We start from the raw sequence: 57,671 nt of genomic DNA, 5'->3' as shown, positions 1-57,671 counted from the left end.
GAGGAGGCCTATGCCGACTTTCTCGGCCTGCGGCACGCCATTGCGCTCGCCAACGGAACCGTTGCCCTCGAACTTGCATTGTTTGCGCTGGGGCTTCGCCACGGAGACGAGGTCATCGTCACACCCCGAAGCTTTATGGCATCCGCCGCCTGCGTTCCTTTTTGCGGAGGTGTACCGATTTTTGCCGACATCGATCCCGACAGCCAAAATCTGACGGCTGGGACGATCGCCGCTCAGATAACTCCCCGGACGCGCGGAATCATCGTGGTTCATCTCGCCGGCTGGCCCTGTGATATGCAGGGCATCATGGCTCTCGCCCGCGAAAATGGACTTTGGGTGATTGAGGACTGCGCCCAGGCCCATGGTGCCGAAATCCACGGCCAACCGGTCGGGAGCTTTGGCGATATAGCGGCCTTTTCGTTCTGCCAGGACAAGATTATCACGACCGGTGGCGAAGGTGGACTGATCGCCATGAACGACGACACGCTTTGGCAGAAAGCATGGAGCCGAAAGGATCACGGAAAATCCTACGACACCGTTTTTCACAAAGCCCATCCGCCCGGCTTTCGCTGGTTGCACGAATCCATTGGAACGAATTGGCGCATGACATCCATCCAAGCCGTTCTTGGACTAACCCAACTCAAACGGCTGACGGAGTGGCAGGCGAAAAGGGCACGTAACGCAGCGATACTGCAGGCGGCAACCGCCGATCTCGAAGCCCTGCGGACACCGCAGCCACCGAGCAGGTTTCGACATGCCTATTATCGGTTCTACACATTTGTTCGAAGGGACGGGCTGAAACCCGGCTACGATCGGGACAGGATTGTTGCGGAGGTGAACGCTGCGGGCGTGCCGTGTTTTTCAGGAAGCTGTTCAGAGATATATCTGGAAAAGGCGTTCACGGACATGAAGCATGGCCCCAGTCGGCGGTTACCGGTCGCTCAGGAACTGGGCGACACGAGTGTAGCATTGCTGGTGGACCCTGCCATTGATGAACAGACAATGATCGAGACCGCCCGCGTCTTGCGCCGGATTATCCTCTCTGCCAGCCGCTCCTCCGCCAGGGAGATGGATACAGCAAGCGCCCCTCAGGGTGACCGCTACGTATCCTGACAAGCTGCATCGCCCAAGACCATTAGCGCGGTCCCAATTGTTTTCTTTGTAAGTTCGCCCGTGGCGGCTTGAGGAATAATGCGGACAGAATGTTACACTTTTTGTCCTTGCCGATCGACGGCTGACAACAGAACGCCATCCCACTCAGCGAGAATGCGCTCCGGCAGATATTTTCGGGCACTCAGCGCAGCCTTGGCGCCCATGGCTTCGCGCTGTGTTTGATCTCCAAGCATCGCATCAAGGGCCAGCGCAAGAGCATCGACATTTTCGCAAGGCACAAGAATTCCATCGTCTCCATTGGTTATCATTGTACCTGGCCCCCATTCGCATTCAAATGACACGACAGGGAGTTCGACTGCCATTGCCTCAAGCAACACGATGCCCCAACCTTCATACCGGGACGACAGGACGAAGACATCAGCCGTCTCAACCCACAGACCCGGCCGCGCTGTCACCCCCGGCATTTCGACGCGCGCTTGCAGCCCAAGCGCATCGCGTTGGGCCTCAAGCGATTTGCGGTCATCTCCCTCGCCCCAAATGACAAGCTTCCAATCGGGGTGTTTTGGCGCAACCAACGCAAACGCTTTAAGGAGGAGATCGAATCCCTTTTGATGCGTCAGGCGACCGACTGCGGTCAGGGTATTGTTTTTCCGCCTGTTGACCCAGTCTGGCGGCAAATCTACAGCATTTGCGATTACCCAACCTCTGCGGCGCATCGCTGGTGGAAAGTAATCGAGAGCACCTTGGGTCATGGTCACGAGGCCGAAAGCGCGCGGATACAAACGCGATTGAAGCCATTTCCAGATCTTGCCAAAGGGTTGGACTGCCGGGTTGTTGCGTTCCGATACGACGACCGGAGCCGGCATGCCCAGGGAGGCAAGCAGTGTCATGACATTTGTTCGCGTGAGAAAACTCAGGACAAAATCCGGGCGGGAGCGCTGGAGCGCTGAACGCAGGCGCAAAATGCGAAGACCGACGGCGGCAGCCGATCCCAGTTTCGACATCCTGCCGGGAGGAACTCCAAGCCTCACAATCGATATAGCGGGGTGAAGCGGATAATAGGAGATAGCATCCGGCACCTCGAAAGTAATGATCGTTACCGTGTGTCCCAAGGCCTTCCAGTGATTGGCAACCAGGTTGACCACATGTTCCGTGCCTCCCGCCGACAATCCGGGCACAACAATCGTTACTCGTAATCCCCCTGGACTAACCTTTTCAAACCGCAAGACATTTTGGCGTTCGTTCATGACGGCAACTCGCTCTGCGGCCTGGATGCGTTCATCGAGGATATCGGCCGACGATGCGCTCCTCCGAAAGCCATTGCATGAATTCGTCGAAATGGGACCATTCACCCTCTTCTTTCATCGACCATGCGTCATTGATCCCGACCTTTGCGCCCAATTCCGCTTCTATGGAGTCTGCGATCCCGTCATGGTCGTCATCCACATAGGCAGTCCCTTGCTCCACCGGAGGCAGCCCCCCGGATTTATTGACCATCCGGCCCCGGCCACCCTGACCCTCCGGCCCCATATCGGTAATCCAGTCACTATCGAGCCTGTCGCGCGGGAAAGCGCCGGCGTGAGTGCGGATTTCTTCATAGGCGGCTGGCGCCGAAAGAATCTTGTCCACGGACAACGGGCATGGCGGCGTTGACACGATGTAGGGTTCGGTTTCCGGTGCGATCATGACGATAGATTTGGACTTCGGAGCCCAGGACACGTTGCCCGCCTGATAAATCTGCGGGTTCTCCGCCTTGTCTGTCTCCTTTGAATGAATGGCGTAGGTCGTATCCTCTGTACTTGGTCCCGCTTTGAAATAGTTCCCCACATAGGAAATCGGGGTGCCGCCCGGAAACTGCGAAAACACCTCTCCCCATTCTGATTTTGCGTTGAAAAAGACGTTGTTTATAATTTCGATGCAGGACTTGCCGTAATGGTTGTTGTCCGGGTTCCGATCACGGTTGGATAGGCACAGGTTCTTCAAGAAGGTTATGTTTTGCGGCATATGCGGGTCGGAGCCCAGCAATGTGCATTTGCTGTGCTTGTTCAGCCCCTCTGCAAAAATCGAATTCGCGATCGTCAGATCGGTGGTGTCAGAATGCGCGTTGATGTTTTCGTCCGTGGCCCATGCCCCCGACACGTGATCGACATAGACCCGGGCGCTGTTCTCGACAGTCAACGCATCGACATTCTTGACGGAGTTTGGCAACTGGGGGCGTATTTTCAGATGCCGGATGACGACATCATGCGCGTTTTTCACGATAAGCGGAGTGTTCCATTTCTTGGCATTTGGTTCCTCGATCGTCAGCACAATGCCGCCGCCAGGCGCCGTTTGACCGAGAATGGAAAGAAAGGAGGCTTCCTCGCGCACGAGTAGCGTGGACTTCAGGTGGATGACACCGGAAACGCGGAAAATACAATTGCGCGGGCCTTTGGCATCGACACATGCGCGCAAACTGCCCGGTCCAGCATCCTCGAGGTTTGTAACCTCGAGGATGGCTCCACCTCGTCCGCCCTGCGCTGTCCGTCCATATCCTTCTGCGCCTGGAAATGCGTATTGAAGTTCTTGGTTCTTGGCTTCAACGCCGGATGCCAACCATAGCTGGAAAGCCAAAAACATCAGCAGGCCAGCAAGTATCCGTGGAACTGTCGCACCGGATGATGAAGACTTCCAAAATTGCGCTCTGCATGGCCGCACCGCAACGATCCGCGAACCAATCCGCCTCATCCTCCACAGCCCTCCGCCGCTCTACTATTTTTCCCAATATAGAAGTTTCACGTAGCGGCCGCCGCTTCTGAAGCGACCTAAAACTCCTATCGCTTGCGCAACAAAGTGCTCTCTTTTTTCATCAGAATCAATCTGATCTGCGCAGGGCGGCATCATCCAAAGAGATGACATTATTTTCTCGACTGGCAATGTCTTTAAATACTATGATCTTGTGCATTGGATGATACGTGGTGGAGATTAGACTGCGTGGAAACAAAACCAATAGTCGTTGCATTTCCATTTGCGGGCGGCGATTTCGGTGGGAGCGACATTTCCGCTGTACACCTTATTTTGGCTCTCGACAGAACCAAAGTACAACCGATTATTATGCTGCATAGCGACAAAGGGGACTTTTCAAAGTACCTGAAAGGGAAAAACGTCAGCTATGTCCGCATTGATGATGCTGATGTTTTGAGGCCGCGCCACGGAAACAGTGTTCAGCGGATGGCGGCAGCGGCTGCAAAATACCCATGGACCATGCTGAAGCTTCTGCGCTTTCTGCGTCAGCATAAAATTGACATCGTCCACACCAACAACGGTTTGGTTCACACAACGTGGGCGCTTCCCACGGTTCTGTCTGGAGCAAAGCTTCTTTGGCACCACCGGGGTGATCCGACGGCCAAGGGCGTCAACATGCTTGCGCCCCTGGTGGCAAGCCATGTTGTAACTGTCTCAAAATTCGCACAGCCGTCCGCGCCTCTAATTTCCCTAAAAAACCGCATGTCTGTGATCCACAGTCCTTTTGACCACCCAACTGCCCTGCCCGATCGCGAAGAGTGCCGCCTTGCAGTCGCGCGCGAACTGGGGCTACGTGAAGACACGCGGTTTGTCGGATATTTCGGTGCTCTGATAGACAGGAAAAGGCCGGTTCGGTTCGTGGAGGCCGTTCATGCCTTTCACATGCAAAATCCGGACTTTCCAATCGCCGGCTTGCTTTTCGGTCCGCCCGAGCAATATGGCATTCGCTTGGACGGTGAGGTGATGGCGGCGGCTCAAAAACTGGGCATTGCCGACCGTATCCACCTGATGGGCTTTCGCCTGCCAGTCGCGCCCTACATGTGCTCTGTCGATATCCTGCTGGTCCCGGCTGTGAATGAACCATTCGGCAGAACGTTGATCGAGGCGATGCTGCTTGGAACTCCGGTCATAGCGACCGACCATGGAGGCAATCCGGAAGCGATCGATCACGGCCGGACGGGCTTTCTGGTTGCGCCCGAAAATCCGCCCGCTTTTGTCGAGCCGATGAATATCCTCCTCAAAAACCCGGCGGAATGGCGACGGATAAGCGAGACTGCCCGAAGCTCGGCCCTCGCGGGTTACAGCCTCGGCCGCCACGTTGAATCGGTCATGGAAATCTATGAGAGGCTTACCGGTAAAAACGCCTCGATCTAATTCATTCGAGTGGCAGGCGGAGCAGAACGGAGCTTATTTTTCCAATGCGTGGAAGGAGTTGCTATGCGGATTGAAGACATTCATTTTCTGATCATTGGCGCAACTAAAAGCGCGACGACGTGGCTCCAACAATCCCTTCAACAGGATACAGCCGTCTGCATGCCGGATCCCGAACTCCATTATTTCAGCAGGAACTACGATAAGGGAGACGAATGGTATCTTTCGCAGTTCGGCAGCGCTGGAGATCGTCGCTTTATCGGAGAGAAGTCAAATTCCTATATGGACACTCCCGGCGTTGCAGCACGGATAAAGCAAGCCATACCGGATGTTCTGCTGATCGCTCAGCTTCGCAATCCTGTTGACCGCGCATATTCCGACTACTGCATGTTATACCGCCGCGGTGAAGTCGGGCGGGACGTGGCGCAGTATCTTGACCCGCGCCGTGCGACTGGTGGCCGGTTCCTCAACGGAGGTCTCTATCACCAGCAATTGCAGCCTTATCTCGACCTGTTTCCAACCCCGCAGTTGCAGGTATTGTTATATGAAAATATCCGCACCGATCCTCAAAGACAGCTTGATACCGTGCGAAGTTTCCTGAGGCTGGAGTCGGAGTTGCGCATGCCGCCGGTAACAAAGAAGGTCAAGGATAAGACCGATCCAATCGTCTCTCCTGGCCTTCGCCAAATCCTCAAACCGCTGAAACCCGTTCTCGCCCCATTCCGCAACAATTTCGTTGTACAGGGGGTGAGATCAATGATCGCGCAGGAGACTAAATACAGTCCGCTGGAGCCCGATCTCTGCGCCCGCATGGTTGAATTTTATGCCCCGGAAGCAGAAAGGCTCGGCAAGCTGATCAACAAGGATCTCTCCGAGTGGCTGTCGCGCGTTTCGGCGATGAAGGCACATCTGCGTCCAGCATCTTAATGCTGCAGGGATCTTCACCGGGTGCCGCACGCTTCCACCTATCCGTCTGCTCCCCATGCGATGAAATGAGGATTGGCGAAATCGCAGTCCGACGCCTGCCGTCTCTTTCCATAAGTGAGCGGCGCACCGTCCAGCAAAGATGTGCGCCCGCCGGCAGCACGCAAAACGGCGTCGCCGGCGGCCGTATCCCATTCCATCGTCCGGCCATATCGAGGGTAGACGTCCGCACCTCCCTCAGCCAGCAGGCAAAACTTCAAAGACGATCCAACAGAGAGGCAGGATTTGATGCTGTTCAAGCGCAGAAACTCCTCAGTCTGCGCATTACTGTGGGACCGGCTTGCGACGGCAGTCAAACTCACACCCTTCGCGCGGCAGCGGATATCGCCGCGATCGCAAACGTCGCCGCCTGCCGCGACCATAAATTTTGAGGCACGGCCTTTGTAAGCAGCGTAGCCGGTATGTCTTGCCGGAGCGTAGACGACACCGACGACGGGTACGCCGTTCTCGATCAGTGCGATGTTCACCGTGTAGTCAGCGCTTTGGTTGATATATTCCTTGGTTCCATCCAGGGGATCGACAAGGAAGAAAGCAGGCGCATCGAACTGGGGGATATGTCCCTGCGCCATGGCTTCTTCCGCGACCACAGGCACACCCGGAAATGCGCGCAACAAGGCGTTGAGAATAACCGCCTCGGCCATGTGATCGGCAATCGTCACAGGGGATTGGTCGTTCTTGATCGTTGTGCCGGCACATGACGGCCTGACACTCAGTATCGCTCTTCCCGCCTCCACTGCAGCACGCTCCAGCACATCCAACATCACACCCCCTGTGCAGCTTCGTTTGCTTGTAACTCGCTTCAGCATTGCCGCCTTTGGTCAGCAGTCAGCAAAAGCCATCATGTTTCATCCAGAAATTTTTCGATTTGCATCGCGAGATCGAGCGGCTCGTGCCCAACAGTTCGAAGGTGGATTTCGGGTGCTGACGGCTCCTCATAGGGTGAGCTGATGCCTGTAAAATTCTTGATCTCGCCAGCCATGGCCTTTTGATACAGTCCCTTCGGATCACGGCGGGCGCATTCTTCGATCGGTGTATCGACGAAAACCTCGACGAATTCTCCTTTTTCGAAGAGCTCGCGCGCCATCCTCCGCTCGGAACGGTAAGGTGATATGAAGGATACGAGCACGATCAATCCGGCATCAGCCATCAGTTTTGCCACTTCCGCAGCGCGACGAATGTTCTCGACACGCGCTTCCTGCGTAAACCCGAGATCGCGGTTCAGCCCATGCCGGATGTTGTCGCCGTCGAGCATGTACGTGTGCTTGCCGCGGGCATGCAGCAATTTTTCCACCATATTGGCAATCGTGGATTTTCCGGAGCCGGAAAGCCCGGTGAACCACAAGACCCTGGGCGTTTGCAGCTTGAGGGTTGCCCGCGCGTGCTTGTTGATATCGACCGCGTGCCAGTGAATATTATGTGCGCGGCGCAGGGGATGATCGATCATCCCTGCGCCAACAGTGGCATTGGTGAAACGATCGATCAGGACAAAGTTGCCCGTGTTCCGGTTATCGCGGTAACTGTCGAACACGATAGGCGCCTGGGTCGAAACATTGCAGACGCCGACCTCGTTCATCTGCAGCGCAGTTGCCGCCTTCTGCGCGAAACTATTGATATCGATGGTATATTTCAACGTTGTAACGGTTGCGCCGATGCTATCGACCTCTGTGCGGCAGATATAGCTCCGCCCAGGTATCATGGGCTCTTTGTGAAACCAGATCACATGCGCCATGAATTGATCAGCCAGATGGGGCCGGTTTTGCGGCGCGACAAGCATGTTGCCGCGCGATAGCTCGAGATCGTCTTCGAGGACGACGGTTACGGCTTGCCCATCGACAGCCGTCTCGACGTTGTCGCGGCCGCAGAGGATGGACTTGACGCGGGACGTTTGGCCGGACTTCGCAACAACGACGCTGTCACCAACGGAAACCCGGCCCGCTGCAATTTGGCCGGAGAAGCCGCGGAAATCCAGGTTCGGGCGATTGACCAGTTGGATTGGCAACCGAAACGGTTGATCGACGCGATCTTCGTCGGCATCGATGGATTCCAGATGCGAAAGCAGGCTCTTCCCCCTATACCAAGACATGTTTGGGGAAGCCGTGATCACGTTGTCTCCAAATCGCGCCGACATCGGTACAAAGCCGACTGCGCGGAAGCCCAGCGTTTCTGAAAACGCTTGAAAAGTGCCGCAGATGGCTTGGAACCTTTCCTGATCATATTGGATAAGATCCATCTTGTTGACGGCGACGATGATATGCCGGATGCCAAGAAGGGAAGCGATAAATGTGTGGCGGCGCGTCTGACGCAGAACGCCTTTCCTCGCATCTATCAGCACGATTGCCACGTCAGCATTAGACGCACCGGTCGCCATGTTACGGGTATATTCCTCGTGTCCGGGCGTATCCGCGATAACGAATTTTCGCTTCGGCGTCACAAAGAAGCGGTAGGCTACATCGATGGTGATGCCCTGCTCCCGCTCAGCCTCCAGGCCGTCAACCAGAAGCGCGAAATCCAGATGATCATCGCCTTTCGTCGTGCCGTGCTTTTTGGTATCCCGCTTAAGCGCGGAAAACTGGTCGTCCAGGATAAGCTGCGTATCGTAGAGCAGCCGGCCGATCAGCGTGGATTTCCCGTCGTCAACCGAGCCGCAGGTCAAAACGCGCAGGAAGGTAGTGGTGACGTGCGCGTCCTGCTCGATCAGCATGTCGTCATCAAGAACCATCCTCATCAGAAATATCCTTCGCGTTTTTTCTTTTCCATCGAAGCTTCTTCATCGGAATCAATCGCTCGTCCTTGACGTTCGGACGTTCGGACAGTCAGCATTTCCTGAATGATTTCTGGGACGGTGCGCGCGGTCGATTCAATCGCTCCCGTCAGCGGGTAACAGCCAAGCGTACGAAACCGGACTTGCAACTCCTCGACCTTCTCGTCATGCGCAACCCGGAGCCGGTCGTCGTCAACCATAAGAAGCATTCCATCACGGCGAATAACCGGCCGGCGTTGTGCGAGATACAACGGAACCACGGGGATATTTTCCTGATTTATGTATTGCCAGACATCGAGTTCCGTCCAATTTGACAGCGGGAAAACCCGGATCGATTCATTGCGGTTCACCCGCGTGTTGTAAGTCCTCCACATTTCCGGCCGCTGGTTTTTAGGGTCCCATGTGTGCTTGCTGTCGCGGAAGGAGAATATCCTCTCCTTGGCTCGCGATTTTTCCTCGTCGCGCCTTCCGCCCCCGAACGCTGCATCAAAGCCGTAGTGGTCCAGCGCCTGCCGCAGAGCCAGCGTCTTCATCATGTGCGTGTACGCGGTTGCGCCGAAATCGAAGGGGTTCACATTCTGGGCGACACCGTCCTGATTGGTGTGCACGAGCAGATTGAGGCCGAGTTCAGCCGCAGTCCTGTCCCGAAAGGCGATCATTTCGCGAAACTTCCAGGTCGTATCAATGTGAAGCAATGGAAATGGAGGCTTTGCCGGGTAGAACGCCTTGAGAGCCAGGTGCAGCATGACGGAAGAATCTTTTCCGATCGAATAAAGCATGACCGGCCGTGAGAATGTTGCGGCAACCTCACGCATGACATGGATGGATTCTGCTTCCAATTTTTCCAGATACGTCAGCGTCATTTTCGCAGGCCCCCTCGCCTATTCATGTAAAAAATTCCGCCATTCATTTATTTTTCAATAAAATCCAAAACCAACAGTAATATAAACTCCAATGCACATTGGAACGCGCTCATCACGATCCGCATCCGATTAATTCAAATGCCAATCGGAGATCCCGACGCCTTGTAACGCCGCCTCGAAAACCACGAGAACCAGGAGGGGCGATCTTGATTTTCGGGTTTCCCGAAGAAATTCACTACGCTGCCCAAAATGACAGGATGATTGACTGATAGCCTGTTCAGCGCGTCAACGAGGCTTCGTTCCTTGGTGCGCACGGCTGCAACAACCATGATGATGGAATCGACCCGGGATGCCAGCCAGACAGAATCCTCTTCGTGCTGTAGCGCGGGTGAATCGATGATGATCAAGTCGTATAGTCCCCGCAATTCCGTGTAGAGAACTTCAACGCCGTACAAATTCGGCCTGGAGGAGATGACCTCCAGGAATGGGTAGGAGGGGGAGGCAAAGATAACGCTCTTTAAATCCCCCTTGTTCTCAAGGAAGTTGGAAAGTGCCGTGTCTGCCTGTGGCGCACCCAAAAGGAAGCCGGCCCCCTTCGGGTTCGGGTCGAAGTCCAGAATAAGTGCACGCAATCCCTGCGCTCTCGCGGCCGCGGCCAGACCAAGCGTTATGGTCGTCTTTCCGTCGCCATTTGATGGCGAGCAGATCATGACGATCTTGCCTCCTGCAGAACGGTCTATCGCCTCCCAGGCCATACACAAGTTTCGCATCGCCTTGGAAAACACAGAGCCGGGGCTGCTCACTACAAGCTGATGGGGCATCTGCAACGAATGTAACGGTACCTTCAAATTTGGGATGGTGACGAGGTTCGGCCGGTTGAGCACCTCTTCGACATCACGTGGCCCATGAAGCCTGTTATCAAGAGCCTCAGCAACCATCAGGCCGATGATAGCCAGAACAAAGACACCGAAAGAACCGGTTGCGATGACAAAGCTCGGGGTTGGAAAAGAGGGGCTGGTTGGAACTTCTGCGTAGGAGGCGACAGTCGCCGACGCCTTGCGCTCGCCGCGCTCAGGATCTAGGTCCCCCAATCGCAATACGATCTGATCGTAGCGCTTTTGTTCAGCCAGCAAATCCCGCTCAAGCTCCCGCCTGCGGATTTCAGCCAAATTGCGGCCTTCCATCCTCTTTTGCAGAAGAGCCACTTCAGTGCTGAATTTCTCGGTCCGGATTGAAGCAACCTTGGAATTGTTTGCCAATTCCTGAACAATTCTCTGGGCTTCATCACCTATCATAGCGCGGGTGGCTTGAAGCTCCGCATCTGCATCGATGACAAGCGGATGATTTTTACCAAACTTTGAACTGAGCTGCGCGCGGACCCTTTCGAGACGCGATTGCTCGGTCCTCAGGCGGTCAAGCTGATCTGACGTCAGAACACGGCCCAGTGCTTGCTCGTCCGTCGACGCAAGAAGCCCTTTTGCCTCATTATATCGCGCGACCGCCCCAGCCTCATCAACACGCGCGATCGTCAACTGCTCATTTAACTGCTCCATGCGCGCCCGCAAGAGATCGTCCTGTGGATCAAAAGTGAGATCGCTGTTCGTGGCGAAGTTGGCGATCTCCCGCTCCATGTTCGCAATCCGGCCAGCAAGCTCCGCTTGCTGGCTGCGCAAATATGCGATGGTGTTCTTGGTGGCCTCGTCAGTAAGTTTGGCAGTCCATTCGACATAGCGCTCCGCAATGGCATCAGCGATCGTGGCTGCCTTCAATGGGTTGGGCTGCCTCACTCGAATGGTCATCGCGAGGCTGTCGCCGCGGCGATCGACAATATACGAACTCAGGAGGGTGGAAATCGCGCGGTTGCGCTGCACGCTTTCTGAAATAAGACGGCGGCGAACCATTTCCGGCCCGTTTCCTTCGTTGGAAAACAATACGCCGACGATGGGCGCGAACAATGATCCGATAAGGCCGTTCCCCTCCGTCCGTATCGGGTGCAGGTAGGTATTGTAGTCGGGGTCCTCGACAAGATTGAGCGCATCAACAACGGTCCCGGCAAATACACGAGACTGAATGACATCGAGTTCTGTTTCCATTACCGATTTATCGCGCTCCTGCTTGCGCAGTTCGACCACCGCTTCATAGGGGCGGGCGTCATTGCGATCGAACACAATCGCGGAGGTAGCGGTGTAGATTTTTGTATAGAGAAGCGATGCCAGAATCGTCAGCGCCAGGCCCGTCAATATAAAAATGCCAAAGAAGACAATGTACCTGCGTAGCAATTCAGCGATGTCCTGCAGGCCGTAGGTGTACGGCCGGCGCGGAGGCATCTGATATATCGTCGTGCTTTGAATTTTATTTGTAGAATGGTCAACTGCGCGATCGGTGGTCAGCATTTAACCTCCAGACAACTTCCCCAAGACTTCATTGCCGCAGCGCACAATATACGCCAAATTTAGCAACCCAATTTGAATAGGAACAATAATTGAAATCACGAAAATATTAAACAACTAAATTATCATTTAATATTAATGACGTCGCTTATATGAAAGTTCAATTTGAATATTGCGACCTACAATGTTATTGGTCGCAACAATACATTCGCATTTGCCCGGAAATAGCATACTGCGTCAAAATTATACATAAATTTCACCATCCAATGTGTGGCCATAGCTTGCCAACCATCAGATAAAATCCGTCACCTATGGGCTTGCCAATGCCATCCGCTCGATGAGAATGTCATTGACCACGTGAACGTCGAATTTTGCTTGCGCCAACTCTCGCGACTTCATCCCCATATCGGCAGCGAGAGGAAGATTGCCCGCAAGCGTCACCATGGCACGCGCCAGGTCATCAACATTCCTGGGCTCTACCAGATAACCGTTAATGCCAGGCTGGACCGTATCGCTACACCCGGCAAGGCTGGTTGTAATAACAGCGCGCCCGACGGACATAGCCTCAAGGATGCTGCGCGGAATACCCTCCCGATAGTAGCTCGGCAGTACGAAAACATTGCATCCTGCGAGGTAAGGCCGGACGTCCAATGTGTCGCCGAGAAAGTTCAGAAGCCCCTCATCAACCCATTTCTGGATATCGTCACGGGACACCCCAATGACGGGATTGGGATCAAAATGTCCCAAAATTTGAAATTCCGCATTCGGGTAGAGATGCCGCACCCTCCGCGCCGCCTCAATATATTCAAGGATACCCTTGTCCTTGAGCAAGCGCGCGATCAAAAGGAAAACCGGTCGATCGGAAGGGGGCGGAGCAAAGGCATAATGATCAAGATCCACACCCGACCCGGGCACAATCCTGATCAAGGATTCGTCCCTGACCATACGATGCTCGCGAATGTCCGCGGCATCAGCCTCGTTGTAGGCGAAGACAACGTTCGCGCCGGCAAAGGCGCGACGGTAAAGCCAAACGCTGATCTGCTTGACCACCCGGCCTTTAAAAGTTGCCGACCCGTTTTGTGAAAAGACGTGGCCAAGCCCTGTTACCAAGAAGCAACGGGAACGCACTCCAGCAAACCGCGCGGCAATCCCACCGTAGATTATCGGTTTCATCGTGTATGGAACGACCAGGTTCGGCTTCAACTTTCGCAGCAGGCGCCAGAGCGACCATATGGTGGCGAGATCGGCAACTGGGTTAAGCCCTACGCGCGCCATTGGTATCTGTGCAAAATCGACGCCTATTCGTGACAACGCACTCCTGGTTCTTGCGTCATCTTCTGGACCAACGGCTGTGACAATGTGCCCGGCATCCACCATCCGCTTAAGCAGTTCCAGCCGAAAATTGGTCAATGACTGGCTATAGCTGGACAGAACGACAATGCGTTGTCTGCGATGCGCCGGCATCGTCTGCGGCAGCGGACGGATAGCGTCCTCATAAACAGCATGTGTCGCTAAATACTCGCTAAAGACCGCCATAATAACTCCCAAGGAAACGAACCGGCAATGCAGGCGCGCTAGTTGATCTGCGATCCCGCTGCAGGGTTCCGGCCGATATCGCTGACGAGCGCGTTGAACAGCGCTTCAGGAAGCTCCGAAAGCTGATCCCGCGCACCATCCTCGTCTGTGTCGGCACTTTGGGGATGTACATCTTTCAAATGTGTGGCCGCACATTGCTGCTTCACATAGCCGGGAATGAGGCTGCTCATTAATGCAAGGACCATGGCTTCGTCTCCCAGTTCGGCGAAGCGCTCCAGTCGTGCAAACGTCACCATGAGCTTGGAGAGGTCCACCGGATGAGGGATAGCGCCAAGAACCCCAGGCACCGGCGACGCTACCCGCATTTCCTTGCTGTCGAAGAGTTCCTCAAATCGCTTTTCGCCGGGGCGTAGGCCGATGATCTTGATTGCAATATCTTTTTCAGGCGTAAATCCGGCCAGACGGATCATCCTGCGGGCTATCTCGATGATTTTTATGGGCTCGCCCATATCCAGCACGAATATCTCGCCTTTGCCGATATCGCCCTCCAAGCCATAGGCGGATGCCTGCAACGTCAGTTCGACGGCTTCGCGAATGGTCATGAAGAACCGCGTCATCTCGAGATCCGTTACGGTCAGCGGGCCGCCACAGGCAATCTGCTTCTTGAAGAGCGGGATAAGTGATCCGCTCGAACCAAGGACATTGCCGAACCGAACCGTCATGAAGCGGGGCCCTGACCCCGTCTTGAACCTGTTCAGGTCAAGAGCCTGGCAGTAAAGCTCGGCAAGGCGTTTGGTGCCTCCCATGACACTGGTTGGGTTGACAGCCTTGTCCGTTGAAATTTGAACCATCGCCAATGCGCCGCACTGCCGCGCCGCGTTGGCGACGTTCATCGTGCCGATAACGTTGGTAAGCGCTCCTTCACAAGGATTGAGCTCCACCATCGGCACATGCTTAAGCGCCGCTGCGTGAAAAACCAGCTCGGGCCGATGCAGTGAAAATATATCGTTGACCCGGTTTGCCCGCCGCACATTGCACAAATGTGCGGAACGCGGAACGCTCTGGAAACGCTCGTTCAATTCCATATCGATCGCATAGAGATTATATTCGCAGTTCTCTAGGAGCACGAGTTCCGCGGGCTCGCACGCTGCGATTTGCAACGCCAATTCGCTACCGATCGAGCCTCCAGCACCGGTGATGAGCACCCGCCGGCCCTTGACCAGGCGCGAGATCGCTTCCCGGTCCAACGAGGCCTGCGGTCTTTCGAGCAGATCGGTCAGTTCGATAGACTTGAGTTCGAAGCGGTTTTCCCGCTTGGTATTTTTAAGCTCCGTCATCTGAGACAGGCGGGAAACGGTCATGCCAAGCGCCTCAGCCGCCGCGATCAACCGCTCCGACGCATCCTCCCCGAATACGGATGGCGCTTCCGTAAATATGAGGTGGCGCGGAGAAATCCTTTCGCCTTTGAGCTGCGCAACAATATCCCGGAAATCTTCCACAGCCCCAAGGATAGGGACGTTCCGAAGCACCATGTTTTGATGCTCATTTGTTTTTTCCAGGCATCCGACGGGCCAATGCGTGCAGTTGCGATCGCGGCTCAGTGCGCGCAGGTAAAGGTCGGCAGCATCCCCGGCACCAACGAGGAGCGTGGGAATTTGCTTCTCGGTATTTCGGGGGCCTTTGAGCCCCATCCCGCGGCGTGTCAAAGGGAACTCGTCCAACCGGAAACTCAGCCTGGAAGCAGACAGAAAAGCCAGGAGCAGAAGAGCCTCCAGCAACAACGTGCTGCGCGGCATATCTGTAAGCCTGGTTGCGAAGAATAAAACGCAGACAAGCATCAGTGTGGTTATGAAAACCGCACGGATGATCGTCCACAAATCAGACACGGATCCATACCGCCAGTTTCGGCTATACAATCCGGCGAGTGGGAACACGACAGCGCAGACGAGCAGATATTGGGGACCAGCGATCAACAATGCCCTTAGCAACTCGGGCCGTGCTTGCACCGTGTCGAACCCGTAACGGGTCACGTAAGCAATACCCAGAGCTGAACCTGCAGAGAGCATATCCGCCAAAAAAAGCCCGAGCGACTGCCGGACTTTTCGCACCTGCGAGTATACTATCCTTTTCGCAAGGCCCAACATCCAATTGGCGGCAGAAAGCACAGCCGTGACGGCGGTAGCGAGCGTTATGCCGGATAGCCGCTTCTTGGCCGAAGAATTGTTGGTGTTTAAAACGACATCACCGCGATCCATTATAGCCCCCGCCAACTACTCGCACGGAATCATATCGTCGAACCCCAGCGGTTCGAGCGCTCAAATTAATCTATAAGAAATATATACTATTCTCCCAGAGGCATCGTATGAGCGAAATACCTCCGCATCGCCGCAGCACAAAGCTACGTCGAAGAAATCCCCGATATGTAAGAGCTTTCTTTCGTTAGAAGGTTTGCATAAAATGAATAATCTGTAAAGCTTATTTTAGCCTCAGCTATTCTAACGCATTAAAATGGTAATCTATACCTTCTTCATTGCATCCATCGAAAACATATACTTAATGCCATAAATCCCAGTGCTAAATCGTTTGAAATTTCCATTCTCAAAACGAAAAACATCAACGATCTGAAAAAAGAGGCCACACTTTCCAGCAACAGTTCATCCTGTTGCAACGCTGGTTCAGCAGAACAATTCCACCCGGCCGAAGCGGCGATTTTGCTGGGCGCACCAACATTCGACCAGCGTCGACGAAAACCGCAGGCTTCAAAGATTGAAAGTGCTCACCCCATATCGATCAAACAAGCAACGCGGTTGCGCAGTAGGCTCAGCATCATCGGCCTCCAGATGCCCCGCCAAAGAGTACCGTTTAAGGCTCTGCTGAATAGGTGCTATTCAACGGAATTGGTCCGATAAACTCGCTGATGGAAATACCAGTTGTAGGGCCATCGCTCAAGCAAGATATGCGCAACGTGACTGAGGCCGACAGACGCAACGAAAACCGCCAATCCAAAGATTGCGATCGAAAACCAAACATCACTGGTGAAAAGCTGCAGCTGAATGAAAACTCGCCTTACAAAGTAATAGGCGTAAGGATGCACGAGATACAAGCTATAGCTTATGGCGCCTATGTATTTTGAGAATTTATTATTAAATATAATACTGGTTAGGCTGCGCGGATCTACCGCAAGCCAAAAGTAGGACACGGTAAAAATCAAAGCTCCCAGAGCGGCCGGATTCGAGAAATCGGAGAGTGTATAGTCAAACACTCCCCGGCTTGCTGAATAGGCGGTGGCAAAAAACAGAGTTGCCTCGAACGTCCGCAACACGGCTGTCCCCATCGTTATCCGTGAGCCAAAGAGGCGGATCAAGGCGCCTGCCAGGAAGAAGATCGATATGGGAAAAACGGCGAGAAAAACCAGCGATACCGCCCAGGCCAACGCAGCCGCTACCGCGTTTGGTCGTTTAACCGACGTGTAGACGACCCAGCATGTAAGCGCATAGAACATGACCTCGTAGCTCAAGCTCCATGCATTGGGGGTGAGCTGTTCAGTTCCAGTGAAGAGATTTATGAACAGGAGTCCGGAAACGATGCTCTCTATATTATTCGTTTTTGGATATTCGTTGGTTAAGTAGTTCAATGTTATAAATACTACAGAAGCTACAAAGAATAACGGATAGATACGCAGAAACCGACGCTGCGCGAACTCCTGAATGGAGTATCTCAGGGCGCTTGGAAGGATCACATAGCCACTGATCACAAAAAACAATTTAACGCCAAAGACACCCAGAAACCATGGCGCCTCTATGGCATGCACGTAGCTCTCGTTGGCCGGGTAGATATGGCGAGCTGTCCCGCCGAGAATATGCGCCCCAAGCACCATGATTGAGGCCAAACCACGCAAACCATGCGCGGCAACGTTGAATTCGCCTGCCTTTTCAACCGAGTTTAAGGCAGCACGCCTGACAGGCTCGCTTGCCGACGGTCGCGCTAGTATTTCATCAACCATTGGAGGCCCCGCCAAGTTGCTCAAGGGCAGAAGCCGTCTGCCGCCGGTCAAAAGACATCTAAATAGTAGCGTGGCTTAGCCCAGCGCCCCGAGCGGGCTGGGCGCTCGATCAGTATCGGCCCTCCCTCGCAGCAAGCCACGCTCCTTGTCTGCAAAAGTCGAGGCAAGGAATATCGGGAGAAGAACCGGCAAAACCCAGAACCGGCTATAAATGTGCGGAAGAGCATTAGCTGCCAGTAAGAACACCGTGACATTTGCAAGGATTGCCGCAGCAAACGGGCGCCCGCCCGGCACTTTTAAAACCGAAATAGCCGGACCCAGCCCGCCCAACACCATCACAAGGAACCCGATCGCGCTTATCAGCCCGCCTTCTATCCATAAGAGCAGATAGACGTTGTGAACAGGTGCATGGTATTGGCTGCCCACGCGATACTGATCCGCTCCGACGCCGATAAAGATAGTGTCCGACGTCATCTCCAGGGCTTCGTTTATCAGCTCGACCCGCCCATCGAAACTACCGGCTTTCCCGAGGTCACCGGTTTCCAGCGCCCCAAGAACTCTTTTCTGGAAGGTGGCAGGAAGATATTCGGTCACAAGACCGCCACTGAGAGCCAAGATCGTCACGCCGATGGCTAACGGCAGCAGCATACGCTTCCAGCTCAACCCGAGAAGGGCAAAAATTCCCACTCCACACACAAGCGACATAAGGCCGGAATTGGAGCCGGTGAGCAAAATACCATAGGTCATGATTGCTACCGCCAGAAATCCGGTTGTCTTTCTCATGTGACCTGTCGTGCAGAGGACGAGGACAATTGGTACACAAAGCGCTATGACGGTCGCGCATTCATTTGTGCGCTCCATTAGACCGGTTAGGCGTCCGCTGCCGGTTACGAACACCGTATCCCTCTGCCCGTCATAATGGATGAGATACACTCCATGGAGGCAGATCACCGAGATGGACAGGACATAGACTTTGGCAAAGGTCACGATGTTTTTTGCGGATTGACTGCTGAAAATCAACATTATTGCCAAGTATGCATAGGCATATTGCGCAACGACAGCCATCGCGCGCATTGGATCGGGAGATTTCATGCTGCTTATCGTCAGGCCCGCGAGCAATGTGGAGAGCCCCACCAACCAGACCGCCGCACTCATTCTTCCGAAGGGATAAAATGAAATCCGCCCACTCAATAAAAGTACAACCAGGGCGGCCGCGAACATAATATCAGAAAATGTAATGTTTCCTGCTGTGGGACGTATATAAACCATAGAGCAAAGGAAAACACCGCCGACGACGAGCGGATAATCAAAGAACATGATGATCTTTGATCGTCTCATTTCGGCGGAGTAGGTTTTCTCTCGCCATTCCTGATCAAGATCGTTCGGAATATCTGTCATATTGCGATCTCGCTGCGTCTATACAGCTGTGTTGAGATTTTTTGGGTAGGTGCGAACCTCCGCACTAAATAATATTTCCTGGCAAACTATTCTGATGGCAGATCATTCGTCCGGGTTTTTACGCAAACACATTCCCATCCAGACCCAGACGTGACATCCTGCGTGATGCCGTCCTAAGGCCTGCGGCCGTCAACCGCGCCGGGCGTAGCCAATGCCCGATGCCTCGGCCATCTGGCGAAAGCTCACGATACACGGCAATGATCCTAAAATCGAGATAAACAAAATCAAATGTCACTCGCAACGGAACGCTGCTCGAAATAATCCGATAGCAAGTTCGATCTGCTCTCGTCTGCAAAAGTATATTTTCCGGTCGAACACCAGAATGAGTGTGTAGCGCCGGTGTCTACGCCCATAGCTTGAAACCCTTACCCTACGTCTTTCCGCTTCGCTGCGGCCAGCCGGCTTTCACTTAACCTTTCTCCAAAAATCATCACTGAAGCCGTCATAATCAGAATTTGAAGGTCAATCCAGAAGGATCTGTTTCGGATATACCATAAGTCGAGGTCTATCTTGTCATCATCCGTAAGGATGGCATTGCCGCTGATCTGCGCCCACCCCGTCAACCCCGGCTTTACAGAGCAGCGCAGAACCCCACGCTCGCCAAGGCTGCGTATCGTTTCTGGAAGAATGGGACGGGGACCAATCAAGCTCATATCGCCGACAAGGATGTTCCAGAATTCAGGAAGTTCGTCCAACCGGGATCGGCGCAGAATCCGGCCAAATGTGGTTGTACGTTTCTCGTCGCTGAGGAGCTTGCCCTTGCTGTCCCGCGCATCCGACATGGACCGGAACTTGATCATTCTGAACGGGCGCTCGTCCTTGCCTGCCCTAGATTGAACGAAAATTGCCGGGCGGCCGAGTAGAACGATGACGGCAATTGCAACCAGTATCATGACAGGCAACATTAACAGCCCGGCGGAAAGTACGAATATGATGTCAAGAACACGGTTCATAATATTTGCCCCAGCAAACATTCGACCTCTTATTTTTATCCACCCGGAAGAGATCCGGCAAGAAATTTCATCTTCCGATTTTCAATAACTACGCATTGACGGCAACGGGCTGTTCGTTCCATCATCAAAGACGGAAGTATATGCTGTAAGGAAACTGCCATATTGCATATCGGGATGACCACGTGGCCAGCACTCCACCATCCATGGGCCTCGATCGCAATTGATGACAGCCTGTTGAACGATGTTTTTCCTGGTCACCAGCCGAGGGGTGGCATCCGGGAAAGCCAGGTTTTTAAAGTGATATATTTAAGGACCGGCTGGAGCCGCGAGCAAGGTAGCGGACGACGAGCACCTGCTCCCGATACGTCAGCAAAGGGTATTTCGACCGCCATCAGACGATAATCATTCGACCGAAGGGAACAATGATGTGTGGAATTGCCGGGCTCGTAAATTATACGGGACGCCAACGTGAAGCATCGACCGCCACCCTGAAACTGATGGCCAGCGCTCTTGCGCATCGCGGCCCGGACGCCGATGGAATATGGCTTGCCGAAGATGGCCATGTCGGCCTTTGCCATCGCAGACTCTCGATCATTGACCTGTCTCCGGGAGGTGCGCAACCGATGCACTCCGCCAGCGGCCGCTACTCGATTGCGTACAATGGGGAGATTTATGGGTTCCTGGGATTGCGCGCCGAACTGGATGCGCTCGGGCTACAATTTCGCGGCCACTCCGATACAGAAGTGCTTCTGGAAGCCATCGAAGCATATGGGCTGGAAAAAGCATTGGCGCGCTGCAACGGCATGTTCGCCTTTGCCCTTTATGACAGTGTAGAACGCAAAATCATATTCGCCCGGGATCGACTTGGTAAAAAGCCTCTTTATATCGGAGTGTCCGGTGATGCGATTGCTTTTGGTTCCGAACTGAAGAGCATCAGAAAACACCCGTCTTTTCACTCTCCCGAGATAGATCGCGACGCAGTTACGCTGTACCTGAGATACAACTACATCCCCACTCCCTATTCGATTTATCGTAATGTTTTCAAATTGCCGCACGGTTCGTGGGTCAGCATCTCGGTCGATCAGCCTCCCGCCTCTCTTGCGGCAGTTCTGGCCTCTGCAAGATCCTACTGGGACGCATTCGAAGTTGCCGAGCACGGATATGCGCACCGTATCGGATCCGAAGAGGAGGCTTTGGATCTTCTCGACAACGCGCTGAAAACAGCGGTCAGCGAGCGCCTGGTGTCGGATGTGCCTGTCGGTGCGCTTCTTTCCAGCGGCATTGATTCTTCTCTGGTTTCCGCCGTGATGCAGGAAGTCTCGGCAACGCCCGTCAAAACCTACACTGTCCGCTTCATGGAGGAACAGTACAATGAAGCGGATGCCGCCGCGGCCGTTGCCCTTCATCTGAAAACGGATCACACCGAAATCACGGCGGAACCTGAAATCGCTCTTCGGCTTATCCCCGATCTGCCTGATGTCTATGACGAACCTTTTGCCGATCCATCACAAATCCCGACGTTGCTCGTTTCAAAACTCGCACGAAGAACCGTAACCGTCGCTTTATCCGGCGACGGCGGCGACGAATTTTTCGGCGGCTACAAGCGCTATCAACGAATGGTGACCTTTGACCGCCTGGAAAAAATGACCCCCACGTTCGCGCTGAAGGCAGCGAAGTTCGCACCCGAATGGCTGCTAGACGCCGCAGCACCGCTTGGCCGTCACGCTCTCCCCTCGGCTTTGCGCGACGAGGCCACCGGCAGCCGTGTGAAGCGGCTTGCCGAACTGCTTCAGATTCGCAACAGAGACGACCGGTATCTGAATTTTGTCTCTCAATGGCCGGATGCGGCCGACATCGTCATCGGCGGACGTGAGCCGCCGTCTGCAATGTCATCGAAGCGAATTCCAGCTGTTCTCGAGCCGGTCGACAGGATGATGTACAGGGATATGGTTGCCTATCTCCCCGACGATATTCTAGTCAAACTGGATCGGGCCTCAATGGCTGTCGGTCTTGAAATGCGCGCGCCCCTCCTCGATTATCGCTTCGTCGAACTGGCCTGGCGTTCGCCGCGCGCCTTATGTTTTTCCGAAGGCCAAGGCAAGCGCGCCCTGCGCAAACTGCTGGCCCGCCGGTTGCCCGAAACTCTCCTGACGCAATCAAAGCGAGGCTTCGGCATCCCGCTTAACGCCTGGCTTCGCGGCCCCTTACGTGCCTGGGCAAGCGACTTGCTATCTCCGTCCCGCTTGCGTCGAGACGGGATTTTCCGGGTGGAACCCATTGAAGCGCGTTGGAAGGAACATCTTTCAGGCAAGCGAGACTGGGGCGCGCACCTTTGGACGATCCTGATGTTCAATTCCTGGCTGGACCGCTGGGCCAGCCAGGAGCATTAACTGCGCCGGTAAGGCCGCTTGCCTCACTGGGCCCTCAATGTGGACGCCGGCCTGGCCCCCTTCCCGCAACTCGCGAGACAGTGACAGATCGGATGATTGGGCGCAGATGACGTGGGGCATCAGCATTGATTTTCCAAGCCTGCGACACGGCGCCAGGTGGGCCGCGCTTATGACAGCATAAAGTCCGACTGACTGAAATTCGCTGCCGTAAGATTGCCCAACGGGTCATCGATGAGAACGGAAAATGCATTGCCCGAAGAGTCATGCCCCTTGATGATGACATCGCCACTGACATCGTCGTAGGCATAAACCGTTCCGTTGGTTCCCGAACTCGAATATTTGGTCAGTCCGAGCCTTTCGAAGCTCAACGTATCGATACCGTCCTGGAAATCCTTGACGGTATCACGACCGGTCAGGACACTGGCACCCTTGAAAGAGAACTGGTCTGCGCCTGCGCCACCCCAAAGCGTGTCAGCACCGGAATCACCGATCAGAACGTCATTTCCAGCGTCGCCGTAGATAGTGTCATTTCCATCGCCACCATAGAAACGGTCGTTTCCGTCGCCACCTCTCAAGGTGTCCGCTCCGGCTTCACCGCTAATGGTATCGGCACCGGCATCTCCAAACGCCACGTCGTCTCCGCCGCCAAGTTCGATACTATCATTGCCATTGCCGCCATGCGCTTCATCCTTGCCCCCCTCGGAATCGATCATGTCGTTACCATCGCCACCGCTGAGGTAGTTGTTGCCGTCTCCGCCATCGACCCGATCATCGCCGTTTCCGCCGAACACTTTATCGTCGCCCGACTGCCCCTTGAGCGCGTCGTTACCATCCTCGCCATAGATGGTGTCATTGCCAGCAGCTCCACTCACGGCCTGCTGTGTCAATTTCCCCGTCGCGGGATCAATGCGGTTGGTGAAACCGTCATTGCTGCTACCTGCATAGATGATATCGTCTCCGTCACCGCCATCGATATATTCCTCGCCGGCGCCACCATAAATCGTATCGTTTCCAGCGCCGCCCAAAAAGTGATCGTGACCGTCGCCGCCCTCCAGAATGTCGTTCCCAAGGCCGGCGTCGAAAATATCGTTTCCAAGGCCTCCAAGAAACCTGTCATTTCCCGCGCCGCCGTCGAAAGTATCGTTACCGTCACCGCCTTCGGCATAATCGTTGCCGGCCCCTGCCTTGAAAAAGTCGTTCCCGGTCCCGCCGTAGAGCTTGTCGTTGCCAACTCCGCCGTCGAGAAAGTCATCGCCTGCGTTGCCGTACAGGATGTCATCGCCATCATAGCCGTAGATTTTGTCTGCAGCGCTCGTTCCCGTCAGCTTATTTGCCAGGGTGGTTCCTTTGAGAATCATGATTACCTCTTCGCTTGGTAGGAGAGGCGCTGGTAGGAACGGAATGAGGCGCAAAGGAGGCTTGCAGCGATTTCACAACCATAAGAGGAAATAAAACCAGACTCCATCCATGTCTATCTGTGGATAAAGACTGAAAATACGCCAATTCTAATAATACAAAATTATTAAATTTCAGTGATTTAATTCAAACCTCGCCCACAACCCGGCCATGATCGCATTTAACCTTACGACATACTTTATCAATCTCGCCATCATGCGAAATAATTTGATTAGTCAACGAGATATCCTCATATTTTATTCAAAAATTCCAGATACTTGGCTTCTACTGCAGCCAGCGTATATTCACTCTCGATTCGCTCTCTGGCGTTGCGGGCATATCGCGCATAACCGCCTGGGCCTGCATCGAGCAGTGTGCGCATAGCCCCCGCAAGTGCCTGCGGATCTCTCGCCGGCACAGCGATACCGCCATCGCCGACAACAATGGCGGCGTCGCCAACATTGGTCGTTACCACCGGCTTGGCAAAGCTCATCGCCTCGGCGATGACATTGGGAAACCCCTCCGTCCGCGAAGACAGCGCCAAGATATCGATGCCTTGATAGAATCCGGCCATGTCTGCGACTTCCCCCTGCAACTCGATCCGGCCCGGCGGCAGCGCGGCGTCAGCAATCAACCGCACGACGGCGGGATTGTCCCAGGACAGTCCATGCCCGGCGGCCGTAAACGTCACATCCGGATGTGTTTGAGAAACCAGCGTGGCTGCATGGAAGAACGTGGCGTGATCTTTTTGAGGATGAAAGCGGGCCGCTATGCCGATCCGTTTCGCGATGCGGGACACCGGCGCGGAAAGAGGCGGAAGATCAAAACCGTTCGGAATGACAATGGCATTATGATTGCTGTAGCCATAGGCACCGTGCATTTCGAGAGCGCGTGAGGAATTATAGATAAAGCCGGCAGCACGACGCGACAGCAATTTGGAGACAGCAATGGCGATACGTGAACTGCGCGACAATGACGATGGATCGTCCAGCGACTGACGGACATTCCAGAACACGCGCGTATGTTGGCGCGAAAGGCCCGCAGCGATCGTGCCGGCAATCATTGCATGATACATCCAGCACAACACGACCGTGGGCCGCTCCTGGCGGATCAACTTGGTCAATGTGAAGATCGCCCCGACCAGCGCAGTCGGCACTCCGGCTTCCAGTGCGACATAGGTAACTCTGGGATTATTAGCGAGGGCGCGATTGCGCCCCGATATCCCCATAAGAGATACAACAACGATCCGTTGGCTGCCTGAAATCCGCAACAACCGAGTGAGCATAGTCTCGGCACCGGCGCTCGCAGTGAAATTGGTAATGACATGCATGATCATCATGGCGGTCCGTTTAATACTCAAGCGCGTCGTTTGTTTCCGATAACCCCGATTTGCAATTGCCAGAACCATTAGCTTTGCTTCAATGGAAGCCAGCCAGTTACCGGCGGCGAAAGCCATTGTCATCCAAACAAAGCCACCGGTCCACTCGATCGCACAACCGGTTGTTTTTCACACAGGCAGGTATGCGAATGGCATTCGGTTCGAGTTGGAAATGATATCGTAGCATAATGAAATATTCGTTGGCGGCCCGGCATTGTTAACTGCTGGACAGTATCCCGCACGTGGTGTTCTATATCTCTAAATTACAGATATTTTAAATCTGGAACCTTTTGTATCGTTGTCAAGTCTGCCCCACCGAAGCTTTCGCCCCGATGCGTTCAGAAGACGAATTTATTCGGCTGATTGGTGGACGGATTGAAGCGCCTGGGAACTTTTTCGGGATGGGAAATGATGCGTATTGTTCTTGTTGGCGCCGTGGAAAGCTCGAACGTCGCATTTAATGCGCTCGTGAAAGCCGGAAAACCTCCAGTTCTCGTGGTGACCCTCCCGCAAGACGCCGCTGATCGGCATTCGGATTTCACCGACATCGGTTCACCGGCCGCCGCGATCGGAAGCGCAGTGTTCCGCACGACAAATACAAACGCGCCTGAAACGATAATGGCGATAGAAAATGCGGAACCGGATGTCACTTTCGTCATTGGCTGGTCCCAAATCTGCAAAGCGCCTTTTCGCGCCATTGCTCGTATCGGGAGCATCGGTTTTCACCCAGCCGCCTTGCCTCGATTGCGGGGGCGAGGCGTCATTCCCTGGACAATCCTGCTTGGCGAAAAGACGGCGGGATCTACGTTGTTCTGGCTCGACGAAGGCACGGATTCCGGCCCTGTCCTACTGCAGAAGATCTTTCACGTCGGAGAAGAGGAGACAGCGCGCAGCCTCTATCTCAAACATATGCGCAATATCGAAGAAATGATCCCGGAAGCCGTGCACCGGCTTGAGACGGGCGACGCCCCGAGAATAGAGCAGGATCACCGCCAGGCATCCTATTGTGCGAAACGTACGCCTGAAGATGGCTTGATCGATTGGCGCATGCCGGCTGCGCAGATACTGACCCTCATTCGAGCCGTGGGCGATCCGTATCCTGGCGCTTACACAAGCTGCAACGGGCTCAAACTTCATATTGACACTGCTGCGCCAGCTTCCCCCATACCCCGTTATATTGGCATTACCGGTCAGGTTCAGGCACACACTCCACGCGGCTTTGTCGTCATGTGCGGTGATGGCCTTTGCATTGAAGCCCATAACTGGCGCTCACCGAGTGGCAAGCCACCCCCTGTGCACAGCAAGCTGCAGGGCTGAAGCCCAACACGCAAGCGCCGTCACTTGCACTTGACGTTCCGAGCCTTTCCCGCACCGTGGAAACCCGCAACCAAGAGCCAAAGGCGCTCGCCTGACGGAATTTAGCCCGAGACTGCCGATAAAATCCGTCGCTACACTGCAAGCGTAGGGCAGGACGAGATGGCTGCTGCAACCAGCTTCGCCTGGACCCGGATATCGGGAACCGCCGTGATTTCCCAAAATTGTCCGGCCGACAGAGCGCCAACGGCAAACATGCGTGACTGGGCCTGGCCGTTTGAATCAAGCACACGGGATTCCGTGTCGATCGCAATACCGAGACCAAGCGCGTCGGCGCTGATCATACCTGTCTTCAGCATTTCCTTCAGGAGCGGGGAGTGGTTGACGCCAGCCCGCTCCATCCCCGTACAGTTCACGATCCAGTCCGTCTCGAACGACGCCGATCGATCACATAAGCGCGGGCGATATGTGACTGCGACACCGTTTTGGCTGTCCAAGATGGATTTCACAAATCCGGCATGCAGCTTGACAGTGCCATTTTTGATCAAGGAATCGAACCCTTCGAACACCGTCGGTGAAATGCGATGACGGTGGATGTTCCACCAGGGCAGAGCATGCCGGAGAAAACGTGCACGCTGCTCGCGAGACAACTCCTGCCATAATGCCTGAGTGTCCGGCCTCAGGCCGTCCATCACAGCACGCCAGTCCGCACCCTCCCTAATCTGCCGGCGCAGGGCACCGAGAATTGCACTGATCTGCCGTTGGCCAGCCGGCAATGCAGGCTTGATGGGAGACACCCGGTGCGAGTGATGGGGATGCGGCACTAGGCCCCTTCGCGACAAGACGCGAATCTCGCCTCGATGGCCGCGAGCGCGCAATGCCAGGACTTGATCGATCATCGTCAAACCTGAGCCCAGAACGCAAACCCGGTCCCTCTCCCCTACCCTCAGCAACCAGTTCAAGCGCCAGGGATTCTTGATGATGTGGCGTTTGGCGCCGGCCGCTAACCCCTCAGGCGAAACCGGCAGTTGCGCGCTACCGACACCGAGACAGAACACGACCGTCTGTGCGATCAGTTCCGCAGCATTGTCCAGTTGAAAGACCGTGCCGACCCGGTACTGCTCAACGCAGCCTGTTGCCTTGGCCTTGATGAAGCTGACTTTCGCTCTGTCGTGACCGCGCAGCAGGGACGCCAGCGTGTCTCGCAAATACAGCCCGTAATCGCCGCGGGAGGCAAAATCGTCGCCAGATTTCCCCTTGCCCTTTGCTTCCAGCCACATCAGGAAATCGTTTGGCTTATCTGGAAAGACACTCATGCGACCAGCGGGCACGTTCAAGCGATGAAGATGGAATTCAGTGCGATAGGCCGTACCACGGCCAAATCCCCGGTTGTCGCCAATGATTGCGATCGAACTCGATGCGGGAAGCAGTTGTAGTAGATTGATTGTCACGGCTATCGCCGAGAAACCGGAGCCAACAACAACGATATCGTAAACCAACCACATCTCCGATCAATCGTCTGCCATGCGTATCGACATGGCACGAACGGAAAATTCGATGAAGTTCAATCTCTGCCAAGCCTATCCTATTAATTAGGAATGGCAATCAGCGACAGCATGTGACGCGCGTGAAAGTATTCATACAGTCTCCTCGCGGCGCTGCTAAGCGAACAAGAAATCAGCACTGCTGAAATTGGATGCGGTCAAACTATTGCCTGGATCATCGACAAGCACCGAGAAGATTTTCCCAGCGGCATCGTAGCCTTTAATCAGAACACCTCCGGTTGGATCGTCGTAGGCATAAACGGTACCGGCCGCACCCGTGCTTGAATATTGCCGGATACCAATTTTTTCCAGAATGAGAATATCGACGCCATCTTGAAAATCCATAATGGTGTCCTGCCCGAGAAAAGCGCCGGCGCCCTTGAATACAAACCTGTCGGCATCTGCACCGCCCCACAGCACATCCACCCCTGAATCGCCGATAAGGGTATCCTGGCCCGCGTCGCCGTTTAGAACGTCATCTCCGTCACCGCCGTAGAACAGGTCATTGCCGGCGCCGCCATTCAGGACATCATTGCCGCCCTCACCGCTTAAACTATCCGCGCCGGCATCCCCGAATGCAATGTCGGCCCCGCCGCCCAGTTCGATCCTGTCGTTGCCATCGCCGCCGCGCGCCTCGTCGATGCCGCCTTCGGAATCGATGATATCGTTTCCATCACCACCGGAGAGAAAGTTGTCACCATCTCCACCATCAACCTTGTCGTCGCCGTCACCGCCGAACATCCGGTCGTTACCGGCTTGCCCTTTCAAGAGATCCTTTCCGCCTTCGCCGTAGATCAGATCGTTACCAGCTCCACCGCTCACTGCTTGCTGTGTCATCAGGCCGGTGGCTGGGTCGATACGCTCGCCAAATCCATCATTCCCTGAACCCGCATAGATCACATCGTCGCCATCGGCCGCGTCGATATATTCCTCACCGGCTCCACCATAAATCGTGTCGTTACCGGCCCCACCGAGAATATGGTCATGGCCATCGCCTCCATCGATGAAGTCGTCGCCCTGACCGCCCTCGAAAATGTCGTTACCCAGGCCACCGATAAAATGGTCGTCGCCTGTGCCGCCATCGAAACTATCTTTCCCGTCACCACCTTCGGCGTAGTCGTTTCCGGGGCCAGCCTTGAAGAAATCGTCTCCGAGGCCTCCGTAAAGCCTGTCGTTGCCATCGCCGCCATCGAGGTAGTCATTGCCGTCATATCCCCACAACACGTCGTCGCCAGCGTAGCCATAAATCGTATCTGCGTCATTGGCGCCGAACAACACGTCTGCCAGCAGAGTTCCCTTGAGAATCATTGTTTCATCCCCCTGAGATTTTAGGACGGAAGGCGCCACGATGGCGGTTCAAGCCCCGTCTAGGCTTTCAATCGGCGAAAAAGTGCTTCGAGAAATCACGGCGCTGAGTTCTGAATTCGAATAAATATGAGAGGGGCCTAAAATAACACTGTGGGCTTGGTTTTACAACGTGGAACTGGCTCTCACCATCCGCAGTATACCTGGATGTTGAAGAGAACATGAGATAAGACGCGACCTGCCGAATTGGGCCTCCAACAAGTGGCCGATCAGTTTTAAAGGCGAGCAGGATACAGATGGGTGAGTCAGCGCTCATCACTGCATATATAGTAGTCATTGCTATATTAGATATTTGTTAATATCCGGCCATTACGCTTGCCATCGCCTAGATGAATTCGCCGTGGGAGGGCATGATGCCATGCGACCTTTGGACCGTCGCGCAATCACTCGCAGACGATAGAGGGATTGCTGATTTCGAACTCGCGATAGCGATTGAATATATCGACCGGAACCTTCAGGTAGCCCAAAGTAGCGGTAGGCGGACATCGCCAGATATTGACCGCTTGAAGCGGGTGCTTGAGTTGGCGATCCAGCATCGCCGCCACGAACTGTAAATGGCCGATCGTAAAATGAACATCGCATGCCAAGTGCAAGCGGTCGACAGAACTCCGGGAAATTCTAGTTCGCGCCAACCAAAAATCGGAGCGCCAATCAAGCAGGCAGCCGGAAATTTGGCGTATTGAAATCTGCGCTGGTCGCAGCCAAGAGTTTCTTGGCATCAGGTGTCAGATCGCGGTGGCAGTATTCTTCAATGCGCGCTATCTCGTCATCGCTCAGATAATCGTTAAATCCGCCCACAAGGCCTTTGCGCATGCGCATGCTCTGCAGGTCAGTACGATCGTATTCGTGTGCTGGGATGCCTTCGGCGACTTCCATTTCCTGCATCTTTTCGAACTGGCCCGCATCTATGGCAGCTTTAAGAACGGCAGGCTTGACCTCGCATCCCAGGAAATTGAGTATCCCTTCGATCTCCTTCAGCGGGACGGCCGAAAGGTTTTCGTAGCTCACAATGTGGTGACGTCTGCCGGAGAGACCGCTGGCCCATCCGTTAAGATAGGAGATCATCTTGGGCATTCCGTAGTCGGCATCGTCGATGAAGTCCGACAACGAACCGGAAAAACGCCCCTTGTGTCGAGTGGCATGGAAAAATCCTGATACGAGAACATCCCTCGGATCGCGAACCATGATGATAATCGGCAGCTTGGGCGGGACCTGTGATCTGGCTTCGTGGCTGACAACCACCATTGGCATCTTGCCATGTGCACCTTGGGATATAAAGGCAGGAATCCCGCGTATCGGGTCCAGGTCAAAATTCGGAACAAGCGCAAACATATTATGCAAGTTCGTTTTGGCGTTGTCGCCAAAGGCCGCCGCGAAATAAAACGACAGTATATAACGCAGCCAAGTTCGGCCAGATTTCGGAAAAGAAACCAGACAAGCGTCGGTTTTTTCCGCATGCCGCGCGAGAGCGGCCCCCTTGCGCCGCTTGCGTAGAAATTTCCAGAAATATCGCAATGTTTCGTACGGTTCCGTCAACCCTCTCCAAATCCCATGTGGTTTCTTTCCGTTGGATTCATATGAAACGGGCATCATGGATGGAACCCTTGTTGATTGGCAAAGCCATATCCGCAACTGATACTTTTACACCGAAATTCTAAAGAGTTTAAAAATTAACAACTATAACAGAAGTATTTACATACAATTACGCCGACATTTCCAATATAATAGATGTTATATTTCATAACGTCTTGAAATGCATCGCATCGATGCTGCACTCCCTGTATTTTATATATTACTAAATGTACAAAGTGCCCACAAGTGATAATTTCGCTTCTCGCTGGCGCTAGCCTGACCCCCAAATGAAACCACACTCAGGCATTGAGCGGAAGGCAATCCGACGCCTGCAGTTGCTTCGCCACAGGTCAATTTCGCGTCGCTTCCGAACTCCAAGCCCACCATTCAGTTCTCGTGGAAGGCCCTTCTGCAAGGGAGAACGCCAAATCGCCGATACTCAGGATTTTCTGAGATGAGCATCTAAAAGCAGGCGCGCGCAACGCGCACTCTCAAAATGGAAAGTGCGCCTACAAAAGAACTTCCTTGCGAATCCTGTCATGTTCCAGCTGCACCGCGGAAGTTCCAGCTTTTTGCTGGACAATCGCCTGACCGGCTTTCCTGCGAGCGTAGATTATATCCGGCTGCGTGTGGATGAGCTCCACAATGGCTTGCGCAACCGAACGGGGTGTCGTGTCCATCAAAACGATCGCATTGCTGTCATTTGCGTAGCCCGGTATTCCGCCGACAGGTGCCAATATTGCCGGAATCCCCTTCCACAGCGCCTCCAGCGCAACAAAGCAAAGCCCCTCATGCTTACTTGTCAGGAGGAAACAGTTAAAATCCGGCTGGTCATACCAATTCTCTATGAAACCGGGAAAGAACACCCGATCGGCCACGCCCAGATTTTTACAACGCTCCATCAGCGAGGCTTGTAACTGCCCCTCCCCGTAGATGTGAAGTTCGACATAAATTTCCCGTTGCTTTAATGCCGAGATCGCTTCGATTGCGACTACATGGTTTTTAACGTGCGTAAACCGCCCGGCCATCACGATCCTGAGCTTCGAATAGTCCGAAACCATTTCAAGTTCAGGGGATGCTTCGAAAGAAATGAGCGGCACGACATAGTGCCGAGCTGGCTTCTTTAAATAGTAATTTTCCAATGAAGAGCGGCCCGTCTCGATACAATCGAAGAACGCCACATCGACGAGCGGCGATGTGGCCAAAAACAGGTACTTATATGCCAGCTTCGCGAGCTTGGTGTTGTGCTCGAAAGATATAATCGTGCGAACGCCACACAGCGACCCAACGATCCTTCCAATAATGTTGGCTTGAGGTAGCGAGAGGATCAAAATATCCGGCGCTTTGAGCCTGACCAGCCGGAGCAGCCGGACGCTTGCTACAGCCATACTGAACATTGACGGCTTTCGTCTCGGGACCAGCACGGTCGTCCGAATGTTCAACAGCTTGAGTTCTTCCAGAAGCTCACCGCTTCCCGCAACAAGGGAAACTACATACAGAACGCAGCCATCATAAAATCCGCTTTCGATTAGCTTTTTCAGACCAATCTCAGCACCGCCGCGGTTCAACGCCGTGATTACGTAGAATATCGTCTTCAATATCCACCTCTACTGACGCTCTACGCCCATCCCGCGATGAACAATTTTGGAAAACACAAGAACAAACCAAAACAAATTTTCCCACAAAAAACACATCGCAACAGTGAAGGTTACAATCCGGGAAACATATGAAACTTATTCTATTTCCAGCAAAATCATTTCAAGTTCGCTGCGCCGGATGTTGCTTGACTGGGACGTCGTCGGTATTCTCGCGGACGATAGTCTATCACACGCGCAATTCAACGGTAAAGTTGCGCTTCCACAAGGCTTAAGATCGCCAGCAATAGAGTTGCAATCCAAGCAGTCAGCAGAGATCGTTTTTCAAGACTGCTGCATCCGGCAACTGAATTGACGATGTCGCTCGGACTGCCAAGCCTAACATCCTTTGCCCTCTCTCAGGCAATGTCGCCCTCCCCAAAATGGTGTCTTCACTGTCAAAGTCAGCTCCAACACCCCGGGGTCAAAGCTGTCAAAAGGAGTACTAACAGCCGCTAGTATCGCAGTTTCCTTCCCCCTTTCGAAGTCTATTGCCGCTCGAGATAAGAGGGTGTAGCTTGATATCCACCAGACGTTCTAATCTTCTTTGGGGAGCTGAAGTAGTGGCGTCGTCAACAGCACCGGATTTTGCTTTTTCGCAACTGGAAGTTCATAAGGGAACTTCGTCTCTCGGGCTCGAGCTACCGATTGCTGTCCGGTTTTATCAGCAAATGATGCTGATCCGCCTCGTGGAAGAGCGTTTGCTTGATCTTTTTTCCCAGGGTCTTCTGTTTGGCACGACACACACCTCACTCGGCCAGGAGGCAAATGCTGTGGGCGTGGTCAACGCGCTCGACCGGGAACGGGACATCGTGTGGAGCAACCACCGCTGCCATGGGCATTTCATTGCGTATTCGGGTGAAGTCGAAGGCTTGATAGCCGAAATCATGGGGCGTGTAACCGGCGTCTGCGGAGGACGCGGCGGCAGCCAGCACCTGTGCTTCCGCAACTTCCATTCAAATGGCATCCAGGGCGGCTTAACCCCCGTGGCAGTCGGCGCCGCTTTGGCGCGTAAGCACGAGGGCGCCGTTGCCGTCGCTTTCCTCGGCGACGGTACGATGGGTGAAGGCGCCGTCTACGAGAGCCTGAACCTCGCGTCCGTTTTCCGCGCTCCCGTTATCTTTGTGATCGAGGACAACGAAATCGCCCAAACGACTCCCAAAGCCATGACTGTCTCGGGTTCGATCGTTGCCAGGGCCGAACCGTTCGGCATCCGCACGTTTGCCTACGATGGTAACGATCCAGTTGAGATATTTGAACTTACCCGGGAAGCCGTGAGCTATGCCCGCGCTGAATCCCGCCCCTGCTGGCTCTATTTGCGAACCGAGCGAATAGGCCCTCACAGCAAGGGAGACGACACGCGGCCGGCTGTGCGCCTTGAACAGGCGCGAGCGCGGGATCCTATTCCCCCAATGCAGCGGCGTGTTGCGAATTTTGAGGAAATTGACGCCTTTTGCCGATCGGTAGTGGACCGCGCCGTGGAATCTGCGAGTTCCGCTCTTCTGGCGCGAGGCTGACCCATGCGCGTCGTCGAATCCATCAATCGCGCACTTCACGACCTCATGGAAGCCAATCCCCGCCTCATGATCCTGGGGGAGGACATTCTCGATCCGTATGGCGGCGCCTTCAAGGTCACCAAGGGTCTTTCCTCAGCCCATCCGGATCGCGTCTGGACAACGCCGATTAGCGAGGGGGGCATCGTCGGCATGGCCACGGGCCTCGCCCTCAAGGGCAGCCCCGTAATTGTCGAGCTGATGTTCGGAGACTTCATTGCCCTGGCTGCCGACCAGATCATCAACCATGCGGCAAAGTTCCGCTGGATGTACAACGATCAGGTTGAGGTCCCGATCATTATCCGCGCTCCCATGGGCGGGCGTCGTGGCTACGGGCCGACACACTCGCAAAGCCTGGAAAAGCACTTTTGCGGCGTGCCTGGTCTTACCGTGCTTGCCACGCATGAATATGCGGATCCGGGTGCGCTGCTGCACCGGGCTTTTGCTGCCCGATCCCCTCACCTGATCATCGAGAACAAGGTCATGTATGCCAGGCCCGTCTTGGGCACACCAGCACTTCCTCGGCCGCCGGATGCGGACATCGTGATCCTGACCTACGGAGGCTGCGTCGAGCACGCGGTCGCCGCTGCAAGCAAACTCGCCACGGAGGAGGAGATCGCGACCCGTGTTGTGGCTGTCGAACAGCTATCCCCCTTTCCTTACGAGGATGTCCGCGACCAGGTCGGAAATTGCACCCGCGTGCTGAGCGTAGAGGAAGGCTCTCCCGGCTGGGGTTTTGGGTCGGAGTGCGCGCGTGCACTGATTGGCCGGGTCAAGCACTTCAGCGGATTGACCGGTCCTGACCACCCCATTCCATCGAGCCGGGAATGGGAGGATGATGTGCTACCGGGCGTGAGCGCCATCCAGGCGGCATGTATCGATCTTTACAAGAAGGGCTAGGTGTTCATGAGCGTGCTTGTCGAAGCCCCACGGGTTAACGCCAACGAGGACCACCTTCAAATTATCGACATTCGGGCTGTGCAAGGCCAAAGGGTAGAACAAGGGATTATTCTTTTTGTCCTGGAGACCACCAAGGCTGCCGTCGAAATTTATGCGCCGGAGGCCGGGGTTATCGGCCGGCTCGACGTCAAGGTTGGCGACTTTATCCCCGTCGGGGCCATACTGTGCGAACTCCTCAGTGAACATGCGGACGCCACATCCGGAAAACCTGGCGCGGATGATGGCGCGGTCAAGGAGGTCGCGATAACGGCCAAAGCCCGCAAGATCGCTTCCGAACTCGGAATCGATCTTGCGGATGTCAGTCCCCTCGATGGCCGCATCGGCGAAGCTGAAGTGCGCGCTGCAGCCAGCCGCCGGCCGAACAGCACAGGCGCCGAACCGGGCACGTTGCCGTCTGCCGTATCAGCCGGGGCGGCGCGACGGGCGGTCATCATCGGCGGCGGCGGCCATGCCGCATGTCTGATCGACGCCCTCGATGGGTCGGGATATGAAATTCTTGGCTGTACCGATCAGGCGCTTCCAGTCGGCCATCACGTCTGCGGCGGCATCTCGGTCATCGGCACGGAACAACACTTGCAGCGTTTGCTTGATGAAGGAACGCTTTACGCCTTTATCGGCATCGGCGGCGCCCAATCAAACGACCTGCGGCGGACGATGTTTGAACGGGCTTTAGCCATGGGCTTTATTCTGCCACCGGTGATCCACCCATCGGCGATCGTTTCAAAGGCCGTAACGATAGGGCATGGCTGTCACGTTCTCGCTGGCGCCAGCATCGGACCGCGTTGCACGATCGGGAACAACGTCATCGTCAACCAGGGAAGCATCGTCTGCCATGACAGCGGGGTGCAGGATCATGCACACCTGACACCGGGCGCCATCCTCGCTGGTGGGGTGAGCATCGGACCTATGACGGTCGTGGGAATGGGAACAACGGTGCTGCTGGGTATCCGGATCGGCGCCGACTGCCTGATCCACAATGGCGCGCATATCAGTGCCGACGTGGGGGATGGCATCATCGTGGACGCACAGGGCCGCCGGCATCTCCGCTAGAACGTTTGGTGTTCTGGGAAAAGCAACGCGAATTCGCTGAAACTACATTCTTTTCGCTGGTAGCGGCGGCACAGGAAACGCCTCAACCCGCGCCGCTGCGCATGCAGGACAGCGCTTGTATATTCACTTCATTTTATTTAGACTAATCTAAATTAAAAGTTGAGCGTCCGATACCAAGCAAGCACGCATAGGGGCTTACATGGCCAATCCGCGCAGTGCAAAAAGCGGCAACCCGTTAGGGCTTTTGGCTACCGATGCCATGGCATGGGGCTTCGTTATTCTTGTTGCAACTCTTTTCGTCGCCAATACGCAACACGGCATTGGAGTGCTGCCGGACACGACTCGCTACATGCAGATTGTCAGCACCCCTTATGATGCGCCTCTCTATCCCTGGATATTGAGCGCAGGACATCTGGCCGGTCTTGATCTGGAGCATGTCGCCTTATTCGCGGGGTTTGTCCTATACATTGCGAATGCGCTGCTCATTCTTCACCTGTTCAGGTATGCCCTGCCTGACCAGCCGCTATTTGTGGCAATAGGAACACTCCTGGTCATCATTAGCCCGACCTACCTCTGGGCAAACACCATAGCGATGTCAGAGTCGCTCTTCATGGCACTCATGCTGCTTTCGGTAGCCTTCTTTCTATCCTACCTGGAAAAGCAGGATCGCCGGGTCTTGGCGGCATCCTCCTTGTCGGTTGGTATGGCCATGCTCGCCCGTTTCGTGGCGCCAGCAATAGGCGCTTCATTTGCTACCGTCATCCTTTTCTACAATCGCCAGCGGACAATGGCGGAGCGCGTCTACGACACCGCCATGCTGTTTCTTCTCAGTGCGGGGATCTTTATAACCTGGGCAGTGGGTAGCAAACTGCTCGTCGGCCGCGCGGTGGGGCGCCAACTAACGTTCTATGGCAATGCGGACAGCGATCGCTGGCTTAGCGGGTTGTCCGCGCTCGCAAGCTTTCTGCTTCCATCCCAGGTTCCGCAGTTGGTTCGCCTCGCATTGCTTGCGCTGGTGGTGAGTATCGCAGTCTTCGTCGTGATAAGCGCAGCATGGCGCAATTGGGGTCTGGAGCGACCATTTCGGCAGGACGTTCTAATTCTCGTCTTTGGTTTCTTCAATTTTTTCTACCTCATCTTCATAATTCTTTCTGTCCTCATCGAAGCAAATTTACAGCTCAACAATCGCTACTCCATGCCATTTTACGTTGGCCTCGTGTTCGTGTTGGTCATCGCTGCGGCGAACTTCAGTGGCCGCTTGAACCGCGCTCCGGTCCGTCGCAGCGTCGTGATCACGGGCTTGGCTATGTTGCTGGCCATCAACGCTCTTCGCAGCGCTGTGCAAACCGCAGAGGCCTACGACCAAGGCATTGGCTTTCAAAGTCTCACCTGGAGGACGTCACCGACGGTGGCGGCGGTTCGCGCTCTACCCGAAGACGCAATCGTCTTTACCAATGGCTCCGATGCGTTGAATTTCCTGACGGGGCGCAGGACAAATTGGATTCCGGCTCACAGCCAGAGGCGCACCGGACTGGAAAACGAAGAAAATCCCTTTGAGGAGCAAGTCCAACGGCTTCGGCGAGCTTTGGTGGAACAGAAAGCGTATGTGGTGATCCTCGATGCGATTGACTGGCGCTTTTATTTCCCGAGCGAGGACGAGCTTGTGAAGCGGGCGGATCTCAAGCTGGTACAGTCCGACGCGGACGGCCGCATCTATCAAGCTGACGTGACACCCGACGGAAAATTGCAGTCTTCAAACTGAACGTGTGGTTCCAGACGAAGGGGGCGGTCCATGCCTACGAACCAGCAGAGCATTCCAGTCGTTGGCAACTTAGAAGCCGCTCCACAGGGGCGATTAACCGACTATCTTTCCCTCGCCAGATTCGATCACGTGACAAAACATGTCTTTGTTCTGCCTGGTCTCATTCTGGCCTACGCATTGCAGTCGCCGGCTCTATCGTCGCTGTACTTCAATGTGCCGGTCGGCCTCCTGAGCGCGATCTGCATCGCGTCGGCGAACTACGTCATCAACGAATGGCTTGACCGCGAACACGACGCCGCCCATCCGACCAAATCTCTGCGCCGCGCCGTGGTCGTGGCGTTGCGGCCAAGTATTGTCTACGCTGAGTACTTCCTTTTCGCGATCACCGGACTTTTACTCGGTTATCTTATCGGAACGCTTTTCTTTCTCACGTCGATAGCATTTCTGGCTTCCGGGGTTCTCTACAACGTTCGTCCGATGCGCGTGAAGGACAAACCTTACCTCGACGTACTGATGGAGTGCCTGAACAATCCTATCCGGTTCCTGTTGGGATGGGCGATCGTCGATGGCCTGACACTGCCGCCTGTCAGCGTGCTTGCCGCATACTGGATGGCGGGAGCATTCCTCATGGCCGCAAAGCGGCTCGGTGAATATCGGGACATTTCCGCCACAGCCGGCGTGGCGGTGCTCAGCAAATACCGGCGCTCCTTCCATTACTACTCCGAAGAGAGCCTGCTGGTTTCCTGCTTCGTGTATGCAATGATGACTGCTTTTCTGAGCGGGATATTCCTGGTCAAATACCGGGTGGAATACATTCTTGTCTTTCCATTCATAAGCGGCTTATTCGCAGCCTATATCTGGCTGGCCGCCCGTCCCGGCTCCGTTGTCCAGCGCCCGGAAAGGCTCTTTTACTCCCGCCGGCTCGACGTGATGTTGGTGGCGTGTATTGCGGTCTTCGTACTTGCGACCTTCGTCGACATGCCCTTCCTTCATTTCGTGGCGACCCCGTCCTTCATATCGATCCCCGTGCTGCAATGACCGTGCCTGACCTCCCGCACGGGCCTGTGAATTGGGATACTATCCGCATGGTGGTCTTTGACCTGGACGGGACGCTCTACGACCAAAGACGCCTTCGTCTGCAGGTGCTTTTTCGCCTCGCAGGCAACGCCATATCCTCCCTGAGCTTCGAAACAGTTCGGATTTTACGTGAGTTTCGCCGTTACCGCGAAGAACTCGGTGAAACTCAGGCAACCGATTTTGCGGTTCTCCAGTACCAGTCTGTCGCGTCGCGTACGGGACACACGCCGGAATACGTGCGGTCGATTGTTGAAGAGTGGATGGAACGACGGCCGCTCAACGCCCTGCGAAACTGCCGCTACCCCGGAATCGCGCAACTGTTCGACGGTCTGAGTGCCAAAGGCAAAACAATTGCTGTTCTTTCCGATTATCCGGCCCGCGAAAAGCTACGTGTTCTCGGTCTGAACGCTGACTTCGTCGTGTATGCTGGCGACCCCGATGTCGGTTTCTTAAAGCCCCATCCAGCGGGCCTACAGAATGTCCTGAACAAAGCTAATGTTCCGGCACAAGCCGCAATCATGATCGGAGACAGGGTTGATCGTGACTGGGAAGTCGCGCGGCGGAACGGCATGCGGGCGCTGATCAAGAGCCGCAAGCCTCTTGTTAACATTGACACGTTCCGCAACTTTGACGACGCGGTCTTCAGCCCAGTCGTGGCAGGAGCAAAGCAATCCTGATCAGGACACAACTTTCAACAGCCATAAAGCCCCTTGCCGTATCGGAGACCGATGCGGGCTTCCACCTGCGCTAAGCTTCGTGGATCTTAGGCTTTCGCAATACCAATCATAGCTTTCTCTGAGCATATCCTGGTTGGAATATGTTGGACGCCAACCCAATTGCAGTAGCGGCTCGACGTCAAAATAGCATTCCTTGTGATAGGTCAGATAGTGCCATGGCACCAGCGGCGAAACCCTCATCCAGTGCAATGCCCGCAACGTGTTTATGGTCAGGCCAGTTGGCAGACTCTTTACTTTTGAGCGGCTGCCCGCATAGGAAATGAGCGCTTCCAGATCGCCTCGCAAAGTGCCGAAACGATCTGTCCCGACATTATAGGTCGCACTTTTGCCGACATTCAACGCAAGCATGTAAAAGTCCATGAGATCGTGCGCGTGGATGAACTGGAATTTGATATTGCCGCTTCCGATCACATAGACGGAGCGGCTCTCCCGGATCCATTCAAACAGGATCTGGAAGATACCGAGCCGCCCGCCGCCGAGGGTGGCTCGGGGACGGATTGTGATCAGAGTGATGCCATTCGCCTTGCAGATATCCTCCGCCAACAGTTCGCCGGCACGCTTCGACTTACCATAGGGTTCGACGGGGTTAAGTGGCGTTTGTGCTGTGATCGGCCCGGATGGCGGAATACCGTAGGCGGCGGTCGAGCTGACATGGATCAACGATTTCACGCCCGCCTTCGCGGCTTCCTCGGTGACAATGCGTGTTCCTTCGACATTGACTTGCCAGTAATCACGTCCGGCATCGGTCTGCGCCACCAGCGCGGCATTGTGGTGCACGACATCGACGTCCCGCATAGCGGCGCGCACACCGTCGCGGTCAAGTACGGAGCACTTGACGAATTCGATGTCCCTTGGCCGGGACTCGTCCTCCCATATATCGAGCACGCGAACGTCATCACCCCGGTCGCGCAGCCGCCGCGCAGCCAGGTTGCCGATAAAGCCTGATCCCCCAGTAATAAGGTGTCGCATATCTACCCTCCGACCCACTGTGAATTGCGCGCTCAGATCGCGCCGGCACTGATGGCATGCATCACGTTCCGGCGCGCGACGGCCATAACGGTGCCCTGCGGATTAACGACAGTCGGGCCGCAAAGCAGCGACGCATCGGCGATATAAAGCCCATCCAGTCCATGCACGCGGCCGAATGAATCCGCTGCACACTTCTGTTCGTCTTCACCCATCGGGCAGGATGAGAACAGGTGCAATGCCGTCGCGTTCGCCTGCTTTGGCGAAATCGTCTCCGGCAGCTTGGCGATGTCGGCTGGCGAAAGGAGCGCGGGGTAGCCGGGAATGCTCGGGTAGACCGCCTCCGCGCCGGCGGCAAAGAGAACCTCGGCCAATCGGGCAAGTCCGTCGGCCAATTCCTTCAGATCTGGCGGGTGAAGACTGACACGCACAAGCGGATCGCGGAAGCCGGGCAGGCTCCTGACCAGCCCGGTCCCTCCAGTACTCTGCACGTAGTATATTGCCATGCGACGCCAGTCACGGTCGACCGCCTCGGTCATTTCCGGATGAACTGCCATGGCGAGTGCGAGTGCGGGGCGCTTGCTCATCGAGCAGCCCATGCTGAAACGTGGATCGAACTCCTTGATCTGGTGAACGGGCTCAAGTTCTCCGGGTGTGTTTATTTCGTCCCGAAACATCGCGACCGCCTTGAGCATAGGATGAAATCTCAGGCTATTGCCGACATTCGTTTTTATTCCGGAGCGGCGCAGCAGCCACGGCGTCTGTACCGCGCCTGCGGCGACGAACAAGGTCTTCGCGCTAAGTTCAAGTTGCCGCCAGTTCTTGCCGTCCTTTGAAAGCGCGGTGACAATCCAGCTTCCGGAGCCCCGCGAGATCCGTGTTGCGCGGGTACCCGCCATGAGGGTACCCCCGGCCTTCATGAAACGAGGCACAAACGTTTCCGACATGGATTGTTTTCGGCCAGGAGAACCCGTCACGAGATCGGTGGCGTATGCGTACAGGCGGGGGACCTCAAGACATGCCCAACCGAGGTTGCTGGCACCGGACGCGAGCTTTGCCGACAACTGCGGCGCTGGGCCAGGTAGGTACTGTACCTTGGCAACCTCTTCGCACGCCGCAAAATGCGGTTCGAGGTCGGATGCCGTCAGCGCTTCGACCCGGTAGTCACGCCGCCAATTCTCCAGAACCTCCGCGGAAATGCGGTGGTAAAGGCCCCGATTGATCTCGCTCCCGCCCCCGACGCAGCATCCTTCAACATAGGCAAGTTTCGTTGAGCCGAACCCTATGTTGACGCCGGCATTCCGGTACTTCTGCAATATTTCTTCACGCGAAAAATGTGGCGCGGATTCTAATGGAAGATGCTCCCCCTCTTCCAGCATGACAACGAATTTGCCTGCCTCAGCGCATATGGATGCTGTCACAGCTCCACCGGGGCCCGACCCGATCACTATGACGTCCGCGACGATTTTATCGAGACTGAGCCCGTTTCCCCGTGGGAAGCTGATCATGTTTATAGTCCGTCCCGTAAAGATCTGAATACAGGCCAAAGACACCGAGTGAACCATAGAATTCCACGAAGCGGCGCCGGACCTCAATCCGGGACCGACGCCACGTGTCGAGTTCGCTCAAGCGGTCGCCAAGCGACAATTGGTGAAAGAACTTTCCCTTCCGCAGAAGGGGTGAAGCATTAAAAATGAGAACAAGGACGTAAAACAACGGACTAAGATAGTCAGGCATCCGAGCGTGTACGGACATTAGAAACTGCGCCACACTTTTTCCCAGGACACCGGAGATGTCTCCCCCCGGCTGCCTTTCCGCCACCACAGTCTCCGCCAGCGCCAAAATAGCACGTTCAAAATGACGCAACATGACCTTTGACGCCCACCCTCTCGTTACATTGAGTGACGATGGAAACAATAAATAACTTCTAGCCATAATTATTAGAAAAAGCTACTGAAAGATTAGCGCAACGCTGGGCGCACTGCATTCCTGGCCTGATCTGCGAGTTCACATGAACCATGTTTTGCAGTCGAGATTTGTGCGCTATTTCCTCTTCGGTTCGATCGCAGCGAGCTTGCAAGTTGCAATGTTGATTGCACTCGTGGAGATTGCAGGCCTGAACAAGACGCTGGGATCGACAGTGGCTTTCTATGGCGCCGTCATCGTCAACTATTTCCTTCAGCGGCACTTCACTTTTCGCTCTGCGGATCCGCATTGGATCGCGATGCCAAAATTCGTGGGTGTGTCCACCCTCGGGGCGTTAATCAACATCCTGGCTTTCAGCGTCCTGCTCGGAATGATGCACTACGTCGCTGCACAATGCGCGTCACTTCTACTCGTTTTCCTGTTCAACTTCAGCATGAGCAAGGCGCTTGTGTTCAAGAACCAGCAAAACGGGTCTGCCGCTCAAGATTGACGGCCCCGCTGACACCGGTCTTCGGGGTCCGGCTTTCATTTCCCATGCTTGAGATCGAAGTTACAACAGTGCCGAGAGTTCTGCCGAAGACCAAAGATGTCCATCGTTTTGGTGCCCGCGGCTGCTGCAGGCCCTGCGACGGTAACCGACGAACTCACATCGTAGCCTCTCGCCGAAGGTCTCGCCTCAATCCGCCAAACCCAAAATAGAGCAGGCATGGCTAAAGCCTTTGAATTCGACGGCTGGCGTTTTGAGATCGTTGAGAGGAACGGCACTCGGCTCAGCTAAGGCTTGGCGAGGCTACCATCGCCCTCCCCCTTCCCAGTTTCCGGCGGCGGTTCAGCGATAAAGACCATTGCGTCTATATAGTTCGTTAGATAGCGCGGCACTGCTGCTCATGTTAGAAAATACTTCAACCCAGTGATCGGTTGGGAGTATAACAGGTGACTGTAATACCAATAACAGCCCCATCAGAAAACATAAGAAGTTACGATCGATCGCTGCTTTCGCTCGATCAATGCCTTGACCTCGACAATGCTGCGGCAAACAGGCTTTATTCGCAGCATTTGAACAAGTACATGCTGCAGTTGTTCGATATCCTCGGCTTGAAGGATATGGATATCAAAGGTGCACAGGGTGTTGAAATCTGGCTGAACGATGGCCGCACGCTGCTTGATTTTTCAGCAGGCCTTGGCGTGCTGGGGCTTGGCCACAATCATCCGCGCATCATCGAGGCGGAGCAGAAATGCCACGAGCGCAAGATAATTGACTGCATCAAGGTAGCGCCCCATAAATTGCAGGGCGCACTTGCTTACAATCTCTCACTGTTCCTGCCCGAGCCTCTGAAGGTTTCCTTCCTTGCCGTGTCAGGCGCCGAAGCCAACGAAGCTGCGATGAAACTCAGCGAGCGTGTGCAGACGCCCAAAGGAAAGAACAAATTCCTTTGTATGCAGGGCGCATTTCACGGCAAGACGCATGGAGCCCTGTCTCTCACCACGGCAACGGACGTACAATCAGGTTTCCTTCTTGGTGTGCCCAAGGAAAACGTCGTTTACGTGACCTACGGAAACATCGAAGCACTGCGAGACGCGATCAAGGCAGAGACTGACGAGCGCGGCAACAATCCCATCATTGCCGCAATCGTCGAGACGATCCGGGGCACGTCTTGCGAAATCCCTCCCGCTGGTTACTTGACGGAATTCGCGCAACTGTGCCGGGCCAACGATATTCTTTCGATCTTCGACGAAGTCAAAGTTGGCATGGGGCGCAGCGGCAAGTTCTGCGCCTTTCAGCATGAGAATGTCGTTCCCGACATCGTGACCCTTGCAAAGACGTTGGGCGGCGGCAAGCGCGAGGTCGCGGCGATGGTGACTTCACAGGACTTATTTGATCGCGCCTACGGAAACAAGAAGGACTGCAATCTACACAGCTCGAGCTTCAGCGGACTTGGCGAGAGCTGCGCGGTCGCAATCGAGACCTTGAATATCCTGCAGGATGAACGGCTGATCGAAAAAGCCGAAAGCATGGGCGGCTATCTGTCCAAAGAGCTTCACGGACTGAAGGCGAAGCATCCGAAACAGATCCTCGACGTGCGCGGACGCGGCATGTTTCAAGCAATCCGCTTGAATTTCCGGCAGGATTTTGCCGAAAAGTTGGTGGATATCAGCAAGAACCCGCTATTTCAGACCTATCAGACCGTGCTGATCGGCGCGCTCGTGCGCGAATTGTATGACGGTCACGATATACTGGTGCACTTCCAGCCGGGTGCACGGGACATCCTGCACTTCATGCCGCCCTTCATCGTGAAGAAAGAACAGATCGACAGGCTTATCGCAGCACTGGATGAGATACTTTCGCGCGGTCTGGGCGAGGCAACTGTTCGTTTCATCGCGAAAAACATCACGCGGGTCTTTCGCGGCATCATCTGAAATGCGTCGGTACAGTCTGAGATAAGGGCCTGGCAATGCAGTTTCCTATCCTCGATTCGACAGACAACGCCCGGCCATCAGTCATTGATCCGAGCAGCCGGCTCTATTGGATTGGCGGCACAGTCTTTGTGCTGTTGTCCATGCTTTTGTTCCTGATCAACACCCGCCACGGCATCGGAATATATCCGGACAGCTTACGGTACATGCGAATCAGCGAGCGCCCCTATGATGCGCCGCTCTATCCGTGGATGTTGATGCTCGCTTCATTGAACGGGATTGATATCACTGCCGGCGCAAAGGCAATCGGGTTGTTTTTCGTGTGTGCGAATACGGCATTGATTTGGCATTTGCTGATGCGAGCCACCGGTCAATTTGTATATGCCGCTGCCGGTACCGCGCTCGTGACGCTTTCGCCTCAGTTCGTGACGCTGCATTCTCTGGCAATGTCGGAGCCCCCGTTCCTGTTTTTTCTTCTGGCGACCGTGCTTGTCTTTCTTTTGTATCTCGAAACCGAGGACAGGACTTGGTTGAAGGTAAGCGCAGTTGTGCTCGGTGTTGCGACGCTTGCCCGCTTCACCGCGCCGCCGCTTGGTGCGGCGATTGCGGCATGCCTTCTTCTCAATCCCCGGCACGCACCGGCGCGCCGCTTCGGCGACGTTGTGCTGTTCGCGGTCGTGAGCGCGTCGATCTTCTTATGCTGGGCTGTCATGAGCCATATCATCAGCGGCCGCTCGGTCGGTCGCGCGCTGTGGTTCTATGGCAACATGGGATCCAAGGAGTGGATGACGAGCCTGACCGCGCTGACGGCCTGGCTTCTGCCTGACCAGGTACCCGTTGCGGTGCGTATCGCCCTGTTCGGTACATTTGTCGTGGCGGTGGCCAGCCTGACTTTTCTTCATGCCCGCAGAACACTGCAACAGGCGCAGAAGGCAAAAGTGGTTGACGATATGCTTCCCACCCTCTTTGGGCTGTTTTTCATCTTCTACATGGGCTTCATCGTTCTTTCGACATCGGCTGAGGCCAATCTGGCTTTGAATGGCCGGTACGCCTTTCCGGTCTACGTGACCACGGTCCTGATGACGACGATCATCCTCGCTCATCTCAGGGATGAAGAAAATACGAGAATAAAACTCCTGCATCGCGGGCTTGTGTGCCTCGCCGTTCTTGTCATCAGCAGCCATGTAATCCGTACCGCCGTACGATCCACTGAGGCCTTTCGTTCTGGGGTCGGCTACGCCAGCCGTGAATGGGTGAATTCGCCGACTATAAAAGTACTCCGTGGCCTGCCGGCGGATGCGGAAATCTACAGCAACGGCGGCGATGTCATCGCATATTTGCTGAGGCGGGACGCCCATTTCGTTCCGGATCGCGTGAAATTGCGAACCGGCCTCGACGATCCGGCCAATCCCTTCGAGGCGCAACTGGAGACGTTGCGGACGAAGCTGGCACAGGAAAACTCCTACGTTGCCTACCTCGACCGCATCGACTGGCGCTTCTATGCCGTCACCGAGGCGGAGCTGAAGCAACATCTTTCACTCGTCAACATCGCTACCGAGGCCGACGGCCGCGTCTATGTGATGCGCAAAACCGCTCAGCATGATTGAGCCCCGGCGCGACCAAGATCGGCGCCTCGGTAAATGATATGTTCCCGCTCGGATCTGACGCGTCGAAACTCTGAGAACGCGTGGGTGCATCGCAACGGCATTCAATCTGCGTTCTGGGCCCGTCGCGTGGCATCCGGCGCTCGTGACGCCGCAAACATCAGCCAGCCCACCCCAAAGAGGGCAGTCGGCGCCCACAGGATGAGATGCGCCAGCAACACGACAGCTGCTGCAATCCCTGTCTCCACCCCGGCCAACGCAAAAGCCTGAAGTCCGAAAAATTCAAACGGGCCGAAATGACCGGGAACACTGGGCACTAATGTCCCGAGTGTGCTGAAGGCGAACGCCAGAAACGGTTTCATTAGGACATCGATTGCCCCACCCAAACTCACCCAGGCTCCGAGGAAGACGACGCTTTCCAAGAGCCACAAGGCAAGCGACATAATCGTTAGTGTGACCAGGCTGCGCCAGGAGCTGATTTGCCTGACAGCCTGGGATGCAGCTTTCAACGCGGCGATCACCACCACAACGGGAGCGAATTTTACCCGGTTGAAGAACATTTCGAGCAGGCGGCATAATAGCGCCGGGGCGAACAACAACGTCGACCCGCCGGCAAGGGCGATGACTAGCAAAAGCTGGAAATTCCACACCAGTGCGGGCGGAGCCTTCAGGTCCAGCATGGCCAGTGCCACACCGCCCAAAAAAGCGATGGTTACCAAATCGAGGATGCGCTCCACCAGCATGGTGCCCATGACCGTCCCCGCGGGAATGGAGAATTGGCGGCTAAACCACAAAATCCGAAAGGCGTCTCCCACCCGCAAGGGAAGAACATCGCTCATTCCAAAACTGGCAATAAAGGGGCCGATCGTCAGCCGCAACGGAAGATCGCGACCACTCGTCGACTGCAACATCATCCAAAACCGGACCGCCCTCAGGAAGAAGTCGGCCACAAACGCAAGGACGGCAAGCAGGAGTGGCGCAAGGGTCGCACCGGCAAGCAGGGTGACAACCTCATCGAGCCTGACATTGCGCATGGCAAGGTAGACGAAGCCCACCCCAACGATCACCCCAAGTCCGACCCGGACAATTCTGGCCACGCGGCCCTCTGTGACGGCGGTTTGATCAGCCACTTTGATTGGCCCTATATTGGACATGGAGCGCGGCAAGCGTGGTGCGATTGGTGATCCCCAATTTGCGATAAATGTTGTGCAGATGGATGCTGATCGTTCCTTCCGTTGTTCCCAGTTTCTGTGCAATCGCCCTGTTTGATAATCCGCCGCAGATCAATACCGCGACCTCCCGCTCACGCGTGGTCAGCAGATTGAGTTTTTCAGGGGTGTTGGACGGCAGCGCGCTCGTTGCCCTGGTCACCAATTCGGGGGGCAACCATTTCTCTCCGCCTGCCACCTGTCGCATACAGTCCAGCAGTGCTTCGGGAGCATATTCCTTCAATAGGATACCCCATGCCCCCATGGAGATCGCATCCGCGATCTGGCGGCCCGTCAGGCTCGCAGCGAGGAAGATCACCTTCACCACCAACCGCCTCTCGACAATGGCCCGCTGAATTTCCAGCCCGCCGGTATCCGGCATCGAAACATCGAGTACGGCCAGATCGGGCCGGAGATCGCATATGAGCGACAGCGCCTGCGTCCCGCTCGCCGTTGCCGCCAGAACCTCAAACTCCGTCGCTGCGTTTAACAGACCCTGCAGTCCGCGAAGCAGCAAAGGATGATCGTCGGCGAGCACCACGGAATACATCAATGGGCTCCCTGCTTCAAAGGTAATGCGATCAACAGATTAAGCCCCGGCGATGCGCGGCCGATCGTCAGGTTCCCCTTGAGTTCGCTAACGCGCGCGGACAGTGACAAGGGCCGTTTCGACATAGCGTCGGTTTCTATCCCCAATCCATTGTCGGAGATTTCGAGTTCGAGCCTCCCATCGACCAGAATGAGCGTGATCCGCACTTGTGTCGCCTTGCCGTGCCGGATGGAATTGGCCGTAGCCTCAGACACAAGCTGCATGATTTCATGCAGCATCGTTTTGGGCAGGTCGATATCCGGTGGGTCCAGGGAGATCTCGATCTGGCAATCCCATTGCTGTTGTAGAAGCTTGATCAAGCCCGGCAGCGTCTGGTTGAGTGGCGCGTCAGCATACTGGTCGATCGATCGCTGACCTTCGACATACCGCCTGATGCGCTGTTGCAGGTGGAAGACAAGTGCGTTGACATCCGCCACATTCGCCTTCGTTTCGTCGGGTGCCGATTTGGCGATGAGCTTGAGCTTCAGGCTTGCCGCCGTAAGGTCCTGCAGAATACTGTCATGCAGGTCCCGGGCGAGGCGGGTGCGCTCCGCTGACCGTGCCGCTTCGGTAGCTTGCTGCATCAGTGCCAGGCGCTCCAGCTCTGACCTGAACCTCATCGCAACAATTTCGGTGAGCGAGACGCACTCATCTGAACGGCATGCCGGATCAATGACGAAGACCCGGCCGCGATATCGAACACTGGAAAACATTGCCGAGCAGATGTATCTCACCGGCCTACCCGCCTCGCCTGCCAACTCCGGCAGGTCACGGAGAATGGCCGACAACGCTTCCGCGTTGACCACGGATGCTTCGCCGCGGCCGAAATCAGGCATATGCTCCGGATCGTGCCGATCCCAAAATGCAGCACCGCTAACGTCTATGAGCCGCAGTTCCCTATTCAGCCAGTAGGCGACACTACCAATATCCTGTTCTTGATCCCGCCAGACGACCACCACGCAAGATGCGCCCAAAACTCCAGCTGCGTGTCGAAACAATCCGCCGAGCCATGATGCCCGATCGCCGGTAATGGCATCGAATGGCCAGTCGGCGAGCTGCGTCAAACGTTGCCGGTTATGCTCGCGATAAGCCCCGAAATAGCCAAGCATCACGGCCGCTACCATGAAGTAGGTCGCACGCATAATGAACACATTGAGCTCGGATTCGCCATCTTCCAAATCGGGTAGACCGACAATGATAAGAACGATCTGCATGGTGAGCGCGCCGAGTATCGCCCCCCTCAAGCCCCAGCGGATGGTCATCGCCAACAGGATAAACGGTAGAAAGGAGAAAAACGGGCTGGTGAGTTCGTTTGTTAAAAAGGCGAGCCAACCAAGCACCGCGGCATCGACTAGGTGAACGATGAGGTGGATCGGGCTGTCGAGCGGCATGCGCAACGGGAACACGACCAGGAGCAGGGAGAAAACCACGTACAGTCCGAGGCTTGTCTGCGATTCATCGAGAAATACCGCCGGCTGCGTGGGATCAAGATAGACGGCCAGTACAGCAAAGAGCGCCGTGACGAAACGCCCGATGCTGATCAACCATTCAGGGTCGGCTGCGAGCAGAAAATTCCTGGTTAACCCTCCCGCCCTTCTTGCCGGGCCGCTGCTGGAACTGGAGCGGTTCGCCTGCGTCACGGGGCCGGAAACAAGCCTTGCCATGCGAAACTCCTTCTCGAAGCACCGTTAGCAGCCGCGGCCGGCAGGATCCATTATATTAAGTACTGCTAAATTCTCGTTGTTTCCGGGTCCTGTGTCAATGATGGGATGCGTTTCAGTCCATAATGCCCCGCAGATCGGCACGCGCGCACGGTTCAGCCCACCCATCCGAATTATGAACGCGTTATAGGCGTTGTAAGACCGGCCTTACGCCTTACGGATGGCCCGGATGCCGACAGCGCATTTATCCCATACGGGAGGCGTAGCAGTGATGCGCGCGGCATCAAGCGCCGCCCATCGGCCAATGCTCAGGAGGATGACGATCCACTATATTGTGGTAATTTCAGGAAGTGCTAAAATTAAAGTTGGCTGGCTAGAAAAGCCCCATTCTGGTCGGCTGGGGTTTTGGCTGTCCCCAAGGTCAAGCCTCTGAAAATCGCCACCATTATTAATGGGAGGAGCGATAAGAGGCCTGGGTGGCGACCTTGCACGTTACCCAGGCCTTTTCCTTCTAAATCCACCGACCTTCCGTCGTTTCGCGCCAAACCTGTAAGGCCTGGATCTCGTCCAAACCTTCGTTTGATGGCAGACCGCCATTCAAATGGCTCAGCTGATCAGACCGTTGTTCGCCGCAGCGAAGACGTCGGTATATCCTGTATGCCGCCACGAAAGTCTTGGATGTCCTGAAGCTGGAACTTGTTTGCCCGGCTTTCCTTTTGACGTTGGACTGGACGCCGCCAGGGCGCCGATGCTCACCTGCTTTTGAGGTGATCACCCATGGTGAGGTAAGGCCCAAGCAGGGTTGGACAGGATATGCTCAAAATTGCAATCCCTATACCTCTGTGAAGAACACAGTATTCCCGTTTTCATTCCGGCAAAGTCGGGTCAGATCGCCAGTCAATATTGTCTAGAATTTCTATAGACTATAAGGTAGAGTTTGTGATCTGAACTCTGGCAATGGCAACGAAGCTACTCGCAAAAACGTCACTCCGTTTTGTAAAGGAAGCAAAGCATGGCTCCGCAAATATGCCTCAATCAGACACTCGCCGATTTCCACGACAAGCGGGCAACAACCATGCCGGCCGATCAGCTGAAGGCGAATGTGGATCAGCGACGTTTGCTTGCAGAAACGGCCGACCGCTCGCTTTTTGTCAAGCGGGGAGACAGTGTGCAGGCCTTCACCCTGGCAGAGGTTGATGAGGGTGACCTCACTCTGGATGTGCTTCTGGAAAACGGGCCCCTCGTGCTGATCTTTTTCCGTTTCGCCAAATCGCCAACGTGCAATGTCACCCTCTCCTACTATAATCGGTATTTAGCCCCCGACTTGGCAAGGATAGGTGCAACTCTGGTTGGCGTCAGCCCTCAAGCGCCGCAAAATCTGCGGGAGATCAAGGAGCAGCAAGCGCTGGACTTCCGGATTGCCACGGACAGAAACAACGTACTCGGCCGCCGCTTCGGCATACTGTATTGGTTGGACGAGCCTTCGCGGCGCGTAGCGTCCAGCAGCTTGGTCCAACTGGAGGCAACGACAGAGGCCGGAAAATGGGAACTGCCAATGCCAGCGGCAATCGTCATCGATCGAAACCACACCGTGCGATTTTCCGACGTTAGTCCAGATTGGCTCGTGCGCACGGAGCCGGCCGATATTATCGCCGCCGTTCAAGACCTTGTGGGCCTTCCCGCCGCGCAGCAACGGATGCACGTCCTCGTGTAAATGGCACCGGTCGGGATGGAGGCCGCTCAGCCAACAATCGTTCCCCATCCGTCATAACCTCCAGCGCAAGATTGGCGAAAGGATTAGGCTGCTTCCCGCGCCCAGCGTGGCAATCGCGCCATAAATGATGACTTCGAAGACACCCTCGCCCACGTAGTTGGCCTGGGAGTGCGAAGGCGCTTGGAAAAGCCTGCCGTATGGGTGAGATGTCACTTGCTGGCGTGTCCACGGCGAGAGGCACCACCGTTTCTCGAGGTAAATCATCACCCATGCAATCCAGCTAAAGTTCAGATAGCCTTTGAGCCCGCGCCTCGAAGGGCAAGCTTTCCCCGCGGCTTTTTCCGTTTCAGCTAAGTGCCATAGGCGCGTGCACTATACCTGACAGAATGCTGACAACCACGCTCAGTGGCCTGTCAGTTGCCGAATGCCAGTCTCCGCCCGTCCCGAAACAAGGAAAAGGATAAAGACATGCATAGCGCATTCAAGAAGATGTTGCTCGTTTCGACAATCGGCCTTCTCAGCGTGACTGGAGGGCCGGTCGTGACCTCGGTACTGGCACTTGGTCCAAACCATCCCCTGGCAGCGACGGCGCTCGCAGATAGCGGAACCACCAGCAGCTTCGAAGCCGGCCCGAATGGTGGCTATGACACCAGTTCTAGCGGCGGCAACGACAACGGCACCGGCGGTACCGGAAGTGACACAGGCTCTGGTGGTTCGAGTAACGACTCAGGTGCTGGCGGTACAAGCAGCGACACAGGTGCTGGTGGCGCGAGCAGCGACACAGGTGCTGGTGGCGCGAGCAGCGACACAGGTGCTGGCGGCGCGAGCAGCGACACAGNGACACAGGTGCTGGTGGCGCGAGCAGCGACACAGGTGCTGGYGGCGCGAGCAGCGACACAGGYGCTGGCGGCGCGAGCAGCGACACAGGTGCTGGCGGCGCGAGCAGCGACACAGGCGCTGGYGGTGCGAGCAGCGACACMGGYGCTGGCGGTGCGAGCAGCGACACAGGTGCTGGTGGCGCGAGCAGCGACACAGGTGCTGGTGGCGCGAGCAGCGACACAGGTGCTGGTGGCGCGAGCAGCGACACAGGTGCTGGCGGCGCGAGCAGCGACACAGGTGCTGGCGGNGACACAGGTGCTGGTGGCGCGAGCAGCGACACAGGTGCTGGTGGCGCGAGCAGCGACACAGGTGCTGGCGGCGCGAGCAGCGACACAGGTGCTGGCGGTGCAAGCAGCGACACAGGTGCTGGTAGCTCAAGCGGTGAGACAAGTGCTGGCACCGGTGGCGCCGGCTAATCGAGCAACGCTAACTGCACGGAGGCGGCAGCTTCGTCGCCTCCCTATGCCGGCCGTGTTAGTCGGCCATGAATCCAGGCGCCCCGCATCAGAACTGATGCGGGGCGCCTGGATTTGATCGAAAATTATCTGCCGGCCCGTGTTTCGTCACTATTATGGTTAATTCTGCCGGGCAAATTGTCGAGGGATAATGAATATTCGTGTTCGGCTGGATCTGACGGGATTGCGCGATGCCGTGCCGCGGAGGCGACGGCATCTTGGCGTTCTTCTGTCTTGGTCCCTAGCCTTATCCCTCGTACACATGATCGGGGGCAGCGAGGCATTCGCGGATGGTGGCGCGGCAGGCAGCCACTCGGATGCCGGCCCGAACGGCGACCGCGATGCACGCAACCCGCCCACGGGGGATACAAGTAATGACGATAGCCGTGATGGGCAGCCGACCCAAAGGCAATCGGAAGTCCGGGAAAGTATGGACCAGGAGAACGCGCGCGACGCCGTAGCTCAAGGGCGGGTCCTGCCTTTGAAGGATGTGCTCGCTGGGGTTGATCCAGATAGATACGGCACTGTCATCGCCGTCGATCTCCGGCAATACAGGGGTAAAGATGTCTATCGGTTGAAGACACGAGACGGTCGGGGCGTGATCCACGAACTCAGGATCAATGCCCACACCGGCAAATTCATAAACGTCTTCGGATTTTGAGGCACACATGCGCATACTTCTGGCAGAGGACGATCTCAATATCGCCGGTCATGTGCGTGGAAAACTGGAAGCCGAAGGCTATGCGGTCGATACGTTGGCGCACGGGCCCGATATCTGGGAGCGGGGTGAGGATGGCAGCTATGCGGCGATCATCCTTGACCTTGGCCTGCCGGGCCTGGATGGTCTATCGATTTTGAAGCGATGGCGGCAGGATGGGGTTGAAACACCAGTCGTGGTGTTGACGGCCCGTGGGTCGTGGATGGAGCGGGTCGACGGTTTCGACGCCGGAGCAGACGACTACATACCAAAACCATTTCGCGCGGAAGAATTGGTGGCCCGGTTGAGGGCGCTTCTGCGCCGCGCCGGACCAAGGTTTCAAGTCGTCAAGTCGGCGGGCCGCTTTACCCTGGACGAGACAACCCGTCGTGTTACTTTCGATGGCGGGGTGCTCGAACTCAGTCCCTTGGAATACCGTATGGTCGCGTATTTCATTGAAAGAAAGGGCGAAGTCCTGACCCAGTTCGAACTGGCAAGCCATGTTCAGGGCCGGGACGATGACTCAGCGAAGAATGCGGTCGAGGCGATGATTGGGCGATTGCGCCGCAAAACCGAAAACGCCGCCATCGAGACACGGCGCGGCTTCGGATATCTGTTGCCGGAAACGCCTTCATGATACGCTCGCTGCGGCTGCGACTGGCGGTCGGGGCGGTGATCGCGATCGGTCTGGTAGTACTCGTGGTTTGGCTGTCGCTCGGCCGCTTCTTCACCGACTATGTCGTTGCCCGATATCGCGGCGAAATGGCCACGATAATCGACACGCTCGCTGCCGAACTTGCAGTGCGAGACGGCGAACTCACATTGGGCCGCGGACCTGCGGATCCACGTTTCGACCTTCCGACAGGCGGGCGATACTGGCAGATTTCGCCCTTGAAGGGCAAAGCCATGCGGTCACGCTCGCTGTGGGACACAACAATCGACGTCCGCACGTCGACCGACTCTCCCTATGAGGGATTTTCCATCAGCGAAGGTCCGGATGGGCAACCATTGCTCGTCCACAGTCAGGTTCTGTCACTCGGCGCAAATGCGCCTTCGGTGCGCTTCGTCGCATCTGCGGCGTTCCCGCAAAAGGAGCTTGATGCCGCGATAGGTGATTTTCAGGGACGTTTGAGGCTGATGCTGGTTGCGACAGCCGGCGTTTTGGCCGCCGGCGCATTTTTTCAAGGCGCCCTCGGGTTGGTGCCACTTCGCCGCCTCAGCGAGAGGGCGGCGGCGGTGCGAGCCGGCCGCGCCCGGGACTTTGGAACGGCGGGCCCAAGCGAAATGCAGCCGCTGGTCAGCGAGATCAACCTGCTTCTGGAGGAGCGGGAAGTCGCTGTGGAGCGCGCCAGGGCACGGGCCAGCGACCTTGCCCATGGGCTCAAAACGCCGCTGACGGTCCTTGCGCAGCTTGCCGAACACCTTCCGCCCGAAGAACGGAAGTTGGCACTTCGGCAGGTTGAGCTTGCCCGCCAGCGTGCCGACCGTCAATTGCAGGCGGCGCGCATGGGCGTCGAACGAATGGCGACGACGTCCATCATGGGCCTCGGCGGCAAGCTTGTCAGCGTCTTGAGGCCTGTCACCGCCGAGCGGGATATCGCCTGGCGGGTCTCCATCGATAGCTCGCTCTCGCTTGACGTCGATCCGGCCGACCTGGCTGAGTGCCTCGGCAACCTGCTCGACAACGCGGCAAAATGGGCGCGATCGTTTATTCGCTTCTCCGCTCATCGATCAAAGGACGAGATTGCGATCCTTATCGAGGACGACGGGCCCGGGATCGCCGAACAAGATCGCGAATCCATCCTGCAAAGGGGGGCGCGGCTTGACAACGCAGACGACAGGGAGCCGGACGGAACCGGGCTCGGCCTGGCAATCAGTGCGGATATCGCCGACGCCTATGGAGCCTCTTTGACCCTCGGGCAATCCGACCTGGGCGGGCTGAAGGCAATGTTGACCTTTCCGGTAAAGGTCGCCCGACGGCCACTGCGCGATCCTGTTTGACGGCATAGCACCCGACCTCATCGGTTATCAGCGGGCGTTGTGGAGACAACTTGTCACCAATTGCGAAAAACATTCAACCAATGAGTTGACTATACGGAGTGACGCGCATATATTCAACCACATGATTGAACAACATGCATTGCAAATGAATTCCGTCTTTCATGCCCTTGGTGATGCCACGCGCCGGCAGATGCTCCGTGACCTGGCTGGGGGAGAGCGGACGGTGAGCGAACTGGCCGGGCCGTTTTCGATTTCATTGGCCGCGGCGTCAAAGCATATCAAGGTTCTGGAGGGTGCGGGCATGATCCGCCGCGAAGTGCGCGGACGCACCCACCATTGCCGCCTTGAGCCTGCGCCGCTTGCCAGCGCCCATGAGTGGCTAGGATTCTACGAACGCTTCTGGACCGACCGCCTGGATGCCCTCGAACAATTGCTGCGCGAGGAAGACGAAAAAACCAAGCCTTGATCACAGAGGCTCCCACTGTTTGCAGCAGAAGGAGACGACCGATGAACACGCTTGCCCCAACGAATTCGTATGGCGTGCTGATCGAGCCCGCCACGCTGAAGATGGAACGCCTGCTACCCGGCCCCATCGACCGGGTCTGGGCCTACCTGACCCAGAGCGACCTGCGCAGCCAGTGGATGGCGGCGGGCGAGATGCCGATGAAGATCGATGCATCCTTCGAGCTCGTCTGGCGCAACAACACCCTATCCGATCCGCCGGGCAAGCGGCCAGAAGGCTTTGCCGAGGTTCAGCGCATGCAGAGCCGGATTACTGCGCTCGATCCGCCCCACAGGCTCGCCATCACCTGGGACGGCAGCGGCAGCGTGTCCTTCGAACTGGAGCCGAGAGGCAAGGACGTGCTCCTGACCGTCATCCACCGCCGCGTGCCGGACCGCGCCGCGGCCCTGATGTTCGGTGCTGGCTGGCACATGCATCTCGACACGTTGGCCGCCCGCCTGAGGGGCGAGGCAACGGAACCGTTCTGGGATGGCTGGAGCCGCCTAAGGACCGAATATGACCGGATCATCCCGGCCTGAACATAACCCATGAAACGGAGACAACCATGACAAGTCACAGTTTCACCACCAGCTTTACCGTCGATCAAACACCGGAGACTGCCTTTGCCGCCATCAACAATGTTCGCGGCTGGTGGTCACAGGCCATCGAAGGCCCGACCGACGTGGCCGGCAGCACGTTCGACTATCACTTCCAGGATATTCATCGCTGCACGATCAAGGTGACCGAGCTGATCCCTGGCCGAAAGGTCGTCTGGCAGATCATCGACAACTATTTCAGCTTCACCGACGACGAAACCGAGTGGAAGGGCACTCAGATCATCTTCGATATCTCGCGAGCCGGCGGCCTGACAGAAGTTCGCTTTACCCACGAAGGCCTTGTTCCTGAATACGAATGCTACGACGCCTGCTCCGATGGATGGAGCACTTATATCAACGGCAGTCTGCGAAACCTGATCGCGATAGGCAAGGGTGACCCCAATCTCGGCGACCCGATGACCAATACGGAACAGAAGCTGACGGCCTAAGCCGGCCTACGGCGCTGCTGCGGGCTCAGCCGGATGCAGCGCTGCAGGTTGCCGCGGCCATG

General features: G+C 55.7%; 43 protein-coding genes (1 of these 43 cut by a window edge). 21 read left to right on the top strand and 22 right to left on the bottom strand.

The genetic code is table 11. The annotated features are described in order from the left end of the window. A protein-coding gene (locus ASC96_RS12155) for a DegT/DnrJ/EryC1/StrS aminotransferase family protein (RefSeq protein ID WP_060503297.1) crosses the window boundary here: on the top strand, nt 1–1,113 show its 3' portion. Its footprint begins 105 nt before the window's first position; 1,113 of the gene's 1,218 nt are visible here — the last part of the coding sequence; the start codon falls outside the window, past its left edge; it ends in the stop codon at nt 1,111–1,113. Between the two features lie 92 nt (nt 1,114–1,205). Here ASC96_RS12155 and ASC96_RS12150 read toward each other — a convergent pair whose 3' ends face one another. Then, on the bottom strand, nt 1,206–2,360 hold the full coding sequence (locus ASC96_RS12150) for a glycosyltransferase family 4 protein (RefSeq protein ID WP_060503296.1): 1,155 nt from the start codon (nt 2,358–2,360) through the stop codon (nt 1,206–1,208). A gap of 31 nt (nt 2,361–2,391) precedes the next feature. Further along, on the bottom strand, nt 2,392–3,732 hold the full coding sequence (locus tag ASC96_RS12145; RefSeq protein ID WP_060503295.1) for a hypothetical protein: 1,341 nt from the start codon (nt 3,730–3,732) through the stop codon (nt 2,392–2,394). 354 nt (nt 3,733–4,086) lie between these two features. Here ASC96_RS12145 and ASC96_RS12140 point away from each other — a divergent pair, with 354 nt between their 5' ends. Both ASC96_RS12140 and ASC96_RS12135 read left to right on the top strand, forming a co-directional pair. Further along, nucleotides 4,087–5,271, top strand: coding sequence for a glycosyltransferase family 4 protein (locus tag ASC96_RS12140; protein ID WP_060503294.1), 1,185 nt, complete (start codon nt 4,087–4,089; stop codon nt 5,269–5,271). Nucleotides 5,272–5,334: 63 nt separating this feature from the next. Then, nucleotides 5,335–6,195 (top strand): sulfotransferase domain-containing protein, encoded by an 861-nt coding sequence (locus ASC96_RS12135; protein WP_060503293.1) that lies wholly within the window; start codon nt 5,335–5,337, stop codon nt 6,193–6,195. Between the two features lie 38 nt (nt 6,196–6,233). Here ASC96_RS12135 and cysQ read toward each other — a convergent pair whose 3' ends face one another. The 9 genes from cysQ to ASC96_RS12090 all read right to left on the bottom strand — a co-directional run bounded on the left by cysQ (nt 6,234) and on the right by ASC96_RS12090 (nt 20,216). After that, nucleotides 6,234–7,013, bottom strand: a complete 780-nt coding sequence (cysQ, locus tag ASC96_RS12130) for a 3'(2'),5'-bisphosphate nucleotidase CysQ (protein ID WP_060503292.1) — start codon at nt 7,011–7,013, stop codon at nt 6,234–6,236. A 77-nt stretch (nt 7,014–7,090) separates the two neighbouring features. Then, nucleotides 7,091–8,971 (bottom strand): sulfate adenylyltransferase subunit CysN, encoded by a 1,881-nt coding sequence (cysN, locus tag ASC96_RS12125; RefSeq protein ID WP_060503354.1) that lies wholly within the window; start codon nt 8,969–8,971, stop codon nt 7,091–7,093. Nucleotides 8,972–8,976: 5 nt separating this feature from the next. Further along, nucleotides 8,977–9,876: a sulfate adenylyltransferase subunit CysD gene (gene cysD / locus ASC96_RS12120; protein WP_060503291.1), complete on the bottom strand. Its 900-nt coding sequence runs from the start codon at nt 9,874–9,876 to the stop codon at nt 8,977–8,979. A gap of 134 nt (nt 9,877–10,010) precedes the next feature. After that, entirely contained in the window at nt 10,011–12,269 is a 2,259-nt protein-coding gene (locus ASC96_RS12115; RefSeq protein WP_060503290.1) for a hypothetical protein, read from the bottom strand. Between the two features lie 306 nt (nt 12,270–12,575). Next, entirely contained in the window at nt 12,576–13,802 is a 1,227-nt protein-coding gene (locus tag ASC96_RS12110; protein ID WP_082512030.1) for a glycosyltransferase family 4 protein, read from the bottom strand. Between the two features lie 38 nt (nt 13,803–13,840). Then, nucleotides 13,841–15,946: a nucleoside-diphosphate sugar epimerase/dehydratase gene (locus ASC96_RS12105; RefSeq protein WP_162246347.1), complete on the bottom strand. Its 2,106-nt coding sequence runs from the start codon at nt 15,944–15,946 to the stop codon at nt 13,841–13,843. Nucleotides 15,947–16,686: 740 nt separating this feature from the next. Then, nucleotides 16,687–17,805: an acyltransferase gene (locus ASC96_RS12100; RefSeq protein WP_060503288.1), complete on the bottom strand. Its 1,119-nt coding sequence runs from the start codon at nt 17,803–17,805 to the stop codon at nt 16,687–16,689. 75 nt (nt 17,806–17,880) lie between these two features. Beyond that, nucleotides 17,881–19,203 (bottom strand): O-antigen ligase family protein, encoded by a 1,323-nt coding sequence (locus ASC96_RS12095; RefSeq protein ID WP_060503287.1) that lies wholly within the window; start codon nt 19,201–19,203, stop codon nt 17,881–17,883. Between the two features lie 425 nt (nt 19,204–19,628). Next, entirely contained in the window at nt 19,629–20,216 is a 588-nt protein-coding gene (locus ASC96_RS12090; protein ID WP_060503352.1) for a sugar transferase, read from the bottom strand. Nucleotides 20,217–20,641: 425 nt separating this feature from the next. On the opposite strand from ASC96_RS12090, the gene asnB reads away from it, so the two are divergent. After that, nucleotides 20,642–22,606, top strand: coding sequence for an asparagine synthase (glutamine-hydrolyzing) (asnB, locus tag ASC96_RS12085; protein ID WP_060503286.1), 1,965 nt, complete (start codon nt 20,642–20,644; stop codon nt 22,604–22,606). A 167-nt stretch (nt 22,607–22,773) separates the two neighbouring features. Here the strand turns inward: asnB and ASC96_RS12080 are convergent, their stop codons facing one another. Both ASC96_RS12080 and ASC96_RS12075 read right to left on the bottom strand, forming a co-directional pair. Next, on the bottom strand, nt 22,774–23,964 hold the full coding sequence (locus ASC96_RS12080) for a calcium-binding protein (RefSeq protein ID WP_060503285.1): 1,191 nt from the start codon (nt 23,962–23,964) through the stop codon (nt 22,774–22,776). Nucleotides 23,965–24,251: 287 nt separating this feature from the next. After that, on the bottom strand, nt 24,252–25,337 hold the full coding sequence (locus ASC96_RS12075; RefSeq protein WP_060503351.1) for a glycosyltransferase: 1,086 nt from the start codon (nt 25,335–25,337) through the stop codon (nt 24,252–24,254). Between the two features lie 453 nt (nt 25,338–25,790). Here ASC96_RS12075 and ASC96_RS12070 point away from each other — a divergent pair, with 453 nt between their 5' ends. Beyond that, entirely contained in the window at nt 25,791–26,696 is a 906-nt protein-coding gene (locus tag ASC96_RS12070; protein WP_060503350.1) for a formyltransferase family protein, read from the top strand. A 131-nt stretch (nt 26,697–26,827) separates the two neighbouring features. Here the strand turns inward: ASC96_RS12070 and ASC96_RS12065 are convergent, their stop codons facing one another. The 4 genes from ASC96_RS12065 to ASC96_RS12045 all read right to left on the bottom strand — a co-directional run bounded on the left by ASC96_RS12065 (nt 26,828) and on the right by ASC96_RS12045 (nt 32,772). Further along, nucleotides 26,828–28,192 (bottom strand): FAD/NAD(P)-binding protein, encoded by a 1,365-nt coding sequence (locus tag ASC96_RS12065; RefSeq protein WP_200956623.1) that lies wholly within the window; start codon nt 28,190–28,192, stop codon nt 26,828–26,830. A gap of 162 nt (nt 28,193–28,354) precedes the next feature. Next, the gene (locus ASC96_RS12060) at nt 28,355–29,545 is read right to left on the bottom strand and encodes a calcium-binding protein (protein WP_060503283.1); all 1,191 of its coding nucleotides are present in this window, start codon (nt 29,543–29,545) and stop codon (nt 28,355–28,357) included. A 708-nt stretch (nt 29,546–30,253) separates the two neighbouring features. After that, a complete protein-coding gene (locus ASC96_RS12050) occupies nt 30,254–31,195 on the bottom strand; it encodes a sulfotransferase domain-containing protein (protein WP_244481999.1) in 942 nt (313 codons plus the stop codon). A 488-nt stretch (nt 31,196–31,683) separates the two neighbouring features. Beyond that, nucleotides 31,684–32,772: a glycosyltransferase gene (locus ASC96_RS12045; protein ID WP_060503281.1), complete on the bottom strand. Its 1,089-nt coding sequence runs from the start codon at nt 32,770–32,772 to the stop codon at nt 31,684–31,686. 599 nt (nt 32,773–33,371) lie between these two features. Between ASC96_RS12045 and ASC96_RS12040 the strand changes: the two genes are divergently transcribed. From ASC96_RS12040 to ASC96_RS12015, 6 genes are all read left to right on the top strand, one after another. Then, nucleotides 33,372–34,325, top strand: a complete 954-nt coding sequence (locus tag ASC96_RS12040; RefSeq protein WP_156397451.1) for a thiamine pyrophosphate-dependent dehydrogenase E1 component subunit alpha — start codon at nt 33,372–33,374, stop codon at nt 34,323–34,325. Nucleotides 34,326–34,328: 3 nt separating this feature from the next. Beyond that, complete coding sequence (locus tag ASC96_RS12035) at nt 34,329–35,261, top strand: transketolase C-terminal domain-containing protein (RefSeq protein WP_060503279.1); 933 nt, start codon at nt 34,329–34,331, stop codon at nt 35,259–35,261. 6 nt (nt 35,262–35,267) lie between these two features. Next, nucleotides 35,268–36,371 carry a NeuD/PglB/VioB family sugar acetyltransferase gene (locus ASC96_RS12030; protein ID WP_156397448.1) on the top strand — a complete coding sequence of 368 codons (1,104 nt, stop codon included), beginning with the start codon at nt 35,268–35,270 and terminating at the stop codon, nt 36,369–36,371. 199 nt (nt 36,372–36,570) lie between these two features. Continuing rightward, nucleotides 36,571–38,133 (top strand): glycosyltransferase family 39 protein, encoded by a 1,563-nt coding sequence (locus ASC96_RS12025; RefSeq protein ID WP_060503277.1) that lies wholly within the window; start codon nt 36,571–36,573, stop codon nt 38,131–38,133. 30 nt (nt 38,134–38,163) lie between these two features. Next, nucleotides 38,164–39,171 carry a UbiA family prenyltransferase gene (locus tag ASC96_RS12020; protein ID WP_082512028.1) on the top strand — a complete coding sequence of 336 codons (1,008 nt, stop codon included), beginning with the start codon at nt 38,164–38,166 and terminating at the stop codon, nt 39,169–39,171. 47 nt (nt 39,172–39,218) lie between these two features. Further along, nucleotides 39,219–39,887, top strand: a complete 669-nt coding sequence (locus ASC96_RS12015; RefSeq protein WP_200956622.1) for an HAD family hydrolase — start codon at nt 39,219–39,221, stop codon at nt 39,885–39,887. On the opposite strand, the gene ASC96_RS12010 is transcribed toward ASC96_RS12015, so the two are convergent. Then, the gene (locus tag ASC96_RS12010) at nt 39,888–40,916 is read right to left on the bottom strand and encodes an NAD(P)-dependent oxidoreductase (RefSeq protein WP_060503275.1); all 1,029 of its coding nucleotides are present in this window, start codon (nt 40,914–40,916) and stop codon (nt 39,888–39,890) included. 32 nt (nt 40,917–40,948) lie between these two features. After that, a complete protein-coding gene (locus ASC96_RS12005) occupies nt 40,949–42,421 on the bottom strand; it encodes a GMC family oxidoreductase (RefSeq protein ID WP_060503274.1) in 1,473 nt (490 codons plus the stop codon). 503 nt (nt 42,422–42,924) lie between these two features. Between ASC96_RS12005 and ASC96_RS11995 the strand changes: the two genes are divergently transcribed. From ASC96_RS11995 to ASC96_RS11985, 3 genes are all read left to right on the top strand, one after another. Further along, on the top strand, nt 42,925–43,329 hold the full coding sequence (locus ASC96_RS11995; protein ID WP_060503272.1) for a GtrA family protein: 405 nt from the start codon (nt 42,925–42,927) through the stop codon (nt 43,327–43,329). Nucleotides 43,330–43,772: 443 nt separating this feature from the next. After that, nucleotides 43,773–45,257, top strand: coding sequence for an aspartate aminotransferase family protein (locus ASC96_RS11990; protein ID WP_156397445.1), 1,485 nt, complete (start codon nt 43,773–43,775; stop codon nt 45,255–45,257). A 35-nt stretch (nt 45,258–45,292) separates the two neighbouring features. Continuing rightward, nucleotides 45,293–46,861 carry a glycosyltransferase family 39 protein gene (locus ASC96_RS11985; protein WP_060503270.1) on the top strand — a complete coding sequence of 523 codons (1,569 nt, stop codon included), beginning with the start codon at nt 45,293–45,295 and terminating at the stop codon, nt 46,859–46,861. 101 nt (nt 46,862–46,962) lie between these two features. Here the strand turns inward: ASC96_RS11985 and ASC96_RS11980 are convergent, their stop codons facing one another. The 3 genes from ASC96_RS11980 to ASC96_RS11970 are packed head-to-tail and all read right to left on the bottom strand — an operon-like array spanning nt 46,963 to nt 50,319. Beyond that, entirely contained in the window at nt 46,963–47,988 is a 1,026-nt protein-coding gene (locus ASC96_RS11980; protein ID WP_060503269.1) for a lysylphosphatidylglycerol synthase transmembrane domain-containing protein, read from the bottom strand. Next, the gene (locus ASC96_RS11975) at nt 47,981–48,616 is read right to left on the bottom strand and encodes a response regulator transcription factor (RefSeq protein WP_060503268.1); all 636 of its coding nucleotides are present in this window, start codon (nt 48,614–48,616) and stop codon (nt 47,981–47,983) included. Before ASC96_RS11975 ends, ASC96_RS11980 begins: the two co-directional genes overlap by 8 nt. Beyond that, nucleotides 48,616–50,319, bottom strand: coding sequence for a histidine kinase (locus tag ASC96_RS11970; RefSeq protein ID WP_060503267.1), 1,704 nt, complete (start codon nt 50,317–50,319; stop codon nt 48,616–48,618). Before ASC96_RS11970 ends, ASC96_RS11975 begins: the two co-directional genes overlap by 1 nt. A gap of 1,009 nt (nt 50,320–51,328) precedes the next feature. Here ASC96_RS11970 and ASC96_RS11965 point away from each other — a divergent pair. From ASC96_RS11965 to ASC96_RS11925, 7 genes are all read left to right on the top strand, one after another. After that, nucleotides 51,329–52,030: a peroxiredoxin-like family protein gene (locus ASC96_RS11965; protein WP_060503266.1), complete on the top strand. Its 702-nt coding sequence runs from the start codon at nt 51,329–51,331 to the stop codon at nt 52,028–52,030. 1,485 nt (nt 52,031–53,515) lie between these two features. Further along, nucleotides 53,516–54,025 carry a PepSY domain-containing protein gene (locus tag ASC96_RS11950; RefSeq protein WP_060503263.1) on the top strand — a complete coding sequence of 170 codons (510 nt, stop codon included), beginning with the start codon at nt 53,516–53,518 and terminating at the stop codon, nt 54,023–54,025. 7 nt (nt 54,026–54,032) lie between these two features. Continuing rightward, the gene (locus ASC96_RS11945) at nt 54,033–54,698 is read left to right on the top strand and encodes a response regulator transcription factor (protein WP_060503262.1); all 666 of its coding nucleotides are present in this window, start codon (nt 54,033–54,035) and stop codon (nt 54,696–54,698) included. Next, the gene (locus tag ASC96_RS11940) at nt 54,695–56,062 is read left to right on the top strand and encodes a HAMP domain-containing sensor histidine kinase (RefSeq protein ID WP_060503261.1); all 1,368 of its coding nucleotides are present in this window, start codon (nt 54,695–54,697) and stop codon (nt 56,060–56,062) included. Before ASC96_RS11945 ends, ASC96_RS11940 begins: the two co-directional genes overlap by 4 nt. Nucleotides 56,063–56,183: 121 nt before the next feature. After that, a complete protein-coding gene (locus ASC96_RS11935; RefSeq protein ID WP_060503260.1) occupies nt 56,184–56,528 on the top strand; it encodes a metalloregulator ArsR/SmtB family transcription factor in 345 nt (114 codons plus the stop codon). A 41-nt stretch (nt 56,529–56,569) separates the two neighbouring features. Then, nucleotides 56,570–57,103: an SRPBCC family protein gene (locus ASC96_RS11930; protein ID WP_060503259.1), complete on the top strand. Its 534-nt coding sequence runs from the start codon at nt 56,570–56,572 to the stop codon at nt 57,101–57,103. A gap of 26 nt (nt 57,104–57,129) precedes the next feature. Continuing rightward, nucleotides 57,130–57,609, top strand: a complete 480-nt coding sequence (locus ASC96_RS11925) for an SRPBCC domain-containing protein (protein ID WP_060503258.1) — start codon at nt 57,130–57,132, stop codon at nt 57,607–57,609. Nucleotides 57,610–57,671 lie beyond the last annotated feature (62 nt).

Source organism: Rhizobium sp. Root1204 (genome assembly GCF_001424965.1).
In the GTDB taxonomy this organism is placed as follows: Bacteria; Pseudomonadota; Alphaproteobacteria; order Rhizobiales; family Rhizobiaceae; genus Pararhizobium.
Note: the sequence above shows the minus strand (reverse complement) of the source record. Positions and strands in the feature narration are given on the sequence as shown.

Excerpts from the sequence above, each read along its gene's own strand:
- ASC96_RS12100 (WP_060503288.1), bottom strand. The coding sequence starts at position 17,805 with ATGGTTGATGAAATACTAGCGCGACCGTCGGCAAGCGAGCCTGTCAGG.
- ASC96_RS12075 (WP_060503351.1), bottom strand. The coding sequence starts at position 25,337 with ATGATCATGCATGTCATTACCAATTTCACTGCGAGCGCCGGTGCCGAG.
- ASC96_RS11965 (WP_060503266.1), top strand. The coding sequence starts at position 51,329 with ATGGCTCCGCAAATATGCCTCAATCAGACACTCGCCGATTTCCACGAC.
- ASC96_RS12020 (WP_082512028.1), top strand. The coding sequence starts at position 38,164 with ATGCCTACGAACCAGCAGAGCATTCCAGTCGTTGGCAACTTAGAAGCC.
- ASC96_RS11995 (WP_060503272.1), top strand. The coding sequence starts at position 42,925 with ATGAACCATGTTTTGCAGTCGAGATTTGTGCGCTATTTCCTCTTCGGT.
- ASC96_RS12005 (WP_060503274.1), bottom strand. The coding sequence starts at position 42,421 with ATGATCAGCTTCCCACGGGGAAACGGGCTCAGTCTCGATAAAATCGTC.
- ASC96_RS12025 (WP_060503277.1), top strand. The coding sequence starts at position 36,571 with ATGGCCAATCCGCGCAGTGCAAAAAGCGGCAACCCGTTAGGGCTTTTG.
- ASC96_RS12015 (WP_200956622.1), top strand. The coding sequence starts at position 39,219 with ATGGTGGTCTTTGACCTGGACGGGACGCTCTACGACCAAAGACGCCTT.
- ASC96_RS12150 (WP_060503296.1), bottom strand. The coding sequence starts at position 2,360 with ATGAACGAACGCCAAAATGTCTTGCGGTTTGAAAAGGTTAGTCCAGGG.
- ASC96_RS12010 (WP_060503275.1), bottom strand. The coding sequence starts at position 40,916 with ATGCGACACCTTATTACTGGGGGATCAGGCTTTATCGGCAACCTGGCT.
- ASC96_RS12110 (WP_082512030.1), bottom strand. The coding sequence starts at position 13,802 with ATGGCGGTCTTTAGCGAGTATTTAGCGACACATGCTGTTTATGAGGAC.
- ASC96_RS12080 (WP_060503285.1), bottom strand. The coding sequence starts at position 23,964 with ATGATTCTCAAAGGAACCACCCTGGCAAATAAGCTGACGGGAACGAGC.
- ASC96_RS12030 (WP_156397448.1), top strand. The coding sequence starts at position 35,268 with ATGAGCGTGCTTGTCGAAGCCCCACGGGTTAACGCCAACGAGGACCAC.
- ASC96_RS11975 (WP_060503268.1), bottom strand. The coding sequence starts at position 48,616 with ATGTATTCCGTGGTGCTCGCCGACGATCATCCTTTGCTGCTTCGCGGA.
- cysD (WP_060503291.1), bottom strand. The coding sequence starts at position 9,876 with ATGACGCTGACGTATCTGGAAAAATTGGAAGCAGAATCCATCCATGTC.
- ASC96_RS12115 (WP_060503290.1), bottom strand. The coding sequence starts at position 12,269 with ATGCTGACCACCGATCGCGCAGTTGACCATTCTACAAATAAAATTCAA.
- ASC96_RS12095 (WP_060503287.1), bottom strand. The coding sequence starts at position 19,203 with ATGACAGATATTCCGAACGATCTTGATCAGGAATGGCGAGAGAAAACC.
- ASC96_RS12070 (WP_060503350.1), top strand. The coding sequence starts at position 25,791 with ATGCGTATTGTTCTTGTTGGCGCCGTGGAAAGCTCGAACGTCGCATTT.
- ASC96_RS12105 (WP_162246347.1), bottom strand. The coding sequence starts at position 15,946 with ATGTTGGGCCTTGCGAAAAGGATAGTATACTCGCAGGTGCGAAAAGTC.
- ASC96_RS12050 (WP_244481999.1), bottom strand. The coding sequence starts at position 31,195 with ATGATGCCCGTTTCATATGAATCCAACGGAAAGAAACCACATGGGATT.
- ASC96_RS12035 (WP_060503279.1), top strand. The coding sequence starts at position 34,329 with ATGCGCGTCGTCGAATCCATCAATCGCGCACTTCACGACCTCATGGAA.
- ASC96_RS11970 (WP_060503267.1), bottom strand. The coding sequence starts at position 50,319 with ATGGCAAGGCTTGTTTCCGGCCCCGTGACGCAGGCGAACCGCTCCAGT.
- cysN (WP_060503354.1), bottom strand. The coding sequence starts at position 8,971 with ATGGTTCTTGATGACGACATGCTGATCGAGCAGGACGCGCACGTCACC.
- ASC96_RS11985 (WP_060503270.1), top strand. The coding sequence starts at position 45,293 with ATGCAGTTTCCTATCCTCGATTCGACAGACAACGCCCGGCCATCAGTC.
- asnB (WP_060503286.1), top strand. The coding sequence starts at position 20,642 with ATGTGTGGAATTGCCGGGCTCGTAAATTATACGGGACGCCAACGTGAA.
- ASC96_RS12135 (WP_060503293.1), top strand. The coding sequence starts at position 5,335 with ATGCGGATTGAAGACATTCATTTTCTGATCATTGGCGCAACTAAAAGC.
- cysQ (WP_060503292.1), bottom strand. The coding sequence starts at position 7,013 with ATGTTGGATGTGCTGGAGCGTGCTGCAGTGGAGGCGGGAAGAGCGATA.
- ASC96_RS12090 (WP_060503352.1), bottom strand. The coding sequence starts at position 20,216 with ATGAACCGTGTTCTTGACATCATATTCGTACTTTCCGCCGGGCTGTTA.
- ASC96_RS12145 (WP_060503295.1), bottom strand. The coding sequence starts at position 3,732 with ATGTTTTTGGCTTTCCAGCTATGGTTGGCATCCGGCGTTGAAGCCAAG.
- ASC96_RS11935 (WP_060503260.1), top strand. The coding sequence starts at position 56,184 with ATGATTGAACAACATGCATTGCAAATGAATTCCGTCTTTCATGCCCTT.
- ASC96_RS11940 (WP_060503261.1), top strand. The coding sequence starts at position 54,695 with ATGATACGCTCGCTGCGGCTGCGACTGGCGGTCGGGGCGGTGATCGCG.
- ASC96_RS11930 (WP_060503259.1), top strand. The coding sequence starts at position 56,570 with ATGAACACGCTTGCCCCAACGAATTCGTATGGCGTGCTGATCGAGCCC.
- ASC96_RS11950 (WP_060503263.1), top strand. The coding sequence starts at position 53,516 with ATGAATATTCGTGTTCGGCTGGATCTGACGGGATTGCGCGATGCCGTG.
- ASC96_RS12060 (WP_060503283.1), bottom strand. The coding sequence starts at position 29,545 with ATGATTCTCAAGGGAACTCTGCTGGCAGACGTGTTGTTCGGCGCCAAT.
- ASC96_RS11925 (WP_060503258.1), top strand. The coding sequence starts at position 57,130 with ATGACAAGTCACAGTTTCACCACCAGCTTTACCGTCGATCAAACACCG.
- ASC96_RS11945 (WP_060503262.1), top strand. The coding sequence starts at position 54,033 with ATGCGCATACTTCTGGCAGAGGACGATCTCAATATCGCCGGTCATGTG.